52 protein-coding genes (2 of these 52 only partly in view) are annotated in these 56888 nt (G+C 67.8%); 23 read left to right on the top strand and 29 right to left on the bottom strand.

Features of this window, described 5'->3' with window-relative positions; translation table 11 throughout:
* Both ABNF93_RS19020 and ABNF93_RS19015 read left to right on the top strand, forming a co-directional pair.
* Positions 1 to 1142, top strand: partial view of a Gfo/Idh/MocA family protein gene (locus tag ABNF93_RS19020; protein WP_349329418.1) — the 3' portion only. 22 nt of this gene lie to the left of the window's left edge; only the last 1142 of its 1164 coding nucleotides appear in the window; the start codon falls outside the window, past its left edge; the stop codon is at positions 1140 to 1142.
* On the top strand, positions 1139 to 2896 hold the full coding sequence (locus ABNF93_RS19015) for a DUF4350 domain-containing protein (RefSeq protein ID WP_349329417.1): 1758 nt from the start codon (positions 1139 to 1141) through the stop codon (positions 2894 to 2896). The genes ABNF93_RS19020 and ABNF93_RS19015 overlap by 4 nt, the downstream gene beginning before the upstream one ends.
* 6 nt (positions 2897 to 2902) lie before the next feature.
* On the opposite strand, the gene ABNF93_RS19010 is transcribed toward ABNF93_RS19015, so the two are convergent.
* The 7 genes from ABNF93_RS19010 to ABNF93_RS18980 form a co-directional block, all read right to left on the bottom strand.
* Positions 2903 to 3892, bottom strand: coding sequence for a dihydrodipicolinate synthase family protein (locus ABNF93_RS19010; RefSeq protein ID WP_349329416.1), 990 nt, complete (start codon positions 3890 to 3892; stop codon positions 2903 to 2905).
* Between the two features lie 107 nt (positions 3893 to 3999).
* On the bottom strand, positions 4000 to 4758 hold the full coding sequence (locus tag ABNF93_RS19005) for an amidohydrolase family protein (RefSeq protein WP_349329415.1): 759 nt from the start codon (positions 4756 to 4758) through the stop codon (positions 4000 to 4002).
* On the bottom strand, positions 4755 to 5645 hold the full coding sequence (locus ABNF93_RS19000; protein WP_349329414.1) for an amidohydrolase family protein: 891 nt from the start codon (positions 5643 to 5645) through the stop codon (positions 4755 to 4757). Before ABNF93_RS19000 ends, ABNF93_RS19005 begins: the two co-directional genes overlap by 4 nt.
* 105 nt (positions 5646 to 5750) lie before the next feature.
* Complete coding sequence (locus tag ABNF93_RS18995) at positions 5751 to 6917, bottom strand: mandelate racemase/muconate lactonizing enzyme family protein (protein WP_349329413.1); 1167 nt, start codon at positions 6915 to 6917, stop codon at positions 5751 to 5753.
* The gene (locus tag ABNF93_RS18990) at positions 6914 to 7696 is read right to left on the bottom strand and encodes an amidohydrolase family protein (RefSeq protein WP_349329412.1); all 783 of its coding nucleotides are present in this window, start codon (positions 7694 to 7696) and stop codon (positions 6914 to 6916) included. The genes ABNF93_RS18995 and ABNF93_RS18990 overlap by 4 nt, the downstream gene beginning before the upstream one ends.
* Before the next feature lie 2 nt (positions 7697 to 7698).
* Entirely contained in the window at positions 7699 to 8727 is a 1029-nt protein-coding gene (locus tag ABNF93_RS18985) for a Gfo/Idh/MocA family protein (protein ID WP_349329411.1), read from the bottom strand.
* A 94-nt stretch (positions 8728 to 8821) separates the two neighbouring features.
* Entirely contained in the window at positions 8822 to 9862 is a 1041-nt protein-coding gene (locus ABNF93_RS18980; RefSeq protein ID WP_349329410.1) for an acyltransferase domain-containing protein, read from the bottom strand.
* 137 nt (positions 9863 to 9999) lie between these two features.
* On the opposite strand from ABNF93_RS18980, the gene ABNF93_RS18975 reads away from it, so the two are divergent.
* Together ABNF93_RS18975 and ABNF93_RS18970 are read left to right on the top strand one after the other, a co-directional pair.
* A complete protein-coding gene (locus tag ABNF93_RS18975) occupies positions 10000 to 11121 on the top strand; it encodes a glycoside hydrolase family 172 protein (protein WP_349329409.1) in 1122 nt (373 codons plus the stop codon).
* On the top strand, positions 11114 to 12028 hold the full coding sequence (locus ABNF93_RS18970; protein WP_349329408.1) for a serine hydrolase: 915 nt from the start codon (positions 11114 to 11116) through the stop codon (positions 12026 to 12028). Before ABNF93_RS18975 ends, ABNF93_RS18970 begins: the two co-directional genes overlap by 8 nt.
* A gap of 16 nt (positions 12029 to 12044) precedes the next feature.
* Here ABNF93_RS18970 and ABNF93_RS18965 read toward each other — a convergent pair whose 3' ends face one another.
* Both ABNF93_RS18965 and ABNF93_RS18960 read right to left on the bottom strand, forming a co-directional pair.
* On the bottom strand, positions 12045 to 13043 hold the full coding sequence (locus tag ABNF93_RS18965) for an aldo/keto reductase (RefSeq protein ID WP_349329407.1): 999 nt from the start codon (positions 13041 to 13043) through the stop codon (positions 12045 to 12047).
* A 75-nt stretch (positions 13044 to 13118) separates the two neighbouring features.
* Positions 13119 to 13793 (bottom strand): polysaccharide deacetylase family protein, encoded by a 675-nt coding sequence (locus tag ABNF93_RS18960; RefSeq protein WP_349329501.1) that lies wholly within the window; start codon positions 13791 to 13793, stop codon positions 13119 to 13121.
* A 171-nt stretch (positions 13794 to 13964) separates the two neighbouring features.
* Between ABNF93_RS18960 and ABNF93_RS18955 the strand changes: the two genes are divergently transcribed.
* A complete protein-coding gene (locus ABNF93_RS18955; RefSeq protein WP_349329406.1) occupies positions 13965 to 14765 on the top strand; it encodes a sugar phosphate isomerase/epimerase family protein in 801 nt (266 codons plus the stop codon).
* 113 nt (positions 14766 to 14878) lie between these two features.
* On the opposite strand, the gene ABNF93_RS18950 is transcribed toward ABNF93_RS18955, so the two are convergent.
* On the bottom strand, positions 14879 to 15469 hold the full coding sequence (locus tag ABNF93_RS18950) for a TetR/AcrR family transcriptional regulator (RefSeq protein ID WP_349329405.1): 591 nt from the start codon (positions 15467 to 15469) through the stop codon (positions 14879 to 14881).
* A 94-nt stretch (positions 15470 to 15563) separates the two neighbouring features.
* Between ABNF93_RS18950 and ABNF93_RS18945 the strand changes: the two genes are divergently transcribed.
* Entirely contained in the window at positions 15564 to 17354 is a 1791-nt protein-coding gene (locus ABNF93_RS18945) for a DJ-1/PfpI family protein (RefSeq protein WP_349329404.1), read from the top strand.
* 70 nt (positions 17355 to 17424) lie between these two features.
* Here ABNF93_RS18945 and ABNF93_RS18940 read toward each other — a convergent pair whose 3' ends face one another.
* The gene (locus ABNF93_RS18940; RefSeq protein WP_349329403.1) at positions 17425 to 18348 is read right to left on the bottom strand and encodes an NmrA family NAD(P)-binding protein; all 924 of its coding nucleotides are present in this window, start codon (positions 18346 to 18348) and stop codon (positions 17425 to 17427) included.
* Positions 18349 to 18445: 97 nt separating this feature from the next.
* Here ABNF93_RS18940 and ABNF93_RS18935 point away from each other — a divergent pair, with 97 nt between their 5' ends.
* The 7 genes from ABNF93_RS18935 (at position 18446) to ABNF93_RS18905 (ending at position 24897) form a co-directional block, all read left to right on the top strand.
* Positions 18446 to 18901 (top strand): winged helix-turn-helix transcriptional regulator, encoded by a 456-nt coding sequence (locus ABNF93_RS18935; RefSeq protein WP_349329402.1) that lies wholly within the window; start codon positions 18446 to 18448, stop codon positions 18899 to 18901.
* Between the two features lie 215 nt (positions 18902 to 19116).
* Positions 19117 to 19914 (top strand): GntR family transcriptional regulator, encoded by a 798-nt coding sequence (locus ABNF93_RS18930; protein ID WP_349329401.1) that lies wholly within the window; start codon positions 19117 to 19119, stop codon positions 19912 to 19914.
* 134 nt (positions 19915 to 20048) lie between these two features.
* The gene (locus ABNF93_RS18925) at positions 20049 to 21437 is read left to right on the top strand and encodes an ABC transporter substrate-binding protein (RefSeq protein ID WP_349329400.1); all 1389 of its coding nucleotides are present in this window, start codon (positions 20049 to 20051) and stop codon (positions 21435 to 21437) included.
* Positions 21434 to 22573, top strand: a complete 1140-nt coding sequence (locus tag ABNF93_RS18920) for a Gfo/Idh/MocA family protein (RefSeq protein WP_349329399.1) — start codon at positions 21434 to 21436, stop codon at positions 22571 to 22573. Before ABNF93_RS18925 ends, ABNF93_RS18920 begins: the two co-directional genes overlap by 4 nt.
* Complete coding sequence (locus ABNF93_RS18915; protein ID WP_349329398.1) at positions 22566 to 23342, top strand: SDR family NAD(P)-dependent oxidoreductase; 777 nt, start codon at positions 22566 to 22568, stop codon at positions 23340 to 23342. The genes ABNF93_RS18920 and ABNF93_RS18915 overlap by 8 nt, the downstream gene beginning before the upstream one ends.
* Before the next feature lie 77 nt (positions 23343 to 23419).
* Complete coding sequence (locus ABNF93_RS18910; protein ID WP_349329397.1) at positions 23420 to 24199, top strand: phytanoyl-CoA dioxygenase family protein; 780 nt, start codon at positions 23420 to 23422, stop codon at positions 24197 to 24199.
* 74 nt (positions 24200 to 24273) lie between these two features.
* Positions 24274 to 24897, top strand: coding sequence for a nucleotidyltransferase domain-containing protein (locus tag ABNF93_RS18905; RefSeq protein WP_349329396.1), 624 nt, complete (start codon positions 24274 to 24276; stop codon positions 24895 to 24897).
* 148 nt (positions 24898 to 25045) lie between these two features.
* Here the strand turns inward: ABNF93_RS18905 and ABNF93_RS18900 are convergent, their stop codons facing one another.
* Positions 25046 to 25513, bottom strand: coding sequence for an SHOCT domain-containing protein (locus tag ABNF93_RS18900; protein ID WP_349329395.1), 468 nt, complete (start codon positions 25511 to 25513; stop codon positions 25046 to 25048).
* A 60-nt stretch (positions 25514 to 25573) separates the two neighbouring features.
* Positions 25574 to 26749, bottom strand: coding sequence for a hypothetical protein (locus ABNF93_RS18895; protein WP_349329394.1), 1176 nt, complete (start codon positions 26747 to 26749; stop codon positions 25574 to 25576).
* 478 nt (positions 26750 to 27227) lie between these two features.
* Between ABNF93_RS18895 and ABNF93_RS18890 the strand changes: the two genes are divergently transcribed.
* Positions 27228 to 27845 carry a DUF2461 family protein gene (locus ABNF93_RS18890; RefSeq protein ID WP_349329393.1) on the top strand — a complete coding sequence of 206 codons (618 nt, stop codon included), beginning with the start codon at positions 27228 to 27230 and terminating at the stop codon, positions 27843 to 27845.
* Between the two features lie 63 nt (positions 27846 to 27908).
* Here ABNF93_RS18890 and ABNF93_RS18885 read toward each other — a convergent pair whose 3' ends face one another.
* Both ABNF93_RS18885 and ABNF93_RS18880 read right to left on the bottom strand, forming a co-directional pair.
* Positions 27909 to 28835 carry an aminoglycoside phosphotransferase family protein gene (locus ABNF93_RS18885; protein ID WP_349329392.1) on the bottom strand — a complete coding sequence of 309 codons (927 nt, stop codon included), beginning with the start codon at positions 28833 to 28835 and terminating at the stop codon, positions 27909 to 27911.
* Between the two features lie 103 nt (positions 28836 to 28938).
* Entirely contained in the window at positions 28939 to 32133 is a 3195-nt protein-coding gene (locus ABNF93_RS18880; RefSeq protein ID WP_349329391.1) for a family 78 glycoside hydrolase catalytic domain, read from the bottom strand.
* Positions 32134 to 32404: 271 nt separating this feature from the next.
* On the opposite strand from ABNF93_RS18880, the gene ABNF93_RS18875 reads away from it, so the two are divergent.
* Positions 32405 to 34033 carry an MFS transporter gene (locus ABNF93_RS18875; RefSeq protein WP_349329390.1) on the top strand — a complete coding sequence of 543 codons (1629 nt, stop codon included), beginning with the start codon at positions 32405 to 32407 and terminating at the stop codon, positions 34031 to 34033.
* Here the strand turns inward: ABNF93_RS18875 and ABNF93_RS18870 are convergent.
* On the bottom strand, positions 34030 to 34272 hold the full coding sequence (locus tag ABNF93_RS18870; RefSeq protein ID WP_349329389.1) for a LapA family protein: 243 nt from the start codon (positions 34270 to 34272) through the stop codon (positions 34030 to 34032). The genes ABNF93_RS18875 and ABNF93_RS18870 overlap by 4 nt on opposite strands.
* 128 nt (positions 34273 to 34400) lie before the next feature.
* On the opposite strand from ABNF93_RS18870, the gene ABNF93_RS18865 reads away from it, so the two are divergent.
* Positions 34401 to 35840, top strand: a complete 1440-nt coding sequence (locus tag ABNF93_RS18865; protein WP_349329388.1) for an alpha/beta hydrolase family protein — start codon at positions 34401 to 34403, stop codon at positions 35838 to 35840.
* Between the two features lie 121 nt (positions 35841 to 35961).
* On the opposite strand, the gene ABNF93_RS18860 is transcribed toward ABNF93_RS18865, so the two are convergent.
* Both ABNF93_RS18860 and ABNF93_RS18855 read right to left on the bottom strand, forming a co-directional pair.
* Positions 35962 to 37743: an ABC transporter ATP-binding protein gene (locus tag ABNF93_RS18860; protein WP_349329387.1), complete on the bottom strand. Its 1782-nt coding sequence runs from the start codon at positions 37741 to 37743 to the stop codon at positions 35962 to 35964.
* Entirely contained in the window at positions 37740 to 39569 is a 1830-nt protein-coding gene (locus ABNF93_RS18855) for an ATP-binding cassette domain-containing protein (protein WP_349329386.1), read from the bottom strand. Before ABNF93_RS18855 ends, ABNF93_RS18860 begins: the two co-directional genes overlap by 4 nt.
* A gap of 160 nt (positions 39570 to 39729) precedes the next feature.
* Here ABNF93_RS18855 and ABNF93_RS18850 point away from each other — a divergent pair, with 160 nt between their 5' ends.
* Positions 39730 to 40203 (top strand): group II truncated hemoglobin, encoded by a 474-nt coding sequence (locus ABNF93_RS18850; RefSeq protein WP_349329385.1) that lies wholly within the window; start codon positions 39730 to 39732, stop codon positions 40201 to 40203.
* 12 nt (positions 40204 to 40215) lie between these two features.
* On the opposite strand, the gene ABNF93_RS18845 is transcribed toward ABNF93_RS18850, so the two are convergent.
* Positions 40216 to 42441, bottom strand: a complete 2226-nt coding sequence (locus ABNF93_RS18845) for a HelD family protein (RefSeq protein WP_349329384.1) — start codon at positions 42439 to 42441, stop codon at positions 40216 to 40218.
* Between the two features lie 335 nt (positions 42442 to 42776).
* Between ABNF93_RS18845 and ABNF93_RS18840 the strand changes: the two genes are divergently transcribed.
* On the top strand, positions 42777 to 43550 hold the full coding sequence (locus ABNF93_RS18840) for a glycerophosphodiester phosphodiesterase (protein WP_349329383.1): 774 nt from the start codon (positions 42777 to 42779) through the stop codon (positions 43548 to 43550).
* Positions 43551 to 43557: 7 nt separating this feature from the next.
* Here the strand turns inward: ABNF93_RS18840 and ABNF93_RS18835 are convergent, their stop codons facing one another.
* Genes ABNF93_RS18835 through ABNF93_RS18825 form a run of 3 tightly spaced genes read right to left on the bottom strand, consistent with a single transcriptional unit; the run spans position 43558 to position 46851 of the window.
* Positions 43558 to 44616: a Gfo/Idh/MocA family protein gene (locus tag ABNF93_RS18835; RefSeq protein ID WP_349329382.1), complete on the bottom strand. Its 1059-nt coding sequence runs from the start codon at positions 44614 to 44616 to the stop codon at positions 43558 to 43560.
* Between the two features lie 28 nt (positions 44617 to 44644).
* Positions 44645 to 45529, bottom strand: a complete 885-nt coding sequence (locus ABNF93_RS18830; protein ID WP_349329381.1) for a sugar phosphate isomerase/epimerase family protein — start codon at positions 45527 to 45529, stop codon at positions 44645 to 44647.
* Positions 45526 to 46851: an ROK family transcriptional regulator gene (locus ABNF93_RS18825; protein WP_349329380.1), complete on the bottom strand. Its 1326-nt coding sequence runs from the start codon at positions 46849 to 46851 to the stop codon at positions 45526 to 45528. The genes ABNF93_RS18830 and ABNF93_RS18825 overlap by 4 nt, the downstream gene beginning before the upstream one ends.
* 192 nt (positions 46852 to 47043) lie before the next feature.
* On the opposite strand from ABNF93_RS18825, the gene ABNF93_RS18820 reads away from it, so the two are divergent.
* The gene (locus ABNF93_RS18820) at positions 47044 to 47799 is read left to right on the top strand and encodes an SDR family oxidoreductase (RefSeq protein ID WP_349329379.1); all 756 of its coding nucleotides are present in this window, start codon (positions 47044 to 47046) and stop codon (positions 47797 to 47799) included.
* Between the two features lie 44 nt (positions 47800 to 47843).
* On the top strand, positions 47844 to 48281 hold the full coding sequence (locus ABNF93_RS18815; protein WP_349329378.1) for a cupin domain-containing protein: 438 nt from the start codon (positions 47844 to 47846) through the stop codon (positions 48279 to 48281).
* A 91-nt stretch (positions 48282 to 48372) separates the two neighbouring features.
* Here the strand turns inward: ABNF93_RS18815 and ABNF93_RS18810 are convergent, their stop codons facing one another.
* Positions 48373 to 48672 (bottom strand): MoaD/ThiS family protein, encoded by a 300-nt coding sequence (locus tag ABNF93_RS18810; RefSeq protein WP_349329377.1) that lies wholly within the window; start codon positions 48670 to 48672, stop codon positions 48373 to 48375.
* A complete protein-coding gene (locus tag ABNF93_RS18805; protein WP_349329376.1) occupies positions 48669 to 49784 on the bottom strand; it encodes a WD40/YVTN/BNR-like repeat-containing protein in 1116 nt (371 codons plus the stop codon). The genes ABNF93_RS18810 and ABNF93_RS18805 overlap by 4 nt, the downstream gene beginning before the upstream one ends.
* A 517-nt stretch (positions 49785 to 50301) precedes the next feature.
* Here ABNF93_RS18805 and ABNF93_RS18800 point away from each other — a divergent pair.
* Both ABNF93_RS18800 and ABNF93_RS18795 read left to right on the top strand, forming a co-directional pair.
* The gene (locus ABNF93_RS18800; protein ID WP_349329375.1) at positions 50302 to 50679 is read left to right on the top strand and encodes a nitroreductase family deazaflavin-dependent oxidoreductase; all 378 of its coding nucleotides are present in this window, start codon (positions 50302 to 50304) and stop codon (positions 50677 to 50679) included.
* Between the two features lie 187 nt (positions 50680 to 50866).
* Positions 50867 to 51622: a phytanoyl-CoA dioxygenase family protein gene (locus ABNF93_RS18795; protein ID WP_349329374.1), complete on the top strand. Its 756-nt coding sequence runs from the start codon at positions 50867 to 50869 to the stop codon at positions 51620 to 51622.
* A 20-nt stretch (positions 51623 to 51642) separates the two neighbouring features.
* Here ABNF93_RS18795 and ABNF93_RS18790 read toward each other — a convergent pair whose 3' ends face one another.
* The 4 genes from ABNF93_RS18790 to ABNF93_RS18775 form a co-directional block, all read right to left on the bottom strand.
* A complete protein-coding gene (locus ABNF93_RS18790) occupies positions 51643 to 52443 on the bottom strand; it encodes a thermonuclease family protein (protein WP_349329373.1) in 801 nt (266 codons plus the stop codon).
* A gap of 95 nt (positions 52444 to 52538) precedes the next feature.
* On the bottom strand, positions 52539 to 53741 hold the full coding sequence (locus ABNF93_RS18785; RefSeq protein WP_349329372.1) for a glycosyltransferase family 2 protein: 1203 nt from the start codon (positions 53739 to 53741) through the stop codon (positions 52539 to 52541).
* A complete protein-coding gene (locus ABNF93_RS18780) occupies positions 53729 to 54823 on the bottom strand; it encodes a polysaccharide biosynthesis protein (RefSeq protein ID WP_349329371.1) in 1095 nt (364 codons plus the stop codon). The genes ABNF93_RS18785 and ABNF93_RS18780 overlap by 13 nt, the downstream gene beginning before the upstream one ends.
* Positions 54824 to 55025: 202 nt before the next feature.
* On the bottom strand, positions 55026 to 55229 hold the full coding sequence (locus ABNF93_RS18775) for a hypothetical protein (protein WP_349329370.1): 204 nt from the start codon (positions 55227 to 55229) through the stop codon (positions 55026 to 55028).
* A gap of 87 nt (positions 55230 to 55316) precedes the next feature.
* Between ABNF93_RS18775 and ABNF93_RS18770 the strand changes: the two genes are divergently transcribed.
* On the top strand, positions 55317 to 56318 hold the full coding sequence (locus ABNF93_RS18770; protein ID WP_349329369.1) for a GlxA family transcriptional regulator: 1002 nt from the start codon (positions 55317 to 55319) through the stop codon (positions 56316 to 56318).
* A gap of 412 nt (positions 56319 to 56730) precedes the next feature.
* Here the strand turns inward: ABNF93_RS18770 and ABNF93_RS18765 are convergent, their stop codons facing one another.
* On the bottom strand, positions 56731 to 56888 hold the 3' portion of the coding sequence (locus ABNF93_RS18765; protein ID WP_349329368.1) for a DinB family protein. It continues 412 nt past the right edge of the window; 158 of the gene's 570 nt are visible here — the last part of the coding sequence; its start codon lies beyond the right edge, outside the window; the stop codon is at positions 56731 to 56733.

Raw genomic sequence — 56888 nt, 5'->3', positions numbered from 1 at the left:
TGGCGGGCCTCGGCCCTCGAGCGGTCGGCACCTGGATCCCGATGCTCCAGCGGATACCAGGGTTCCGGGTCACGGCGCTGTGCGACCCGATCGCCCCCTTGTTGGACCGGGCGCGGGCGCAACTGAGCTTTCCGTCGAGTGTGCGTACCTACCAGGCGTACGACGAGCTGCTCGGCGATCCACGGGTCGACGCCATCGCGCTGACCGTCCGGACCGCGCGTCAAGGCGACCTTGCCGCCATTGCGCTGGAGGCCGGAAAGCACGTCCATGCGGAGGTCCCGGCCGCCCACGCGATCGAGGACTGCTGGCGGATCGTGCTCGCTGTCGAACGCACCGGCCGGATCTACCAGCTGGCCGAACAGACACGGTACTGGGGCTTCGTCGAGGCCTGGCGGTCACTGGTCGCGAGCGGAAGGCTCGGCCGGATCACCTTGTGCGAGGGGCAGTACTTCCACCACTACGTCGCAGGGATGTTTCAGGATCCGCACACCGGAGACCTGCTTGGTCCCGACGCGCTCGCGGCCCATCCCGACGCCCGGCCGACGTGGGCGCAGCTGATGCCGCCGATCCACTACCTGCCGCACGAGCTGAGCCCGATGCTGCGGGTGCTCGACGACCGGGTGACGCAGGTGGTGGCCATGAGCACGGACGCGCCGAGCGCCGCACATCCTGCCCTCGCCCAACCGGACATGCAGGTCGCTCTCATGCGTACCCGGAAGGGCACCCTCCTGCGGATGGCTGCGAGCTTCGCTCAACCGCATCCGGACGGCAACTGGCACTGGTACCAGGTCCTCGGCACCGGCGGCCGGGTGGAATGGTCCCGTGGCGCCGGCGACCGGCCGAAGCTGTGGCTGGCCGACGAGCAGTTGGCCGACCTCGCCGACGCGGACTGGCGCTACGAACGCACCGACGCTCCATCCGAGGCTCGCGGCAGCGGCCATGGCGACGCCGACTACTACACCCATGTGGCGTTCCGGGACGCCGTGCTAGCCGGCCGGCAGCCAGAGTTCGACGTCTACCAGGCGATGGACACCGCCGCGCCCGCGGTACTCGCCGCGGAGTCGATCGCGCGCGGCAGCGAACTGCTGACCGTCCCGGACTTTCGGCCACACCCCGGGCGGCAGGAAGGAGAAGGCCCATGACCATCGGTGTGGTGCTGAGCGGGGACCAGACCGTCGGCCGGTTCGGCCGCTACCTTGCCGAGATCCTGCGGGCCGAGGGAATGGTCGACCACGAGATCCTCGACCTGTCCGACGAGAACCTCGGTGGCCTTGCAAGTTGCGACCTCGTCCTCGTCGCACGGATCCGCCCCACCAAGGCGCAGGTCGGCCGGCTGCTCGACTACGCCGCTGCCGGCGGCCGGCTGATCCTCGTCCGCCCCTCCCCGCTGCTGGCCCGCACCCTCGGCCTCGTCTCCACGCACACGATGGTGGCGCCCGCGTACGTACGGCCGGGTACGGCGAGTCCGCTCGGGAGCGGCGTGCCCCAGGAACCGATCGAGACGCACGTGCCGGCTGATGCGTACGCACCCGACGCACTGCCCGACGGTGCGGTGACCGTGGCGCGGCTCCAGGCCGACGTCCGCACGCCCACCGCTTTCCCGGCCGTCGTCGAACTGCCCTACGGCGCGGGCCGCGTGGTCGTGTTCACCTACGACCTGCCACACGCCGTCGCCCTGATCCGGCAGGGCGACCCGGGCCGGATCGGTGGCCACGGTCTCGGTGCCGGCGAGCCCTACCGGATCCAGGACCTGCTCACCGGTTTCGCCGACCCGCGGTGCTGGCACCTTCCGCAGGCCGACATCCACGCGATGCTGCTCGGCAATGCGGTCAACCACCTCGCCCGCCACCCGCAGCCGCGGTGGTGGTACTACCCGACACCTGAGCTACGGAGCGTTCTCGTCCTGGACTCCGACGACGACTGGTCGGCGCCGGAACACTTCGACGCCCTCATCGACGCCGTCGAGTCCCACGGTGGACAGGTCACGATCTACCTGATGTCAGGCACGACGCGTGGGACGGTCGCCACGAAGGAAAGGGTCGCGCGGTGGCGCGAGCGCGGCCACTCGTTCGGGATCCACCACGATCCCTCCGATCCGGCGTACGGCGGGGAGGACCAGGAGGAGATCCTCCCCGAGGTCGTACGCAAGGACGTCCGTGAGTTCGCGGAGGTCTACGGCGGGGTTCCGGCCACGAACCGCAACCACTGCGCGGTCTGGAAGGGCTACGCCGACCTACCGAAGCTCTACGCCGAGCTCGGGATCGACATGGATCTCAACTCCATGAACGTGGGCCCGTCATGGCTTGCCTATCTCACCGGATCCGCCCGACCCATGCGGTTCGTCGACGCCGACGGCACGGTGATCGACTGCTTCCAGCAGGCGACTCAGGCCTATGACGACCTGTCCGTCAAGGAGTTGTTGACAGCGGATCCACTCGGCCAGGCCGGCCTGACCCGACTGCTGATGGAGGACAAGCTCGACCGCTACTTCAGCCCGCTGTCGATGCTGTCCCATCCGGTGTCCTTCGCGACCTACTCCAGCACGTACATGCACCGCTGCTGGACGTCGGCGCGCGAACTGGGGATGCCGATCTGGAGTGCGTTCGCATGGGCGGAGTTCACCCGGGCCCGCGACGCCGCACGGATCCACGACACCAGGTGGGAGGGTGAGACCTTCTCGTGCCAGGTGACCGGCCGGTCGCCTGCCGGAGGGTTGACGGTGGTGCTTCCGGTCCCGCTCACCCGCGTGCACGAGGCACTGGTCGATGGCGAACCGGCGAGGATCGGCGGGCTGGAGATGTTCGGCTGGCCGTCGGTCCTGGTTTATGTCGAGCTGGACCCCGGCGACGACCGCACCCGCCACCTGTCGTTGACCCTGCACCCGGATGCGAGCTGACGAACGTCAGGACAGCGCAGCCGAGCTGAGGTCAGGAAGCAGGTCGGCGAACTCGCCGAGCATCCGGTCGATCATCGCGACTTCCTCGGCGTCGAGAAGGTGCGCCGGCGCCCGGCAGTGCGCGCTCTCGAACAGGCCACGGCGTACCGAGATCAGCTTCTCCGCGGCGATGATCAGCTCGGTGTCCAGCATCCAGTAGGAGATGTACGGAAGCAGCCGCCGATGCAGCTCGGTCGCACCCTTGGTGTCGTCCCGCTCGAACCGGCGCCAGATCTCCACGTAGACCTCGGTGAGCGAGCAACCCGGCTGGACTCCGATCGCACCACGGCGTACGGCGTCGGGAAGCTGCACACCGGCGTACCCCACCAACGCCGGTAGTGCAGGGTCCTGAGTGCCGAGTGCGGCGATGAACGCGCCGGGCGGCGTCGACTCGACCTTCACCAACGCAAGGTTGGGGAGGTCACGGGCGACGGTCGCGATCGTCGCCGCGTCGAGGCTGGTGCCGGTCTGGTGCGGTGCATACTGCAGGACGACCGGTGTCGGCGCCACCGCCTCCAGGACGTCGCGGACGTGCCGGCGCACGGCGGCGGGCGAAGGGCCGAGGAAGTATGGCGGCAGCAGATTGATCAGGTCGGCGCCTGCGTCGACGAGCCGGCGCGCATGAGCGACCGCCAGCCTGGTGGCATGGTCCTGGACGGCGATGACCGCCGCGACGTCTGACCGGTCCCGCGTCTGCGCGAGCACGATCTCCGCGAGTCGCCAGCGCTCGTCGTCGGTGAGCTTGTGGAACTCCGAGGCGAACCCAGGAAACATCACGCTGGTGACTCCGGTGCGCAGGACGTAGGTGACCACTCGCGCGAAGCCTGCATAGTCCACGTTGCCCTGCTCGTCGAACGGGACCTCCAGGACGGGCGAGACCCCACGCACCAGGAACCTCGAAGCGGGCACCTGCCCCGGTGCTGTCGCTGCCTGCCGCGGGTCGTCAGTCGCGGTCATCCGCACCCCCGCTCCCAGCCGGACTCTCGAGGACTTTCAGTATCTCAGTCATATTTCTCGTATTCCGAACGATGCTATTCAACCACAGCGGAACGGCCGGGGAAAGGTCATGACCAGCGTGGCGGCAGGTGGCGGCCCAGGAGGCGTGCGACCACCCCGCCGAGGACGCCGGCACGTTGCTGCTCGGTGATGCCTTTCCAGTCCTGGACGCGGGCGAGTTCCGCGCGCGGCACGGTGTAGGGGGCATCGGTCGAGAACACGCACCTGTCCGTCCCGATCTCCTCGTCGCGGGCGAACTCGCTGAGCACGGTGTCCCATGGCGCGTACGACGTGTCGGCGTACAGGTTCGGGGCATACCGCAACGCCGGCGCGGCATCGATCCAGAAGTCGGTCGCCCCGCTTCTCCCCATGAGGAACGACAACTCCGGATGGCGGCGGGCAAGGGTCGCGACCGGGAGCGGCAGGGCGGACGGCGGGGTGCCGGTCCGGAGGTAGACGAACCAGTCCTGCTCCGACGCGAACGCAAGCAGGGGGTCGAGCAGCCCGTCGAGGACGTCGAACCCCTGCAGGACCGGGTCGACGGCCAAGGCGACAGCGCCCGCGTCCCGCGCCCGGGCGAGGTCGTCGACCGCTCGCGGGCCCGCCCACGGGTTGGCGACCGCGTACGCCGCAAGGCGTCCGCCCGAGGCGAGCGCGGCGCGACAAACCGTCTCGTTGCCTTCCCGGTTCGCAAAGGCGGTGCAGCGCTCGTCAGGAGCGACGAGCGCCCGGTCGATACCGAGCTCGGTCATGGTGGCGAGAAGGTCGTCGACGCTGAGTGCAACCTCGCGTCCCACGCCGAGCCGGACATGCGCGTCGATGATCATGGCGTTGCCGCCTGTCCCGGTTTCCCCAGTCCGAGTGCGGACAGGGCGTCGGCGTGGATGATCTGCTCGATCGCCTCCGCCGGCACGCGCGGGAGTTTCGTACCCTCCACGATGTCGTTGACGCTGCGGAGTCCCGCCATCGCCTCGCCCGAGGTGGAGATCGGATAGTCCGAGCCGAACAACAGCTTGTGCGGCACACCCCATTCGGTCGCGAAGGTCAGCGCCTCCCACAACAGCCACGGCCGCAGGTAGACCGACGACACGTCGGCATAGGCGTGCGGGTGCTTGCGGATCACCGCCACCGTCTCCCGCACGAACGGATGCCCCATGTGCGCCATCACCACCCGCAGCTCCGGAAAGCGCAGTGCGATGTCGTCCATCACCAGCGGATGCGTGTACCGCAACGGAGCTTCACGAATCGGCGACGTGCCCTGATGGAACAGGATCGGCAGCCCGGCACGCTCACAGTAGCCGTAGAAGCGTTGCGCCTCGTCGCACAGCGGGTCGAAGTTCTGGTAGTTGGGACCGAGCTTGACACCCACCAGGTTGAGCGCACGACAGCGTTCGACCTCCTCGAACACCTCCGGCGTGCGGGGATCGACCGACATGAAGCCGATCCGCTTGTGCGGGGCGGCGGCGACGAACTCGGCCGTGGCGTCGTTCGTACGTTCCGGTGGATACGGCAGGCCCGTGGCGCGCAAGGGATCATCGACCGCGATGTTGAACACGATGGAGATGTCGGCCGCCGCCTGCTGCCGGTCGAAGTCGGCCCAGGAGTTCGTCGTCACCACCGGCCGGTCCGAGCGCCATCCTTCGAAGACGAGCCGCTCGTCCTCCGGCACCTCGCCAGGGTGGGTCGGCGTGTGGTTGTGGACGTCGACGATCACCGGGCCACCACATCCCTTCTGCTGTTGGCTCTGTCGGGTTCCGTTGGCTCTGTCGGGTTCCGTTGGCTCTGTCGGGTTCCGTTGGCTCTGTCGGGTTCTGGCCGCTCAGTGCAGCCGCGCCAGGACGTCGTCGCGCAGCCGTACGCCGAGACCGGGTCCGGGCGGAAGCCGCACGGTCCGGCCGTCGCTCGGCAGCGGTTCGGCCAGGATGTCCTCGGCGTAGTAGTGCGCGCCGATGATGTCGGACGGGAGATCCGTGGTGAGGCCAGGCATCGCGGCGGCGGCATGAGCCTGCGCGGCAGCGCCGAGACCGAGTTCGCCGTTGGACCCGAGCAGGCTCTGGAGCCCGAACGCATGGGCGACCCTGGCGAGCTCAACCGCGCGACCCGGCCCACCCGCCTTGCCCACATAGACACTCACCACATCGGCGGCATCGGCACCGATCAGCAGGCGGAGATCTGGCAGGTCGAAGACCGACTCGTCGGCGACAATCGGGAAACCGAGGTCGCGAAGTGCCGCCATTCCCTCGAGGTCGGATCTCTCGACCGGCTGCTCGACGAAGGCGATGTCGTAGGGTCGAAGCGCCTCAAGGGCGCCCCGCGCCTCACCGCGACGCCAACCTCCGTTGGCATCCACACCCAGGAATCCCTGCTCACCCACCAGCCTCCGAGCGAGCGCCACCCGCGCGAGATCACCGGCAACCCCCAGACCCACCTTGACCTTGAACGCCGCAAAGCCCGCCTTGACGGCCGCGGCATGCACCTGTTCCAGCCGTTCGCCGTCGCCGGAGAGCGAGAGCTTGATCGGAACCTCCGTCCGCAGTGGCCCGCCGAGCGCGACCGCGAGCGGTACGTCGAGGCTTCTGGCGTACGCATCCCAGAGTGCGGTAGCGACGCCCGCCTTCGTGAACGGGTTGGCCGCCAGCCGGTCGTCCATCAGGTCCTCCAGCGCCGCGACCGGCGCCAAGGGACGGTTGACAAGGGCCGGAGCGAGCACGGTCTCGATGAAGTGGCGGGCGGAGACCCCGTCCTCACCGCTCCACAGCGGCGTGGCACTCACCTCGCCGAACCCCTCGACGCCCTCACTCGTCACCACGCGGACGACACAGAAGTCGGAGTGGTCGTGGCTTCCCCTGGCTCCGTGGACGATGAGGTCCGGGTGCGCCGGAAGGCTCACCAGGGCGGTGTGGACCGCGGCGACCGTGGCAGCGATCGGTTTCGGGCTCGCCTTGCCGGCCAGGACCTCTGCCGCGGTCGCCGTCGTATCGCTCATGTCGCCACCTTCCGCGGGCCGATCCACTTCTCCAGCAGTGCATGTGGTGCATCGACGAGCATCGCCCGCCGCTGGTCCGGCGTCGCTCCCCAGCCGTCGATCTCCCGGACCCGCGCGACCGCGTAGTCCTGGCTGGGCTTGTCGGACAGTCCCGCGTCCGTACCGAACAAGACCTTTCCCGGCGGCGCCTGCGCGAGAATCGTGCGGGCGGCGTACGGCGGGGTTCCGCACACACACAGGTAGAGGTTCGGCGTCTCCACCGTCGCGGCGAGCGCCTCCCGCCAGCAGTCGTGCAAGCCGCCGTGGCCGAGGACCACCGGAAGTCGCGGATGCCGCCGCGCCAGCGCGGCGATCTGCAGCGGCGTGGAGTACGGCGGCGTGCCGTCGTGGCAGAGCAGCACGCCGCCGGCCGCAGTGACGACCTCGCAGATCGGATCAAGGCTGCGCTCGTGCATCGAGAACCCCTGCAGCCACGGATGGAGCTTCAGGCCGGCCATGCCTAGCGTCGTGAAGCAGCGTTCGACCTCGGCGGCCGCCGTGCGCTGGCGAGGACTGGCCGTCCCGAAGGCAAGCATGCGGTCGGGATACTCGGCGACGAATCCCGCCACGTCGTCGTTCGCCTCGGGTGTGGGGTCGAAGAGGCCGTCATGACTCAGCACCACGGCGGCATCGATCCCGGCGGAGTCCATGAACTGCACGAACTCACCGGCACCGAACGCCGCACCGGCAAGCCAGGTCGCGCTCTTCCACGCCGGTGTGTGCGTATGAAAGTCGATCACGGCTACTCCCTCCGCCTGGATGGACGTGTAGTCGCCCGCCGGGCGACCTCCTCTGCCAGGCTGAGACTGGCAAACCCCTCCGCGAAGCCTGGCACGGCCTTGTCCACGCGTCCCCTCACCAGGTCGACGAATGCCTCCACCTGCCGGTCGAAACACCGGGTGGTCCGATCGACGGGATCGTCGACGACCTCGACACCGGTTGCCATCGTCAGCCGCAGCCGGAAGGTGAACCCGTCGAGCACGGCGTAGGCACGCTGGCCCAACAGGCTCAGCTCACAGCGCGGCAGCCCGTCGGTCAGCCAGCCGAACTCCACCAGGGCGGTCGTCCCTCTGGGGTACGCGAGCCGGGCGCCGGTCAGGTTGGGCGCGGCGAACGTTGCGTCCGTGCGTACGGCCCAGGCATCGGCCACCCGCTCCGGCGGTCCGCCCAGCACGTACGCCAGCCAGTCGAACACGTGCGCACCCTCGTGGACGACCGGCGAGCCATGGGCGAGCGCCTCACGGATCCGGTGACTGTGGGCGGGGTCGGTCGGGTCCAGGCGTTCGTCGTAGATGTGTGCGCGGATCAGCAGTGGACCATCGAGCGGGCCATGGCGAATCCAGGTCCGCAGCCTGGCAAGAGCCGGATCATGTCGATAGGTGAGGCCCACCTGGAGCCGCGCGAGGTCCGCAGGCGGAAGCTCGACGAGAGCGTGGGTCGCCGCGACGGAGGTGGCCAGGGGTTTCTCCGCCAGCACGTACTGCCCGGTCCGGAGGATCGTGACGGCGAGTCCGGTGGTGACCCAGGGTGGCGTGGCGAGTACCACGGCGTCGGCGGCGGTAGCGCTGCCGAGGTCGTCGATGTCCGCGTATGCCGGAACGTCGCTGCCGGCCGCCTCGACGGCAAGCGCTCGACGCTCGGGACGCGGATCGACGACACCGACCAGGGCGACCCTCTCCGAGCGCAACAGAGCTGGAAGATGCGCGCCGAGTCCGATGTCACCGAGCCCGACGAGCGCAACGCGGACCGGGGTGGTCGAGCCGTCGTCCATGCGTCCACCGACTCTCCCCAACGATCTGAGATATCGGAAATGACTCCGAGATACAGTGAAAGGCTAACAGGTCGTTCCCGGCCAGAGCCACGTTTCACAGCTCGAACCAACCAGTGCGGAACTTCCAGTGGCGGCCCGCGCGGATGTGGTCGACGATGGCCCGCTGCAGGGTGGTCCCTCGGGGAAGGTCGTCGAGTTCGGCCAATGGGCGCCGGAACACGAACTCGACCACTGTCGCGTTGTCGCTCGCCTCCCCCGCCGGCAGCAGCGTGAACCGCCGCTGGAACTGCACGATGTTGGTCGCGGGCGACAGGTACTCCTCGAGTTGGGGGTCGAGGATCCACGAAACACAGGTGGCGTACCGGTAGTCCTCGCCCGGGAAGTGCCTCGGGAAGAACGCTCGCGCCCTCGCGAAGGAGGCCTCACAGGCCTCCGGCGTCAGTCGACCCTGCGGAATGTGCACGCCGAGGGACCAGTCGCCGCGTTGTGGCAGGAGGCGCCCGCCGGCCGAACCCGCGGCGTCGAACCAGATCGGGAGCCGCTCGAAATAGAGCCGTCCCAGTGCGTACAGCAGGCCGCGGAAGTGCACCGTCATCCACTCCTGCGTGTGCAGCCCTCCCGTGCCGAACAGCGCCCGGTGGTTGGCAACCTGGGCCCCCAGTGCCGACATGGTCTCCCACGAGGTCTCCTCGGAGATGCCGCGCTCGCGGTGGTAGCGACCGACGGCCGGCACGGTGGCGAGGAGGACCCAGATGTAGAGGTAGCGCCCAGCCGGCCCGACCTCCTCGGGTAGCGATGGCCAAGGCCCCAGGTCGCCTGTGCGACCCATGCGCTGGAGCAGCCGATGGTGGCAGCGTTCGAGCAGCCACCACAGCGCCGGCTGCCTCCGCCTGTCGGGTCGGGCGGCGACCGCTTCTTCGATGTCCCGCGAAGCCAGCCCCAGCCGGTCGAACAGCGCGGCGGCCGCAGCCGGCGGGGGCAGCTGCACCGGATCGGCCGGCGCCCCGACCTCGGCAAGCGTCGTCAAGGCGTTCCGGTGGAAGTCCTCGAGACCCAGCTTCGAGAGAGCCCACTCGACCTCGCCCGCCAGGTCCCGCTGGCTTGCCAGCTCCCGCCCCTCCTGCGACGTGCCCATGGCGTTCAGCCTCCCTCTTGTTGTCGCCGTCGGCCCATGGTGAGATCGGGGCGGCGGCTCGGGCGCGCTTTCGGAGCGCGGCCACGCGGGAGCCGTGGAAGCGACCCCTTCGGCAAAGGTAGACCGAGGAGTTGGCAGTGGAGGACTTCAACTGGTTCAGCTTTGTCCGCGTCGACAACTCCCGCCGATCCCGGCGGGCATCGAGTTGGGACTGCACCGGCGGGAATCTCGACCGGATCAGCCTGGCCCGCGGGCAGACGGCCACCCTGCTGGAGACCGAGGGTGCCGGCTGTGTGACGCACATCTGGATCACCAGTGAGAGCCTCGAGCCACTGTGGCTGCGCAAGCTCGTCCTGAAGATGTACTGGGACGGCGCGAGCACGCCGTGCGTCGTGACACCGCTGGGCGACTTCTTCGGCGTGGGCCACGCCACGTCGACGACCTACGCGTCCCTTCCGATGGTCATGGCGCCGCGCGATGGCAGCGGTCTGAACTGCTACCTTCCGATGCCCTTCTCCACCGGCGCGCGGATCGAGGTGACCAGTGAGAACGACGTCACCGAGACGCGGCTCTACTACAACATCGACTACGAGGAATGGGACTCTCCCCGCGAGGATCTGGGTCGCCTGCATGCGTGGTGGAATCGCCAGAACCCCACCGACGGCATCGTCGAGCCGCCGGAGATGCCCGACCACACGTTCCAGCACGCTGACACCAATCTCAGCGACGAAGGGAACTACCTGATCCTCGACGCGGAGGGATCGGGGCAGTACGTCGGATGCAACCTGAACATCCATCCCCTGCGCAACAGCAAGATCGACGGCTGGAACTGGTACGGCGAAGGTGACGAGATGATCTTCGTCGACGACGATGCCGAAGGAACCCGCTGGCCACCCACTCTGCACGGCACCGGGACCGAAGACTATTTCAACACCGCCTGGGGACCGGACGAGAAGTTCGACTCGCCGTTCTTCGGGTTGACCCTCTCACAGGGTCACAACTTCACCGGATACATCTCGTGGTACCGATGGCATCTGCTGGATCCCGTACGGTTCAGCCGGAGGATTCGCGTCTCGATCGAACACGGGCATGCCAATCGGCGCAGCGACGACTTCTCCAGCACCGCCTACTGGTATCAGCTCGAACCGCACACTCCGCGGTCGATCCTGCCGGTCCATGAGCGCCTGCCACGCGCGGACTTTCCGCCGCTCCCGCCACCGTCGCCGGGCCGGCCGGACTCGGAGGCCGGAGATGCGTGAGCTCTCCCAGCGGGTCACCGTTGCGATCGAGGCGTCGAAGGCGGATGTCGGCGTGGTGATCCGGCACGTCGAGTCGGCGCAGGAGGTCGCGCACCGCGCAGACGTTCCCGTACCCCTGGCCAGCGTGGTCAAGGTGCCCGTACTCGTGGAAGCGTTCCATCAGATCCGCACCGGAACGCTCGCCCTGGATGAGCAGCTGGAGCTGGACGCTGACGTCAAAGCGCTCGGCAGCGGAGTGCTGACTCTGCTCGACGATGGCCTGTCGCTGACCGTACGCGACCTGCTCACGCTCATGACGGTGATCAGTGACAACACGGCGACCGACCTGCTGATGCGAAGGCTCGGCATCGACGCCATCGCCGGGCGGATGCGGCGTCTCGGGTTGGCTGGCATTCATGTGGTGCACACGATCGGCGAGATCTTCGCCGACATGCTGCCCAGCGCTGATCCTGATCAGGACCGCGCCGCGCTGGCGGCGTGGGAGGCCGCCAACGGAGTACGCAGGGACGGGTTCGCCTACAGCCTCGGGCCCGACAACAACGTCGGCACCCCGCGCGACATGGCCCGCCTCCTGGAGATGATCGTGACGGGAGTTGCTCTGGACCGCCAGGGCTGCGACGCGATGCTCGACATCCTCCATGCCCAGCAACTACGCGACCGGCTGCCACGGTTCCTGCCACCAGGCGTACGCATGGCACACAAGACAGGCACGTTCAGCGGCATCCGCAACGACTGTGGGGTGATCTCCGGAGAAGAAGGCCGTGGGCATGTCGTGATCGCGATGCTCACCAGCTGGGACCACTCCGCGGTCCGCAACGATCCCAGGGCCGATCGCCGCCGAGCCCAGCAGATCGACGACTGCTTCGGTGAGATCGGACTGGCCGCTTACGAGACCTTCTTCGCCTGAAGACGTACGGGCTCCGTCACCTCGCCGACTCGCCTTGCGGAACAGGCACATCCGCCCGGATCAGGCCCGCGGCACGCAGGTCGCTCCACAGCACCTCAGGGATCGCCGCACTCGCCCTGGCCACGTTCGTCTGGACCTGTTCCGGGCTCAACGCGCCAGCCAGCACGGCCGCCACGCACGGGTGCGCGGCCGGGAACTGAAGTGCGCCGGCCGCCAGCTCGACACGGTGCCGGCTGAACAGGTCCGCGATCCGTCCCACCCGCTCGAGCTGGTCGGGGCTCGCCTCGGCGTAGTCGTACTGTGCACCACGGATCGGTCCGGTGACGAGGATCCCGGACTGGAAGGGAGCACCGACAACGATGTCGATCCCGCGCTCCTCGCACAACACCAGTTCTTCGGCGGCGGCGCTCTGGTCGGCGAGGGTGTATCGCATCGCGACCAGGAAGAAGTCGACGTCGAACAGCGCGGCAAAGCGCGGGATCATCCCGATCTCGTTGATGCCGACGCCCACGGCGCCGACACCGCTGCTGCGAAGTTCCTCGAGAGCGCGCCACCCGCTGGTCACGAGCTGATCCAGGTACGCCTGCACACGGGGCTCGGGCGCGTGGAACCAGTGATCGAGATCGTGCACGACGAGGGCATCGACCCGGGCCAGGCCCAGCCGCTGCAGGCTGTCCTCATAGGACCGCATGACGCCGTCGTAGGTGTAGTCGAACACGACCTCGAAGGGAAGCCCGCCGACCCACGGTGCCGTATCAAACCGTTGCGGGTCACGAGCTGGCCGCAGCACGCGCCCGACCTTGGTGGAAACGGAGAACTCGTCACGGGGACAACGCGAGAGGAAACGGCCGAACCGGTGCTCGCTCAACCCGCGTCCGTACCACGCTGCCGTGTCGAAGTACCGCACACCGGCGTCCCACGCCGCCTGCAAGGTCGCCCATGCCTGCGCCTCATCGACCCGCTCCCGCATGTCGCCCAAGGGGGCGCCACCCAGTCCGAGGCGGGTGACCGTCACCCCATGACAACCCAGAGGACGCACACTCGCGGGTTCCATGGCGACAGATGCTATGCCATCTGCGGCACACGGCCCTCAAGGATTGCTTGCGGTCTGGGCCGCCCGGTGGAGTTCCGGTTGCGGACCCTCCGGACTCCACGGCACCGGATCAACGAGCTCCAGCTGGTCGAGCCCGACGAGCTCGTAGCCCCGCTGGCGTAGCGTTCGCAGGACGGTGGGGAGAGCTTCGATCATCGGCACCGGTCGGCCGAGGCGATGCGCGGCGTCATCCTGCTCCGAGCTGTCATGCAGGACGATGATCGAACCGCCCTGGAGATCCGGATCGGACAGGATCGCCTCGGCGATGGCGTCCGCGTCCGTCTTGGCCCAGTCCGACGGCTTGACGTCCGCGTCGATCAGGACGAGCTCACCCGAGATGACGAGCGGCGACTGCGCGCACGAGGCGTAGTCGAACGCCGGGGCTCGGGCGAACCTGCTGACGCCTCCGGTGACATGAGAGATCGCCGCCTCGGCGTCGTCGTAGTCGCCGACACCCACCACGTGGGTGTGACTGTGGTTGCCGATCACGTGACCGCGGTCCATGATCCGGCGCACGGTGTCGGGCCATCGTTCGACCCACTTCCCGATGAGGAAGAACGTCGCCTGGCATCCTTCCGCAGCGAGGATGTCGAGGACCTGCTCGGTCCGCGGTGGATTCGGTCCGTCGTCGAAGGTCACGGCGACACGAGACGAATCACGCGACCCGTGCATGAAGTAGTGCAGCGTCATCCCCTTCGGCCCGCCTTCCCGCCTCTGCCGTGCTCCACGAGGTCTGGACTCAAGGTTGTCCCTCGGCACGCATCTCGGCAAGGATCGCAGGCAAGGACTACGACGCGTCGACCTCGCATCCGCGCCCCCGCCCCGGAGGAGCACGCATTTCTCATGAGTGCCGTCTCGAGTTGGTCACTTCACCGCACCCTCGGTTCGTACGTCTCCGGCGACGCAGCCGGCCGCCCGCCAGGCAGCCTGGCCGAGCCCGGCGCCGGGTTGGCGCTGTTGGACCTGCCCGCCGAACTTCGGCGCCGCGGCTACGACACCCTCCAGATCTGCCACTTCCACCTCCCCAGCCGCGAGCAGGGCTACCTGACTGACCTGCGCGCAGCCCTCGACGCCGACGAGATCACCCTCGACGCCGTACTCATCGACGACGGCGATCTCACCCACCCCACGGACGCCGACGCCCACCAGGCCTGGATCGACGGCTGGCTCGACGTCGCCACCGCCCTGGGTGCCCACCGGGCCCGCGTGATCGCCGGCAAGCAGCAGCCGAGCCCGGAGCGACTGCACACCAGTGGTCGCCGGCTCGCCGCACTGGCGGCCGATCACCCCGAAATTCGCGTCGTCACCGAGAACTGGTTCGACCTGACTGCCGGGCCCACCGAAGTGCACACCATCCTCGATGCCGCCGACGGACGGGTCGGCCTGCTCATCGACCTCGGCAACTGGACCGGGCCCGACAAGTACGACAACCTCGCCGCCGTGGCCCGCCGCGCCGAGACCTGCCACGCCAAATGCCACTTCACCGCCAACGGCCCCCGCCAGGACGACTTCAGCAGCTCGCTCCGAGTCCTCCGGCAGGCCGGCTACACAGGGCCTCTCGCACTCGTCTACGACGGCGACGACCCCGACGAGTGGGCGTGCCTCGAACAGGAACATGCGATCGCCGCACGCATCTTCGCCTGACCCAGGAGTGTCCTGACGTCGCCGACTCATCCGCGGTCGGATCCCCGCCCTCGACAGACTCCGCTCCCGGATAGACGGGTTGGCCGGCCCGATGGCCCAACTCGGCCAAGCCCTTAGTCGGGACCGGGCACGCGGTGTGCGAGGACGTCGAGGAGTCGGTCGACCAGGCGCTCCACGTGCTTGGCCGGCACGGGTTGGGTGAAGAGGGCCCGGAAGTACAACGGTGCCACCAGGAGTTCGAGCAGCTCCTCGACTGTCGGCACCTGCTCGCCACGGTCGGCGGCACGGTCCAGCATGACCTGGAGCTGGTGCTCGCGCGCCTGAAACGCCGGCGACGTCTGGCGTACCTCCCCGGGGCGGATCTCCATCACCGTCGCGCGCAGGATCAGCGGGACCGCCCCGTCTTCCAGACTCTCGGCCACCTGTGCGGTGTAGCGCAGGAGATCCTCGCGCAGCGATCCGGTGTCGGGGACCCCCCCGGCAGTGGTGAACCGCTCGATCATCACATCGTTCAGGAGGGCCGACATGGTCCCCCACCTGCGATAGATGGTCGCCTGGTGGACGCCGGATCGCTCCGCGACGAGGGGAACGCTCATCTCCTCCCACGGGTGCTCTTCCATCAGGTCGATGACCGCCTCGTGCACGGCGGACCGCACCCGGGCGGACCGCCCTCCGGGCCGTTGCATGGCTCGTCCGTTACGCACACGAGAAGCATAACGCGAAACATCTTGCGTTAGGAAGCCGAGCGGCGTACTGTCACTGACGCGAGAATCCTCGCGTTTGCGGCTGGAGGGAATCATGAAGCGTTGGACGTCCCGGATTCTGACCGGGCTGTGGATCGTGCTCGCGGCGCTGGCGGTGATGGTGCTGGTGGGGGTGATGCCGGCGCGGGACGCGATCGCGGTCGCCTACCCGGACCCGATCGTCATGACCGAGGATGTCCGGGCATCCGTCGCCGCGGCAGGGCGTCCCGACCATGATCCGAAGCTGCCGACGGCCGTGATCGTGGCCAGCTCGAGGGGCGCGAACGCGGCCGACGCCCTTGCACCGTACGAAGTCCTCTCGGTGTCCGGCGAGTTCAACGTCTACACTGCGGCCCCCGTGCGTCGACCGGTGCCGCTCTCCGGCGGGCTGGACCTCGTCCCCGACTTCAGCTTCACCGAGCTGGAACGCCAGTTCCCCGAAGGCGTCGATGTCGTGATCGCACCCGAGGTGCCGGACGGGAGAGAAGTGACCTCGGATCCGGTGCGCGACTGGCTGTCCGCGCAGGCATCCGCCGGCGCCACGGTGATGGGTGTGTGCGTCGGCGCCGAGTTGCTCGCACGCGCCGGTCTCCTGGACGGCCAGGAGGCCACGTCGAACTGGCTCGCCCTGAGCATGGGCGGCATGGAGAAGCGCTATCCGCAGGTGCGGTGGGCCAAGGACGTCCGGTACGTCGACAACGGCCGAGTCATCACGACCGCGGCGGTCCTGTCCGGAGTGGACGGCGCCCTGCGCATCCTCGAGCGCCAGGCCGGGCAAGCCGTCGCCCGCAGGGCCGCGGCCGCGGTGGGATGGTCGCATTACCAGCCGGGTCGGCCGGCGCCGGTGCCCGGGTCGCGGGTCGAGCTCCCCGACGCGGTGGCGCTGTTCAATCTCGGCTACCGCGAGCCCGCCCGGATGGGTGTCATGCTGACCGACGGGGTCGGCGAGATCGAACTCGCCTCGGCCCTGCGTCCCTACACCACGCTCGCCTTCGTCGCCGAGCCGCGGACCGTCACGATGGACGGTACGCCGATCCGGTCGCGGCACGGGCTCACCTTCGTCCCGAGAGCCACTCTTGCCGACGTCGGTGAGGATCTTGATCGCCTCGTCGTGCCGGGTCTCGCGGCTTCGCAGGTGGCCGACCCCGCCCTCGCGAAGGCGGCCGCCGCCGTCGGGCTCGAGGCGGAGTACCTCCACGCGGAACGGGAGTTCCCGTTCGACGCCGCTCTGCATGACGTGGCCGCGACGACGGACGTGGCCACCGCCACCTGGGTGGCCAAGACACTCGAGTACCCGGTACGCACGGAGCTCAACGGTGCGGCCTGGCCATGGTTACTCACCGGCCAGGCACTGGCCGCAGCGCTCGTCGGAGCCGCGGTCGCCGCCGGCATCGGCTGGCTCCTCCACCGTCGACCGCCGGTGCGGCACTTCGTCCGGCACGCGATCGAGATGTTCCTGGCAATGGCTGCCGGGATGATGCTTCTCGACCCGGTGTGGAGCATGTTCTGGCCCAGCCTGAGCGACCGCCCCGACGCGCACGTCCTTGTCATGGCCCTCGACATGACCATCGGGATGGGACTGTGGATGTGGATCCGTGCGCACCACTGGCGGATGATCGCCGAGATGGGCGTGGCCATGGTCGCGCCGTTCGTCGTACTCCTTGTTCCGTACTACCTGGGACTGCTGTCGGGCAAGGGACTCATGGACATCGGCCACGCGGCGATGATGCTGGCGATGGTCGCCGTGATGCTGCTTCGGGTCCACCACTACGCGCAGCCGCAGGGGTGGAGGTGGCGTCAGCGTCAGGCTGAGAGCACCGAGACCGAGCCGATATCAGTCGCATAGTCCGGCCGTACGTACGGACGGACGAACGCCACTGTATGGGTGCGGCACGATCCTCGGTCGGCACACAGGGTCAAGGTGTGCCGACCGAGGCGAAGTGGCTCGCGTTGCTGCGCAGGAACTCCTCGAGCGTCTGTGCGCGCTGCCCACCGATGCGCGCGATCGCGTCGTTGCGCTCATACGCTGGGTCGGCCCAGTTCGCTGCCCCCGCAGCCCGGAACACCTCCCACAGGCTCGTCAGGTGCGCGGCTGCGTGCGCGTTCAGGCCGTTGTCGAGCATCGACTGCTTCCATGCCTGGCTCGGCACGTCGACATAGTGCAGTGGCCGACCCGTGGCGACCTCGAACGCCGCCATGACGTCGGAGACGCTGGCGAATCCGGCGACGAGCCGATGAAAGCCCGCCGGCCGGACTTCCGGCGCGGCCAGGATCCCGACTGCGACACTGGCCACGTCGCGCCCACCGACCAACGGAAGCACGGCGTCCTGTCCACCCAGAGGCATGACCAACTGGTGGCCGTTCGGCCCGGTCGTGATGAGTGCGCGGATGTTCTCGTAGAACACAGTGGCGCGCAGATGGACGGCGCCGACACCAGCATGGTCGAAGACCTGCTCGGACACCCAGTGCTGGCGAAGCCGAGGCGTACCGGCGTGCGGTTCCGGGGCGAGCTGGGAAACCTCGACGACCTGCCGGACACCCTCGCGGGCCGCCGCGCTTGCGAACACGGCGCTCGCTTCGAGCAGCCCGTCGCGTACCGGGTAGGTGAAGAACGCCCGCTCGACACCGCGCAGAGCAGGGCCGACGTCGGCGATCTCGCGCAGGTCGCCGACGTACACCTCCGCACCCTGCGTCCGCAGCGCTGCCGCGCGGTCGTCGTCGGTACGAACGAATGCGCGCACCGGAATTCCCTTCTCCAGCAGGCCTCGCGCCACGAGATTGCCCGTCGATCCCTGAACTCCGCCGGCCGCGCCGGCGACAAGGACTGGTGCATTCGCCATGATCGTGCTCCGCTCATCTCGCTAGTTTCATCATGAAACTCACACATTAGACCCCGTGGGTTGTTTCACGCAACCATCAAGTGGTACGGTCGTTCTCGTGCTTGGACGTACCTACGAGGACCAGATCTGCTCGATCTCCCGGAGCCTCGAGGTCGTCGGCGAGCGCTGGACCCTGCTGATCCTGCGTGACCTGTTCTTCGGACTGCGGCGCTTCGGCGACCTGCAGGACAGCCTGGGCATCGCACGGAACGTCCTGACCGAACGGCTCAACCGGCTCGTCGAGGACGGGCTCGTCGAGCGGGTTCCCTACCAGGAGCGCCCGGTACGCAACGAGTACCACCTCACCGCGAAGGGGCTCGACCTGCTGCCGGTCCTTCTCGCGCTCATGCGATGGGGCGACCGGCACCGTGCCGGGACCGCCGGTCCCCCGCGCCTGGTCCACCACGCCGGCTGCGGAGGCGAGGTCGAGATGCCGCTCGCCTGCTCGCGCTGCGGGCAGACCTTGCAAGGACCCGACGAGGTCGAGATCCTCCCCGGCCCTGCCGCGCGCTGACCGCCCGACGGCGACTCGACCGCCCGACGGCGACTCGACCGCCCGACGGCGACTCGACCGCCCGACGATAGACGCGGCGACGAGAACCCGCGGCCGAGCTCACTGGCGAGGATTGGCCAACCCTCCGCGGACCTCCGTGGCGAACCACCATTGTCAACTGGACTGGAGTGGTCTACCTTGCCAGACAACTCACTCGATCCCAGGCGAGGTGAGCGATGGTCGGAAGCGTCCGCACGGGGAACGATGAGCCGCCGGCGCTGCAGGTGTACCGGATTGTCGCGGGGGCGATCGCTCGTGGGGCGTTCGGTGCTGGCAGCCGACTGCCACCGGAGCGTGAGCTGAGCTCGCGCGTCGGGGTCAGCCGGGCCACGCTGCGAGTCGCGCTTCGCGCCCTGGCCGACGACGGCCTCGTCGAAGCCAGACAAGGCCGTGGGTGGCACGTCACGGCCATGGTGGAGGAGGGCGAGGAGATGCCCTTGAGTTTCACCGAGATGGCCGCCGCCCGCGACCTGCGTGCCTCAGCAGAGGTCCTCGAGCAGGACACCCGGACGGCGACGATCGACGAGGCCGAGCAACTCGGGGTCGCACCCGGTTCCGAGGTCTTCTGCCTTGACCGGTTGCGAAAGCTCGACGACGTACCCATCGCTCTCGCGAGCGCCCGGCTACCGGTCAACCTGGCGGCCGCGGTCACCTCGCTCGACTACACGAATGCATCGCTCTACGCCGCACTTCGCCAGCGGTGCGATGTCCACCCGGTTCGTGCTTCGTACGTACTCCAGGCGAAGGGTGTCACGGGGCGAGAAGCCGAACTGCTCGGCCTGGACGAAGGCGAATCCGTCCTGGTGGGCGACTACCGGTGTTTCGACCAACTCGACCGAACATTCGAGATCGGCCGGATCACCTACCGAGGCGACCGGTATCGATTCCGGGCGAACCTACGAGATCGCCGGGCTTCACTTCCGCGCGCCGTTCGTACGCGCGAAACGCTTTCCGGAACGAAACGTGTGGGGTGATGACACGGCCGTCTCGTCGACGTGTGTTCTCTCGAGATGGCGCCTTCTTATCTGCCGGTTCACCGCCGAAGCTTCGGCGTGAATGCTGGAGCGCCGAGTGACCGGCACTGATCATTGACGTAGAGGAGCGACAGATGGCTACCATCGGTAGACCCACACACGGGGTTCGGAGGCGCGACTTCCTCCGCGCGGTCGGTGTCGGAGGGGGTGCGCTCGCCCTGTTCGGCTGCGACGACGACTCGGGACCGCGGGCTGACGGCGACGCCGAGGTGTTGTTCTGGCTCCCAGGCGGAAGTGACATCTTCTTCACGACACACAAGGAAATTGCCAGCGCGTTTTCGAAGAGCAACCAAGGTGTCAAGGTGCGGATTCACCGGCACACCGGGCAGCAGGCTTTCATGGAGGTCCTGCTCGCCCGTATCGCTGCGGGTAACCCGCCTCAGGCCATGGTCCTGTGGGAAACGCCGATGTCGCTGGCGGTCCGCGGCTCTCTCACTGGCCTGGACGAGTTCATGGCAGCGTCTGAGAACTCTCAGGAGAACAACTGGCCCGAGGCGCTCCTGGCGAGCTGCCAGTTCGAGGGCCAGACGTACGGACTTCCCTTCCAAGCCGACTCCTACGCCCTGTGGTACAACCAGGACTGGTTCGAGGAGAAAGGAATTCCTGCCGACCGCGACAGTTTCCCGAAGACGTGGGATGAGCTGCGCAGCCTGTCCAAGGAGTTCACCCGCTGGAAAGGGGACAAACTCGAGGCAGCGGGATTCATCCCGGGCTTCCTGGTCGGCGACCCCGCCGAAGAGCTTCCGATGTGGGCGGCATCGAACGGCGGCCAGATCTTCGACGCCGAGAACCAACGGTACGTGATCGACTCCGAGTCGAACGTCGAGATGCTGGAGTTCTTCTTGTCCTGGCTGGACGAGGAGTACCAGGGGAACATCCGGAAGGTCGCGGAGTCCGGTGCGTGGGGTGCGTATCCAGGAGAGCAGGGGCAGCCGCCGGCCTTCCAGAACCAGCGACTGGCGATGATGCTGACCGGCGCATGGGTGATGGGCGACCTCTACGAGGTCGAGCCGAAGTTCGAACACTGGAACATCGCCTCCATCCCCGTCGGACCCAGCGGGAGCGAGCCAACCTCGGGATACTGGCCGAACTGGCTCGCCATCCCCGCCGGCGTCGACAACGCCGAGGGGGCCTTCGCCTACCTGGATCACCTGAGTGTGGACGGTGCGCTGGCTCTGTACGCGACCGCGACCGGGGTGCCGACCAACGCCAACGTCGCCGGCGGCATCGCCCCATCGCGGGTGGTGGAGAAGCGCGGCGAGGACTTCGCGAAGGAGGCGACCGACTTCTTCCGTCGACAGCTGGACATCGCGACCCCCATGTGGAACTCCCCCGTGCAGAGCTTTGCCACAGATCAGCTGCGGCGCGCCTTGGAGCAGGTCGCCAACAAGGCCGCTCGCCCTCGGGCGGCACTGGCTGAGGCACAACGCGTCTGCCAGGCGGAGCTGGAGAGCGTGCTGTGACCGACCACCCGGGCCGGTTGAGGATGGCGCTGCTGGGGTGCGGCGACGTCGCCCAGCGCGACTACCTCCCCGAGCTCACCCGGCTGCGGGACCGGGTGAACCTCGTCGCCGTGTGTGGGCGAACCGAGGAGCGCACGCGTTCGGTGGCGGCGCAGTACGACGTTCCTTCGTGGTACACCGACTACGAGCGGATGCTTGCAGAGATCGACTGCGACGTTGTCGTCAATCTGACGCCGATACAGCTGCACTACCGGACGACAATGGCCGCGCTGAAGCACGGCATGCACGTCTATACCGAGAAGCCCATCGCGACGTCGTCGGCCGAGGCGCTGACTCTCCTCAATCACGCGCAGCAAGCCGGTCTGGTCCTCGTCTCCGCACCTTCGGTCCTGCTGTTTCCGCAGGTACGCATCGCCCACCAACTGCTGGCAGAGGGCGCCATCGGCCCGGTCTACTCCGTTCGCGGATCCGGGTTCGGCGGCGTACCGCCTTGGCACGGGTTTCCTTCCGATCCGAGTCAGTACTTCATCCGCGGGGGCGGCCCGGCCATGGACATGGGCGTCTACCCGCTGCACGCCATCACCGGACTGCTGGGTCCGGTACGGCGGGTTGTCGCGATGACCGCCCGAGCACAAGACAGGTTCGTCGTTCCGGACGGACCCGCGCGAGGCACGGAGGTGCCGATCGAGGTTGACGACAACTGGCACCTTCTCCTCGACCTCGGCACGTCACGGCTCGCCTCGGTGTCCACGAATAACGTCGTGCAGGGGAGCCACGCGCCCCAACTGGAACTGTGCGGCCTGCAGGGAACCATCGAGCTGAACCTGCTCGATGTGGCCGCACCGGTCGAGGTCCTGAGGCCGCATGGTGAATGGGAAACGATCAGGCCGCCCGGGACAGGTCGGGCGGCGGGCCCTGACCACCTCCTCGGTGTCGAGCACCTGATCGACTGCATCACCACCGGCCGGGAACCACTGCCCAGCGCGGAGCACGCCCTGCACGTGGTAGAGGTCATCGAGGCCGCCGCCCGGTCGTCGACGACCGGGCACGCGGTGGATGTCAGGAGCAGCTTTGTCGCCCGATGGGACGGCGAAAAGTCAACGGACGCGTCGATGTGGAGTGACGATCGTGGATGACCACAGCAAACGACTCGCCGGCAGGACCGTTCTGGTCACCGGTGGTGCCCAGGGAAACGGTCTGGGCATAGCCCTCGCGATGGCCCGGGAGGGAGCCCACCTCGTACTCGTGGATCTCTCGGTCGAGCGGATGGAGCGCGCGCGAGGCGAGATCGAGGCCCTCGGCAACCCGTGCCACCTCATCGAGGCCGATGTGTCCGATGAGGTAGCGGTGCAGAACATGATCGCGACGGCGGTGGAGCAGTCCGGAGGGCTGGACGTGCTGGTCAACAACGCCGGCGTCTTTCCGTTCAAGTCCGTGGCCGACTTCACCCGCGCGGAGTTCGAGCACGTGCTCGCCGTCAACCTCGTCGGACCCTGGCTCTGCGCCAAGTACGCCTTTCCAGAGCTGAAGAAACGAGGCGGTGCCGCTATCGTCAACATCACCTCCTGCTCCGGGCACTACGGTGGCGCTTCGGTGGGCGGGAGCGCCTATGACGCCAGCAAGGGCGGCCTGCAGCAACTGACGTACTCGCTCGCCTCGGAGTTCGGACCACACAGCATCCGCGTCAACGCGATCGCCCCGGGGGTGATCGTGACCGAAGGTACCGGCGGGCAGCAGGCGTTCGAGCAGGGCAACTTCGACCAGGAGGCGGCGCAGACGCCGCTAGGACGAGTCGGCTTTCCCGACGACATCGGGCGCGTCGCCGTGTTCCTGGCATCTGAGGACTCGGCGTTCGTCAACGGCACGACCGTCATCGTGGACGGCGGCGCGATGGCCGTCTGGTGATGTGGTGACCTTCGACAGGTAGGTCGTCGAAGAGATTCCGTCTGCGGGGTCGGTAGCGTACGAAGGGAAAAGCGAACATGGATGACAACCAGCGCCGCCACTTCTGGAAAGAGAACGGATATCTCGTTCTCGAAGAGGTGTTCTCGCCTGCTGAGGTGGAGTCTTTGCGCGGCAGTGCCGACCGACTCTCCGCCCGGGCCGAAGGACTGACCCAGAGCACAGACCGGTTCATCCTCCACACGTTCGGCGACGGCGGTGGAGCACCCATCGTCCAGCAGATCGCCGAACCGCACGAGCTGGGCGGCGAATGGATGGCACTGGCACGGGATCCCCGGATCCTCGACACGGTGGAGATGTTGATCGGCCCCAACATCCAGCTCTACTACTCCATGATGATGATGAAACCGGCGCGGCAAGGGAGCCGGGCGCCGTGGCACCAGGACTTCGCATTCTTCGTACACGACCGCGCCAGCCTGGTCGCATGCCAGGTCTATCTCGACGACTCGACCTTGGAGAACGGCTGTGTTCGGGTCGTCCCCGGGAGCCACCGGGATGGCCTCCTCAACCACTTCCATGGCGACGAGTTCACGGAGATGGTTCAGGGTGACACCGCCGAGTTCGACGCGCGGGAGGTCGCTCTGCCGGTCAAGGCTGGTGGAGTGGCGTTCTGGCACTGCATGACGCTGCACAGCTCCCACCCCAACACGTCCGCGTTTCCACGGCGTGCGATTGTCTTCGAGTACAAGGACGCGAACGCGCGTCTGCTGAAGGGATCCTTCTCCGCAAGCGAGGTGCGGGCCGCGGGCATGATGCTCCGGGGAAAGGACCCGCGAGCAGACCTGCTCTCGGCCCTGTAGCAGCGAGGGACCCGGCGATGCGCGTGCCACAATCATGTGACCGCATCGACATGTCGCAGACGAGAGGCCCACCCATGTCCGCCTTGTACGGCGCCATGCTGGACGATCTGATCGATGAAGCGAAGCAAGAGGAAGACGTCGTCGGGGTGCTCCTGACGGGCTCGCTCGCCCGAGGCGACGCCTTGCCTGGAACGGACATCGACCTGCGGCTCATCCTTGCAGACGGCCTGCACAGACCAGCTCAGCAAGAGCTGCGGGACGGCATTCTCGTCGAGCGCGGATACTCCGACGTGGAAACTGCCCGAGCTACCCTCGAAGCGAACCCGATGCACGTCTACGCCTACCTGGACGGACGAATCCTCTACGACCCGCTAGGTGTCCTCCCAAGCCTGAGACAGCAAGCGCAACATCGGTTCGACACCTACCAGGTCACCGAGCAGGAGAGGTCCGACCTCGCCGCCCGCCTTCGCTATCCCCAGGACAAGATCCGGGTCGCCATGAGCGGTGGCGATCTGTTGAAGGCCGCGTTCGCCACCGGGACCAGCTCCTGGGGAATCATGGAGGGCCTGTGGGCGGCCAACAACCGGCCACTCCCCCGAACAGCTCGGTACAACCCCACCTCCAAGACCTGGCAGGACCTGCCGACGTGGAGGCGCTGTATCGGCAGCTCTTTCTCTCCGAGACACCGCAGCGTGTAAGAGTCGCTCTCGAACTCTTCGACTGGATACTGAGCGAGCTGACGTAGCCGCCTCGCGGTTGGTGCTTACGTCCTACGGGCCGCCCGGCAAGCGACCTGAACACCTGCCGGTCGCCAAGGCTGGCCCGTCGTCCGGATCGGGGTTCTCCTCAGGTGAGCAGCTTCGCCTTTGCTTTCTGGTACTCCGCGTCGGAGATGTCTCCGTGGTCGCGGAGCTGGGCGAGCTTGCTGAGCTCGTCGGCCTGAGTGGGCACTCGCGCGGCGCTCCGCACGTAGTCCTGGAAACCCTGTTCTTGTTCCTTGACCTTTGCCATCTCCCGCTCACTCATGGAGCGGCCACGCGCGATGAGATAGACGAACACACCGAGGAACGGCAGGACGATCACGAACAACAGCCATCCTGCTTTGCCCCAGCCGCCAAGGTCATGACTGCGGAAAATGTCGACGATGATTTTGACCAGAAGGAAGATCCACAAGATCCACAAGAAAAAGAACGCCATCGTGAGAAACGCGCTGAGCAATGGAAAATCCATGTCATCCCCCAACAGACTGGACCAGGCGTCTTCAGCCTGCCACGCAGTAAGAATAGGCCAGTCGAAGCGACTACTGCCGGGCAATTTTCAGGGCTCCCTTGGAGGACCGACCCAATTGATGTGCAACCCGCTGAAACCGCAACGCTAATGCTTTGCGTCACGATCAGCTGGTCCACGCCGGGCGAGGAACGCGATGAGGGCGAGTGCGACGACAACACTGCCGGCGAGCGAGATGACGACCAGGACGCCGGGTTGGTGCCACGCCACAAGGATCAGTCCGGCGACCGCGATGACGATCACCCGCAGCCACCGCGCATTGTCGTACACCCAGGGGCCGGCGGTCCCGACGTGCAAGCCGTGCGACTCCGTCCACACCTGTAGTCGTTGGATCATGGCGGCCACGAACGAGCGGGTGCGTGACGCGATGGTCGATGGACCCGTCATGAACGCTCCGCACGCCACCACCAGTCCGAGCACACCGAGCGTCCACAGCTGGTCCTGGAGATAGCGGACCAGCGTGTCGTAGATCGCGGCGCCAGCGGCGGAGGACTCAACGGAACGGAGGAGGATCGCGCGTCCGATCGCCAGCACGACACCGAGCAGGACCATGCCACCGGCAACCCCGAGCCCTGCGGCAACGAGCATCCGGCGGCGCCGGCGCGCCACAACGACACCGGCCGCGAGGCAGCCAACGGAGAGCACGGGCAGGGCGCTGCTGAGCCGGTTGAGCAAGGTGTATGCGGACTGCGCCTTGGTCAGAGCCTCGGTCCGGAAGAGTTCGATACTGGGATTGATCGGGGGAAGGCTCTCGGCGAGGGTGAAGCCCGCATCGGTGAGATCCTGTTTCGCGACCTCGATGAACGGGCCGAGCTGCAGGCTGACCACGTCGCCTTCGACGGTGGCTGCACTCTCCTGTCCCGACAGCACGTTGACCATCTCCTGGTGGGCGACCCGGTTGGCCTGCACCCATGCGTGGGCGAACTGGTCGCTGCGTACGAGATTGCCGACCCGGGTCTCGACGAAGCTGTGGATCCCGTCCGACATCGCACCTGATACACCACGAAGCCGGTCCGCGAGGACTGGCGGCAGGTCGGTTCTTGCGATGATCGCGTTGATCGCCTGCCGTAGCACGCGGTCGACGTCCAGGCGGGTGATGATCGCGTCGGTCGTGCGACCGGCGACCGCTGCCTGTACGGCTGGATCTGTAGCAAGGGGTGCCACGGTCTCGACATAGCGCTCCGTGTCGGACAGCTCCGTATGGACCCAGACCGCCGCAGTGGCAAGGGGTGCGAAGAGGGAACCAAGAAGAACAAGTAACACAGCGATCGGCGTACGCCAGCGCCCTCTCCCACCTGGCCGTTGTGGGGCTGCTGGAACCTCGCCACTTCGCTGAGCACGTAACGCGGCGGCCTCCGCCCGCGCCTCGGCGGCATCTGCCTGCGCAGCTGCCGCGGCGGAACGCAGCCGCTCCAGCTCGGCCCGCTGGTCCTCATCCGACGGGCCGTCACCACCACGCGAACCCGAATTCGACGCCACTGTCCACCGGCTTCCGCCAGGTGATCCGGAGTAGGGAACGGGCCATATCCGGCAGGCATGCTCAGCTGAATGGAAACCCGTGTCCGGACCATGTGCCACTACGGATTTATTGCCGCCAATGCGTACAACCGACCACCTGCCCGATACCACCCACCCTTTCGCGCGGCACCTTGGCTGGCCAGAGCCAAAGGTCAGCTCCACTCCGCTCCACGCCGCCTCGAGGGCTTTCGCGCGTTCGCTGTTCCCCACAGAATGGTGTGCCATGGGACGTTTCGACGGTTGGCCGGAGCAGGCTTTCGACGTCCTGTTGCGCCTTGACGGTGAGCCGACGATGGAAGAGCGCCGGCGGCTGCGAGATGATCGCGAGCGTCTCGTACGACAGCCGATGGTCGCGCTGCTGCAGGACATCGCCGACATGGACCCGGCATACGAGGACTTCTTCGTGTGGGGCTTCGACAAGATGATCTGGCCCTGGCAGCGACAACGGGCACTGTTCCTGATGGGCGACGGCAACCAGTGCATCGTGACGTTCGATCTGGACGGCCTGGTCGTCCAGGGCCACCGGTGGAATCGCCGCCTCGGCGGCTACCGCACCGCCGTGGCAGGTCCTGCCGGCGAGCAACTCGTCGACATACTGGCAACCCTGCAAGGCAAGGGATATGAGCTCTCGGGCGATGTCATGGAACGCACTCCCCACGGATTTCCCCCCGGCCACGACCGCGCTCACCTGTTGCGGCACCGCACATTGACCGCCACTAAATACCTCGGCTGCGAGGACTGGCTCCACACGCCAACGGCTCGTGCCCACGTCTTCGACGCACTCGAGGAGTTACGGCCCTTCATGCGATGGCTCGCCGACCACGTGCACAGCGATCGCTGATGCTCGCCCGGTCGCCCACCGTGGTCACCGCGGCGCGACGTCGCTGCACCCGTCGGGCACCGATTAGAGCAGGTGCAGGATGTCGTGGACCTTGGTCAGAGAGTCGTCGTACTCCTCGGGGTCGTTGTTGTCGAGAGACCAGGTGATGCCGCCGACGTTGCGAGCGATCCGGAACAGGCGGATGCGGTGCGGCAAGGCGGGGTCGTGCCCGGCCTGCTGCTGGTAGGAGTCCAGCAGCCGTGCCCCGAGGTTCTCGTCGATGTCCCACACGGGCGCGAGGTCGACCGCCGGATCGGCCAGTGCGGCGGCCTCCCAGTCCAACATCCCAGCGAGCTGGTTGCCGCGGCTCACGATGTTGTCGTGCCAGAAATCACCATGCACTACGCCCGCCCGTTCGTCGGGCATGTGGTCGAGGTGGCGTACGTACGCTTCCCGCCACGCAACGAGCCGCCGGTGCGTAGCCGCTGGCAGCTCTCCGGCGAGGTGGTCAACCGCCCTGCTCGTCGTCGCGATCGCGCGATGCTTCCAGCTGGCCAGAGGGGCCACCGTCGCAGTCACCGATTCCTCGCGCGTCCGGTGGAGTCGTACGAGGAAGTCCGCGAGCTGGACGACCAGCTCCCTCGAATGGTCGCCGTCGCGCGGCAGCGCGGCGCCCTCGATCCGGCGGTAGGCCATCGCGCCGAACCGCGACCGCGGGCCCGGCTCCAGCCGCCAGACAGGCAGCGGCACGGCCACCGACACCACGGACGCCACGACCGGGAGCAGCCGAGTCTCCCGGCGATGGCCGACCTCCGCCTCAGGGGTACGCGCAACGCGGACGACGAAGCCCGACCCGGTAGTCAACACATGGCTGGAGAAACCCGTGTACACCAGCCGTACCGGAGCCACGGCGATGTCCGGCCGCTCCCGCTCCAGCACAGACAACGCCGCACCCACAAGTTCGTCGACACTCACGTCCACCGCTCGTGCCGCCACGCCTTTGTCCACCACGCCGCCAGGCTGTCGCGGGCGCCGTGAGCTGTGCAATCCGTTTGCACCCTGCGTGCGCCGTCACCTGCCCGGAAGCAGGACGCCGCCACCGCCAGGCACCGCGTCACTGATCGTTGGCGGATCTCACAACCTGCGAGCGTCCCGGTCCGACCTCGACCGCCGTGTCGTCGCCGCCCGGCCCTGGCAGCCGGACGGTCGCGACGACGTTCGCGGGGACGTCGACGCGGACCCGGAACTCCTCGCCGCTCCGCTCCCAGTCCACCGACACCATGCCGCGTGCGGTGGGCACCGCACCGCGGGCGTAGGTCAGCGCGCACATCGGCGGTCGGACCTCGACCCTCTCCGCACCGGGCGAGGTGACCCGAATGCCCAACAGGAACTCGAGAACATCAACCGCGGCTTGCGCACCCCACCCGTGCGACTGGCTGTGGTTCGTGCCCTCGTCGAGCGTCCATGCCTCCCAGGTGAAGGTGCCACCGTCGGCGAGGATCTTCGCCCAGCCGAGGTCCTCGGCGTTGGTCAGCAGGCGGAGCACCGCATCGGTCCGGTCCACCCTGCCGAGTGCCCGCAGGAGGTGGTGGACGGTCAGCGGTCCCTGCCGCATGCCCAGGCTTTCGAGGTGGTCGGCGGCCGGCTCCCACACCTCGGGCCGCGCGACATCGAACGCGATCGCGAACGACGTCGCGTGCTGCCCCGCGTGCGGGCTCTGCGTGCCGTCGGGGAGGAGCCCGTCGGTGTAGCGCCCGTCCGGACGGAGCAGGGAACGATTGATCGCCTCGACAAGCCGGTCGGCCTGCTCGTCGTAAAGCGCCACCTCGGCCTCGGGACGGCCCAGGACGCGTCCGAGGTACGCGACATCGCGGAGCACGCCGACGCCCTGCGCGTTGACGGTCGTCCGGGCTGCTGTGGCCATGTCGTAGCCGAACCGGCCGACCGCGGGCCAGTCGACGATGCCGTGGAGATAGGGGCCACCGCCGCCGGCGAGCTCGGTCACGAGTCCCGCGCACGGCCCGTCGGGGGCGATGTGGCGCAGGACGTACCCCGCGGTGTCGCACAGCGCGGGATACGCCTCCTGGACGAGCGGGACGTCGCCGGACTCCAGGTGGTAGCGGCGTACCCACGACGGCATCATCAGCGAGAAGTCGGGGATGTCGCGCTTGCCGTCGCCGTTGGGGTAGACGGCGTTGTAGCGGCCGCGTTCGTCGTCGGCATGCCAGTACCGCTCCGCCGAGGCCAGGAACTCGCGGATGGCCTGCCGGGTGGACGTGCGCTCACCCAAGGCCGCCATCGTCGCGTAGGAGATGTTGACCGCGTCGGCGAGGAACTGCCCCTTCTCCCGGGTGGGCGTGTCGACGAACTGCTCCTGGATGCCGTAGAGCGCCGACGTTCGGAGCAGGTCGAACACCGCGTCGAGCGTGGAATCGGAGGACTCGAAGCGGGCGGCGGACAGGAACGACGGCGGCTCGGCGTGGACGACGACCGCGCTCACGTCGTCCACGCTCAGCTCCTCACCGGCGTCGGGGATCTCGAGGTAGCGGAAACCCAGATGCGTGAACGCGGAGTACGTCTGCGGGCCATCGGTCTGCGTGCAGGGTAAGGACATGTCGGTGCCCTGCGTGAGCAGGTTGGACGTCGCCACCCGGCCGACGTCGGTGAGGTTGTAGCCGGCGCGGATCCGGACGAGACGACCAGCCACGCCCGCGGCGAACCGCACCACCGGCCGCGCGGGGATGACCCGGCCGAAGTCGGCGACCGGGGTCCCGTCCTTCGCGGTGAGCAGGGCGACAGGCCGCACCGGCACCTCGGCCAACTGCGCCTCCTGGGGTCGCAGCCGCGTGAACGGAGGGACCGGGTGACGGCCGACGACGTCGGCGTGGTGCCAGTCGTCGTCGGCGTAGCCCGGCTGGTCCCAGCCCTCCGGGATCCTCCGCAGGTCGAGGTGCTCGATGGGGTCACCCTCGTCGTTCCGGTAGCCGACCTGGAGGTAGGGACCCTCGCACACCGTCCACGAACTGTCGCTGACGATCTCCTGGCGCGCACCGTCGGCGTAGTCGAGCACCAGGCGGACGAGCAGACCGGGCTCGGCGGCAGGGCGACCCTGCCCGTTGCCGTACCAGTGCAGGAGGACGCCGACGACCGCCCGGCGCGAGCCGGCGAGCGGCTCGGTGACGTCGACGACCTGGTAGTAACCCTCACCGGGATAGGCGAAGGAGGCTCGACCGCCCACCCGCACGCCGTTGACCCGCAGGTCGGCGTGGTGGTGGGAGGCGATGTGGGCACGGGCGCGGATCAGCTCGCCATCCCGCAGGTCGAACTCGCGGCGGGCCAGCGTCCATTCGTCGATCTGGCGAACCCTGCAGGTGTTGTCCCACGCCGTGAGCTGGCTGGTCTCTGGCGGGCCGAGGAGCGGCTCGCCGTCAGCCGCCCGCAGGGTGAGGTCGGAGAACTCGGCCTGCTCTCCGTCGCGCTGGAAGAGGCCGAACCGTCCGGTCGCGTACGTGCCGTCATGGCGACGGTCGACCACCACTCCGTCGACCGAGGTCTCGAACGATCCGCCCCTGGCGACCACGACCACCCGGTGGTCCTGGTCACGTCCGACGTCGACGGGAACGATCTCCGCCGGGCCGAGCACACCGTCGCGGAGTACGTGGAACGCAAGTCCCTGGCGTGGAACCAACCGCCACACGTAGCCGCCCGTGCCGTCCACGCTCCGCAGCACCCAGCCGGCCGACCGGATCTGCACGCGTACCCGGAACTCGACGACGCAGTCGGCAGGAATCGACGGAGGCTCCCGGAGCAGGGTCGCGGCGCCGCCCGCCGCCCGGATCGCGCCGTCGACCTGCGAGAGCGGGCCAGAGCCGCCGGGCGCGCGCCTGATCCAGTCCGCGTGCCAGTCCTCGTCTCGCAGTCCGTACTCGAACGACTCGGCCGGTGCCCACTCCGACGGTGCGTCGTCGCCGTCGCCTGCCCAGACGCGCACTGTCCAGGTGTATGCGGCGGCTGGTTCGAGTGGCGCCCCGGCGTAGGGCACGTGGCCCTGCCGCGCTGAGTGGACCTTGCCGGAATCCCAGACGATGTCGCCCGATCCGTCGGTGACAACGATCTGGTACGCGGCCTGCCCTTCGTCCGGTGCGTCGTCTCGACGGTCGCCAGAGCCCACCTCGCAGCGGCGGTGATCCTGGCCCACCTCGCGCTCGCGGTCGACGGTGAGAAGCCAGCCGAACCGCGGAACCTGCTGGGTGGCCAGCGGTCTCGTCCGATCGTCCACTGTCAGCGCTGCCGGGTATATCGCAGTCATCTCGTCCCTGTGGTCGACGGCGTCGTTCGTCCTGCGTCGCGGCGCGCGGCCGAGCATGCTCGCCGGCCATGGTCGCGAGCTCAGCTACAGCAGTCTCGCACGAGTGGGAGAGCGCTTACCCGGATCCGTCCGCGCACGGCCGCCGATCGAACGCAGACCGGACAGAGGTACGACGACGGCCGCCTGGCTGGATGCTGGTGGGTGTCGGTGCGCCCGTTCTCGGGAATGCTCGTCCAGTCGACGTGACGGGACTCAGATGGCAGGGGACGCTGTGACTGGCCGAGCCGAACGCACCGCCGAAGCGTCACAGCTGGTATTGCTGACCTTGGCGTCGGCACAGTTCCTCATGACGCTCGACAGTTCGGTGATGAACGTGTCGATCGCGTCGGTGGCAAGAGATGTGGGGACGACGGTCACCGGTGTCCAGGTGGCCATCACCATGTACACACTGGTGATGGCGTCGCTGATGATCACTGGCGGCAAGATTGGCCAGATCATCGGTCGTAGGCGTGCCTTCGCCATCGGATGCGTCATCTACGGCTTGGGATCGTTCACGACGGCGCTCGCACCAAACCTGGTGGTCCTCCTGATCGGCTGGTCGTTGCTCGAGGGCGTCGGCGCCGCGCTCATCATGCCGGCCGTCGTAGCGCTTGTCGCGTCGAACTTCGGCCGGAGTGACCGGCCCCGTGCCTACGGCCTCGTTGCAGCGGCGGGTGCGATCGCGGTGGCCGTGGGGCCGCTCATCGGCGGGCTGCTCACGTCGTACGCATCGTGGCGTTGGGTGTTCGCAGGAGAAGTGATCGTTGTCCTTGGCATCCTCGTCCTGGTCAGGCGGATGTCGGATACTCCGCCTGAGTCCGGGATTCGGCTCGACTATGTGGGCACCGTATTGTCGGCGCTCGGCCTTGGCCTCATCGTGTATGGGATCCTCCGCTCTGGCACCTGGGGCTTCATCAGACCGCAGCCCAGCGCTCCGGCATGGTTGGGTCTGTCCCCGGTGATCTGGCTGATCCTCGCCGGGGGTGTTGTCCTGCTCGGGTTTCTTGCGTGGGAGCTGCGCTGCCGCGACCGCGGTAACCCGGTACTCCTCGACCCGGCGATACTGGCCCACACGCAGCTTCGCGGCGGGCTTACAGCATTCTTCTTCCAGTACCTGCTGCAGGCCGGGCTGTTCTTCTCGGTACCGCTTTTCCTGTCGATCGCGCTCGGGTTGACGGCCGTCGAGACAGGTGCACGGCTCCTTCCTCTCTCGATCACGCTTCTGGCCGCCGCGGTCGGTGTGCCGAAGCTCCTTCCGGATGCCTCCCCACGTCGCGTGGTGCGGCTCGGCTTCCTGGCACTGTTCCTGGGGATCGTGGCGCTGGTCGCAGCCCTCGACTTCGGCGCGGGTCCCGAGATCGTCACATGGCCGCTTCTCCTCGCAGGCTTGGGCGTGGGTGCCTTGGCATCGCAGCTCGGAAGTGTCACGGTGTCAGCGGTTCCGGACGACCAGAGCGCAGAGGTTGGCGGCTTGCAGAACACCGTCACCAACCTGGGTGCCTCCATCGGGACTGCACTCGCCGGCGCCGTCCTGATCTCGGCGCTCACCACCTCCTTCTTCTCCGGAATCCAGGCCAATCCGGCGGTCCCCGAAGACGTGTCGTCGAAGGCGCAGGTGGAGCTGGCCGGTGGCATCCCATTTATCCCCGATGCCGAACTGGAGCCCGCTCTTGAAGCCGCGGGGGTGCCTGCACCGACGGCCGAGGCGATCGTAGAAGAGAACGCGCGGGCCAGACTCGACGGCTTGCGGGCAGCGCTGTCTGTCTTGGCACTGATCGCGCTCGCGGCGCTGGCCATCTCCGGTGGCCTCCCCACGCGGCAACCCGCACGCGAGGAGTCTGGCCGTGGCGACCTTTGCTAGCGACGTCGATGCAGCGTGAACATGCTTGCCAGGAGCCCGAGGACCCACGCAATCAGGAGCGCAGCCCACAAAGGCATCGTGACCTCCGGAACGAGCAGCCGGACCGTTGTCGGTGCGGTGTTCTGAAAGATGAATACCAGGCTGATCACCGCAAGAACGGCGAACCCGGCGATACGGCGGACTTCAGGACGGGCGAGGAACGAGCGCGGTTCCTGCTCCTGGTGGGTGCGAGCCATCATCCCCCCAATGACATCGATCACGCCTCCGCATCCAGCGTGCGCCTTCGACCGACGACCCCGCAAGTTGAGCGCAGAGCTCAACGGTTCACAGCCGATGAGTTTTCGCGGCCGGGATGGTCATCAACGGCATGAGGAGAACACGGAAGACACGCATGCTGCGGAGGGCGATGTTCGTCGCGCTGCTGGCCGGCCTGGTCGCGGCCGGTCCGGTGACCGGGGCGACCGCGTCGATCCCGGAACGCATGAATGGTTCGGGCGAAAGGCGTTCCTACGCCGGCTCGATCGACGGCGCAGAGTACCGCGTGGAGGTTCCGGAGAACTGGAACGGCACGCTGGTGCTTTTCAGCCATGGCTACTACGTCGAGGGGGTCTTCGATCCCGACCAGGTAGCCCTGTCGGTCCGGCCGGAAACCGAGTCGTGGTTGCTCGACCACGGGTATGCGCTGGCCGGGTCGGACTACAAGAACCCGTTCGGGTACGCCGTCGCGGACGCACAGCGGGACCAGATCGCCCTGCTGGACTGGTTCGAGGAGAACGTCGGTCGGCCCACCCGGACCGTGACGTCGGGCATGTCGCAGGGCGGCGTGATCTCGACCGTCCTTGCCGAACGGAACCCACATCGGTTCGACGGTGTGGCCACGAACTGCGCGGAGTACGACACACCAGGGAGCTGGAACACGGCGCTGGACGTCGGTTTCGTGGTCAAGACGTTGCTCGCACCGGGCGAGGACATCGACCTGGTCAGGGCGGATGACCCGCAGGGCAGTACGGAGCGGCTGCTCGCGGCGGCGCAGCGGGCGCGGCAGTCGGCGGAGGGCCGGGCGCGGCTCGCCCTCGCCGGTGCGGTGGGGAACCTCCCCACCTGGTTCTCCGCGCACGACCCGGAGCCGACGGAGCTGGCCAGGCGGCTCGAGCAGCAGGCGGCCTGGGTGGAAGGGCAACTCGGTGGGCTGGGTCCGATCGGCCGGGTGGACCTGGAGGCGCGGACCGGCGGGAACCCGTCGTGGAACGTCGGCGTCGACTACCGCCGACTGCTCGCGAAGTCGGCCTACCGAGAGACGGTCGAGGCCGCCTACCGGGAGGCCGGGCTGGATGGCTCTGATCTGGAGCAGGACCTGCGCCAGCTCGACCGGGCACCGAAGATCGCCCCGGACGCGGATGCGGTGGCGTTCATGTTCCGGCACGGACTCTCTCGCGGACACACACCCGTACCGGTGATCACCATGCACAACACCGGTGACGGCGGTGCGATTGTCGACCAGGAACGCTGGTACGCCGAACAGGTCCAGCGGTACGGCGATCCGGGCAAGCTCCGCCAGCTGTACGTGGACCGCGGCATGCACTGCGCGTTCAGCGCCGGCGACGAGATCGTCCAGCTCCGCACCTTGCTCGACCGGGTAAGGACCGGCCGCTGGCCGGACACCAGCCCGCCGGCGCTGAACGCGGCCGTCGCCGAGCTCGGACCCGACTACCAACTCGTGCTCGACATCATCACCGGCCAGGACCGAGCGGCGCCGCCCGCGTTCACCCGCTTCACCCCACCACGATTCCTACGCCCGTCGCGGTAGCCCCATCCGGACCGCAGCAGAGGACCGACAAGGCAAGACGGCTCGTTGACGACGTCGCCAGGGGATCACCGGGGAGGACCGCAACCTCCCCCCGGTGCCCTCACGGGGTCGTCACGGGCCGTCATGCGTAACCGCGCGCCTGGAGCCGGTAGAGCTCCGCGTAGTGACCGTCGGCCTCGAGCAGCTCGGCATGGCTGCCGATCTCGACAACCCTGCCGTGATCGAGGACCACGATGAGGTCTGCCGCCGAGACCGTCGAGAACCGGTGTGTGACCAGCACCGTGACCGTCCCAGATGCACGGCCGGCTTTCGCAGCCGCGGCGTACCGTTCGAACAGAGCGTGCTCGGTGGTGGCGTCGAGCGCGGCGGTGGGTTCGTCCAGTACGAGCAGCAGTGGATGATCGCGCATCATCCCCCGGGCGAGCGCGAGTCGCTGCCACTGACCGCCGGAGAGTCCGACTCCACCGGGCCAGGCCGAGCCGAGCTGGGTGTCCAGACCGCCCGGCAGCTGGGCGATGACGGCGTCGGCGGCGCCGTCCTCCACGGCCGTACGCAGCCGGCGTCGGTTGCTCAGGTGGTCGAGGTCGCCGATCCCGACCGCCTCGGCCGCGAGGAACTCCGGCCTCAGGTAGTCCTGGAACGCCCCCGAGAGTCGGCGACGCCAGGCCGTGACGTCGAGCCGGTTCAGGTCGAGGCCGTCGACGAGAATGCGCCCCGTGGTGGGTTGGTACATGCCCGCGAGAAGCTTGACCAACGTGGTCTTCCCGGCGCCGTTCTCACCGACCAGGGCGACGATGGAGCCGGCGGGAAGCTGCAGGGACACCTGGTCGAGGGCGGGCCGATCACGCGGTGCGTAGCGGTAGGTGACGCCGTCCAGCTCGATTCCTCGCGAGAGTGTGGGCCCGGGCTCGAGGGTGCCGGTGTGGACGCGTTCCACCTCCTTCGCGTAGTCGAGCAGCCAGAGCAGCCGCATCGTGGTCCGGATCATGTCGACGGCCGTGCGGGCGGCCTCCTGAAGGTCGCGGCTGCCTGACTGGAGCCGGTTGACCAGCAGCATGGCGAGGACGAACGAGTCGAGTCGGACCGTTCCGGCGAGCACGTCACCGACCATCCACAGCAGCACGGCTCCGGCCACGCCGAAGAAGACCGCGTTGCACAACGTCTCGACCAGCGTCATCCGGCGGGCGAGGACGACGAACGGCTGGCGCCACGCCACCACCGCGAGCCGGAGCCGTTCACGCAGGAACCCGCCGAGGCCGAAGACCCGTACCTCCGCGCCCGCCACCGCGTCCCGCCCGAGACCGAGCAGATGGAACGTCAACCGCCCCGGCTGCGCGGACTCCGCCTCGGCCGTTGCCTGCCAGGCGACGAACCACCGGGTCGCGAGCAGCACCGGTAGCCCTGCCGCGGCCACCAGCAGCATTCGCCAGTCCGCCGTAGCGGCAAGTGCCAGCGTCCCGCCGACCCGGACCACGTCGTTGAACGTGTTGAGCAGGGTGTTGAGCGCGACACCGAGGCTGCCGCTGCGTTCCCGCAGCATCTGTGCCTGGTCGAGATAGCGCGGCGACTCGAGATGGTCGAGCGTCGGTATCCGGGCCGTGATCTCGGCGACGCGGGCTCCGAACACGTGACTGACCCGTTCCAGCTGCCGGATCCGCGCGTTGACGCCGATCATGCAGAGTGCCTTGTCAGCCGCGACCGAGCCGAGGAACGCACCCGCGGCCCACGTCATCTGCCGCAGGTCACGATCGACCGCTCCGCTCACCAGCCAGGCGAGGAACAACGGCTGGAGCACGTCCATCAGAACGCCCGTCGACTCCGTCAGACAGAGCACGGACCGCCACGGGTCGACCCGGACCGAGGTGGACACGACGAGCCACAGAGCACGCGCGACCCTGATCACCGGGACACCTCCTGCCCCGCGAACCTCGAAGCCTGCAACGTGAAAAGCTCCGCGTACAACCCGTTCGCGCGCAACAGTTCGGCGTGGTCGCCATCCTCGACGATGCGAGCGCCGGCCCCGGTGTCCGCGAGCACGACGATCCGTTCCGCACGCCGGACACTGGACAGTCGGTGGCTCACCAGCATCGTGGTGGCACCGCGCGCCACTGCCAGGAAGCGGTCGAACAATGCGGCCTCGGCCCGGATGTCGAGCGCCGCGGTCGGCTCATCCAGGACCAGCGCCCCGGCGCCCGTACCGAGTGCCGCGAGCGCCCGGGCCAGGGCGATCCGCTGCCACTGCCCACCGGACAGGTCCGTCCCGCCGTCGTACTCCGCCGACAGCACTGTCTCGATGCCGTCCTCGAGTCGCCCCACGATCTCGTCGCCACCGGCGTCACGCAGCGCGCGCTCCAGCACCTGCTGATCCAGGTCGACGCCGACGTTGTCCCGCAACGGCAGGTGGTAGCGAACGAAGTCCTGGAAGATCACCGCGAGCCGTCTGCGGGCTGCCTCGTCCGTGCCGGGGTCGCCCCCATCGACGCGGATCAAGCCGCCGTCCGGGCGGTAGAGCCCGCAGAGGAGCTTGATCAGTGTCGACTTGCCGGCGCCGTTGACACCGACCAGCGCGAGCGACTGGCCGGCCGGAACCTCCAGGTTCAGCCCGTTCAGCGTCGGCCGCTCCGCCGACGGATAGGTAAACGCGACGTCGACGAGCCTGATGGCCGCCGGAACCGGCTCCTCCGGCCGCTCTCTCGGCGCGGTGGTGACCGGCCGACGGGCCGGCCGGGGTAGGTGCGGCAGACCCTGCTCGCTCCGGATCCGATCGAGCACGCTGATCCGCGACATGGTGTGGGCCAGCGCGGTCTGTGGATCGGTGTGCGGGCCGAACGCCGCCATCGCCGACACGGCCTGCAGCAGCGTGACCAACAGACCGGCACCGACAACGCCGCGTTCGACGTCGACTATCAGAGCGACCAGGATCGTCGCGCCCGCGGCCATGGGTGCGACGAGGACCAGCAGCGTGCCCTTGACCGAACTGTTCCGGCTGGCCCAGACGAGGTGTTGGGCGTTGTTCCACGCTGTGACGTGACGGGTGAGCAGAAGGCCGGTCAGGCCGAACAGCCTGACTTCCTTCGCCCCTGCCGACCCCATCAGCAGATCTCGTAGGTACGACGCACGCCTGCGGTCGTTGCCGGTGAGTTCGAGCAGGCCGTCGAAGATCGTGCTGCTCCATCGGCTGAACGCGCGCGAGTAGAGCAGCCACGTGCCCGCCAACAGACACGGTGCCCACCACGACCAGGTCGCCAGGACGACGAACGCTCCGATCCCACCGAGCCGGATGGCGAGCAGGGTCCAGGCGGCGTCTATGCCCGCCTGGAACAGCCAGTCCCGCGGAGCCTCGCCGACCGTCTCGAGCTCACCGGTCGTGCGCGGGCCTTCGAGATGCGCGATGCCGTACGGATGGAGGCCCACTTCCATGGTGGCCTCGCACAGCATCACCGTGAAGCGGGTCGAGAGCAGCCGGCTCGTGAACGCCAGGATCGACGACGCGATCGGGACCAGGAGTAGTGACACAGTGGTGGCGACCGTCCACGCGATGGCGCTCGACTCGCGCCCTGACAACGCGGATATCAACCGGCCGGTGGTGACGAGCGACGCCGCACTCGCTCCGGCAGAGACCAACGTGAGGAGTACGCACAGCAGGCAGAGCCCCAGGCCGCAGGCCCACAGGTACCTCGCGTGCAACGCGTAACGACGAATGAGCGGGAAGGCCGCGACTCGTGGCATGCCATACCTCTCTCAGTGAGGGTGTATGGCCGCCAAGAACGAGGGGCGGCGATCGCGTCCGGGTGACGCGATCGGATACGGCCGGCACGCTAGCACAGCCACCAAGATCAGCAACCGACTTTTCACGCTTCTGTCCACTCGGCGTGCCATAGTGTGGGCCATGCGGACGGTGTACGAGGCCGCGGGCGGTGCCGACGGTCTGCTCCGCCTGGCCAGCGCATGGCATGCCAGGGTGATGGCCGACGACGTGGTCAGCCATGCGTTCAGCCACGGGTTCCACCCCGACCACAGCCAGCGGCTCGCCGCCTACTGGGCTGAGGCACTCGGCGGCCCGACGAGCTACTCCGACTCCTACGGCGACGAGACCTCGGTGGTGCGGACCCACAGCGGCAACGGTCCCCACGAGGAGATGGACCGCCGCGCGATCGCCTGCTTCGATCAGGCACTCTCCGATGTCGGTCTCACCGGGGACGACCGGCTCCGACAGGTGTTGCACGACTACTTCGCGTGGGCGACGACCACCACGATGTCCCGCTTCCACCGTTCCGCCGATGACGTCCCGGACGGGCTGCGCATCCCGCAATGGTCGTGGAACGGCCTCGTCAGTGGGACCGGTCCCGACGAGGCCACATAGAGCGCCACCCGCCTACCCGACGAGTTCGGCCGGCAACGGCCGGGCGTGCAGCACGACGAGGGCGGACACCGCGCGGGTGAGCACGACGTACAGCCGGTTCAGCCCGCGTGGTTCGGCGTCGACGATGCGGGCGGGTTCGACCGCGACGACGCCGTCGAACTCCAGGCCCTTCGCCAGTGAGGCCGGCACGCACACCAGCCGGAAGTGTTCCAACGCGTTCTCGGTGCGGCCGAGCATGCCGGGGGCCAACCCGACGCTGTCCAAGCGAGATCGGGCGGAACCGACAGCGAGCTGGTCGAAGACCTGCTCGATCTCCGCATCGGCGGCGATGATGCCGATCGAGCCCGCGCGCCCACCCTGTTCGTCGATCCGCAAGCAGGCTTGGACAATGTCCTCGACGCTCACCTCGTGCCCGTCGACCGCGGTGACCTCCAGTGCGCCCGTCGCACGCCGGAGGCTTACCGGCTCGGCCAGGTCTGGCTGCAGTGCGGGCAGCAGGTTGGCGGCGTAGGAGATGATCGCGGCCGGGACCCGAAAGCCGCGGGTCAACTCCACCAGCTCGGCGGACTCGCCCGCCCCCAGGTGGTCCAGCACGCTCCGCCAGGAGGTCGAGGCGTACGGCGTCGTGGCTTGGGCGAGGTCGCCCAGCACGGTCGCCGTACGACAGCGCCGGCCCAGTGCGCGGAGCTGCATCGAGGAGAGGTCCTGCGCCTCGTCGACCACCAGGTGGCCGCGGCGGGGACCACTCTCGAGCAGCTCCCCGAGCTCGTCCAGGAGTACGAGGTCTGCTTCGGACCAGCGCGCGGACTTCACCGTCCGGTAGGGCTTCGGCCAGAGCAGGGCTTTCTGTTCCTCGGCCGTGAGCTCGTCGCCGGCCATGTCGGCGAGGAACCCGGCGTCGGACAGGAGCCGGTGCAGCACCTGTTCCGGCGTACGCTGCGGCCACACCTGACTGAGGATCCGTTTGACGGGAGCCGACCTGGCCACCGCGTTCTGGGTCCGATCGTCGGGCGTCCCACCGCGCTGCTCCATGCGCACCAGCACCACGTGAGCAAGGCGCTGCGCGAGGGTGGTGCGGCCGGCGGCGTACCGGGTGGCGGTCTCGAGGACGCCCGCGACGATCTCGCGCACCTCGTAGTCAGGTACCCGGAAGCGACTCGCTCCCTTGCTGTAGACCAGCGCCTCCACCTCATCGCCAACCCGGGCACCGGACCACAGCGCGCGCCGCAGGACTGCTGCCATCCGGGCGTCGCCTTTCACCGTGACCGTCGCGGCCGACTCCTCCTCAGCCGCCATCGCGTGGTCGGGGAAGTAGCGCCGGATCAGATCCGAGAACGTGAGCTGTTGGACGAAGACCTCTCCGAGCGCCGGCAGGACATGCCTGATGTAGGCCAGGAACGAGCGGTTCGGACCGACAATGGCGACTCCGCCGTCCCGGGCCAGCCGGGTTCGTTCGGCGTACAGCAGATAGGCGACCCGGTGCAGACCGACCGCGGTCTTGCCGGTGCCGGGTGCCCCCTGCACGCAGATCGTGGTGTCCAGCGGCGCCCGGACCAGGACGTCCTGGTCGGCCTGGATCGTCGCCACGATGTCGCGCATCGGACCGGACCGTGGCCGCTCGATCTCCGCCGTCACCAGGTGCGAGAAGCCTTCCGTGGCAGCAATCGAGGCGCCGCTCACCCGCTCGTCTTCGTACGCCGTCAACTCGACGTATCCGCTCGGCCCGGGTTCGTGGGAGAAGCCGTGGCGGCGGCGCACCAGGACGCGTTGGGGATCGGCTGGCCCGGCCCGGTAGAAAGGTACGGCGACCGGCGCCCGCCAGTCGATCACCAGCGGCGTACCGTCTGGCTCGCGGATGTGCCGCCGGCCGATGTAGATCCGGTCGACATCGCGACCGGCCGCAGACCCGGATCCGGCCCCACGCTCCACGCGGTCGAACACCGCGCCCGGCTCACAGTCCAGCCGCCCGAAGAACAGCGGGATCCGCGGCTGGTCCAGCAGGACTTCAGCGCGGTGTTCTCGCGTCCATTGATAGAACTTGTTGTCCCAGTAGCTGTCCGTGCCGGAATTCACGATCATCGGCGTCTCGGTCTCACCGACCTCGGCGTGCATGCGTTCCAGTGCGGCGCGAGCGGCTGCGAGGTGCCCACGCTCCGCGGTGAGTTCTGGATCGTCCCCGGCATCGATCGCGGACTCGCCGGGCGAATGGGCGGCGGGACTGGGGTGGGTAGAGGGCATGACGGAGGCCTCCACGGTGGTTGTCAGGCAGCTCGTCAGCAGTTGGCGCGGGCCCTCGCTCCAGGGCCGCCTTCGAAGACGGCGGCGCAACCGGCTCGGTTCGGTCCCTACTCTCCGACACTACTGTCGTACGACGAGCCACGAGACACTACCAGTGCCCGCAGTGGAGCGAAACCACATTTCTTCCTGCGTACGCCGAGACGCCGGTGCCGGGGCTGCGCACGCGTGCCTGCGCGCGCGTCGCGCAGGCGGGACCTGGCGCGGAGACAAGCAAGCCGGCGTCGGAGCGGCCGATAGGCTCTCGGCCTGCCGCCCCCGGTCCTCGAGGAGTCACCATGACAGCCACGGCATCCAGTGCGTCCCTTGCCCGCACCGAAGGCGTCGTCGCAGCGCACCGCGGTGCGAGCCGGTTGGCGCCGGAGAACACCGTGAATGCCTTCCAGACCGCCCTGTCAAAGGGAGCGGCCGCGCTCGAGCTGGACGTGCACCTGACCAGCGACGATCAGCTGGTCGTCATTCACGACTCGCACCTCGATCGGACGACGAGTGGCACCGGCGCGGTCCGGTCGCTGAGCACTGACGAGGTCCAGGCACTGGACGCCGGCTCGTGGTACGGCGCCGATTTCGCCGGCGAACGGGTGCCGACCCTCGACGAGGTGCTCGAGCTGACCCAGGGCCGGGCCCGGCTGAACATCGAGCTGAAGGCGAGCGGGGCCGATCGCGTCGCCGAGCGCGTGATCGAGACGGTGTGCCGCCACGCAGCGGCGGATCGGGTCGTGGTGATGAGCTTCAGCCTGGACTCGGTGCTGGCGGCCAGGCGGCATCGGACCTCGGCGCGCTGGCACGACGAGGCTGCGCCGATCGTGGTGCTGCCCATCGTCACCCAACCCCTGGCAGATCCGCTCGCCTTCGTGCGGGCGACCGGCATGGATGGTCTGAACTACCCGCCGCGGCTGTGGGACGCCGAACTCATTCAGCGCTTCCGCGACAGTGATCTGACCGTCCACGGCGGCCTCATCAACGACCCGCAGACGATGCGGGAGTTCTTCGACTGCGGTGGTCACATGGCAGACACCGACGAGCCCGATCTGTTCAGCTCCTCGCGCTGACCGTGCCCTAGACCTGGACTTCCTTGCCCTGGGCGGCGGAGGTGTAGACGCCGTCCAGGATCTTCATCATTTCCGCACCCTGCCAGACCGGTGCGATGCTCTCCGCCTCACCCAGGCAGGCTGCCACGAAGTTCTCGATCTCGTGGGAGAAGCCGTCGTCGAGGTCGAAGGAGTCGAACCCGATCTGCGGCGTCACCTTCAGGATCGTCTCGTGCTTCTCGGACGCGATCTGCAGCTTCGGCTCGAGGTCCGCTCCGCCCTTGTCGCCATAGACCGAGACCGCGAGCGAGTCGTCGGGCGCGTGCAGCGAGAACGACGTGTCCATGATCAACGATGCGCCGTTGTCGAACCTGATCAGGGCATTGGCCATGTCCTCGACGTTGTTCTTCGTCGGGTCGTAGTCGGCCACCTGCCAGCGCGGCAGGGTGGTGATGTTGGAGCGGTTGCCCAGCTTCTCGTAGGTGTTGGCGCTGACGGAGGTCACCCGTGGCGTCCCCATCAGGTACCAGCACAGGTCGATCACGTGCACGCCGATGTCGATCAATGGCCCACCGCCGGAGATCGCCTTGTCGGCGAACCAGCCACCCGGATTGCCCGCTCGTCGTGTGCAGCTGGCCTTGGCGTAGTAGATATCACCCAGGTCGCCGGCGTCGATGAACGACTTCAGCACCCGGCAGTTCGCGGAGTGCCGGCGTACGAAGCCGACCTGGAGGATCCGGTCGTGGGCGTTCACCACGTCCTCCAGCTTCTGCGCCTCGGCGTAGGTGCGGGTCATCGGCTTCTCCACCAGGACGTGCTTGCCGGCCTCGACCGCGGCGGCGGCCAGCTCAGCATGGGTGTTGTTCCAGGTGCAGATGCTCACCGCGTCGACGTCAGGGTCGGCGAACAGGTCCGCCGGGTCGCTGTAGGAACGATCGGCTCCCCAATGTTTGGCCACCGCGGTGGCTCGGTCGGCGTTGATGTCGCAGACCGCGAGCAACTCGGCGCGCGGGTTGCCCTGGTAGGCCTTGAGATGACAACCGGCGATGCCACCGGTGCCCACAACGCCGATCTTGACCTGCTGCATGAGTCTCCTCGAGTGATGTGTTCTGGTATCAGGCTTCGTCGTAGATGCGCTTGGCGTTGGCGATGCCGCGGCTGCAGCCGATCAGGCAGTCCTCGTGACCCTCGAACTCGATCGAGGCGTAACCGTCGTAGCCGGACTCCTTGATCGATCTCGCGACGCTCCAGGTATCGAGGTCACCATTGCCGACGATCGCGCCGCGGAGGTACTTGCCGCCCCTGCTGCGGAACCAGCCCTCGCCTGGGTTGCGGTCAACGGGCCGGACGTAGAAGTCCTTGAAGTGGACGATCATGGCGTACGGCAGGTTGGCCGGGACTGCGACGGTCGGATCCTCGTCGACGCAGAGGAAGTTCCCGATGTCCAACGTGGTCTTGAAGTTCGGCTCGTCGACGGCATGCACGATCCGGCGCACCCGGTCGCTGCTCTGGACGAAGAAGCCGTGGTTCTCCAGGCTGGTCGTGACGCCCTTGGTCGCCGCGTACTGCGCGATTTCCTTGCTGGCCTTGACGATATTCGGCAGTGCGGCCTCGAACACCGGCGTGTCGTCGCCCTCGATCCCGCCATGGCGGACCACGTCGTGCCGCATCATCGCGATTCCCAGCCGTTCGACCAGATCGACGTGGGCCTTGACCCGCTCCACCTCGGCCGCGTTCTCGGCGTCGTCACCGAGGAAACTCGCGCCGATCGCCATGTTGGACAGCGTGACCCCACGGTGGGCCGCGTGTTCGACTACTTTGTCGACGAAGGCGGGATCTGAGTCAGTATTGGGCACCGGGCTGTCCGGGCCCGAATAGATCGAGGCGAGTTCGAGGTGCTCGCCTTCGCTGTCAGCCACCCAGTCGATCACATCGAACAGGGTCATGTCCCCGGTGCTGAGCCGCTGATGGAAGCTGTAGGAGCTGAATCCGAACTTCATCTGGACGTCCCCTTCTTTGAACGGTGAGAAACAGTCGTCGATCGGATGGGTACGGGCGGTACGTCGAGTGTGGGGGCGCCGGATGTGGGGGCGCCGGAAACGAGTACGTCGGAGATGGGTGCGTCGGAGATGGGTGCGTCGAAGGTGCCGGGCCAGCGATGCCAGCGCGTCGGCACGCGGGGAACGCCGAGAATCTGGGGCGAGTGAGTCTCGAAGGTGGAGCCGAGGGCGCCGCAGAGGGTGCCGTTCGACTTCAGCAGCGAGGTGGTGATCACCGGCTTGCCGTCGGTCATCAACATGTGGTGAACGGCCTCGGTCAACGGGACGATCAGGTCGTCGCCGGCCCGGGACAGCCCGCCGCCGATGACGATCAACGCCGGGTCGACGGTCAACGCGATGATGGCGATCTTCGGTGCGATCTCGGCACAGAAGTCGGTGATCTCCGCCGTGGCCCGCCGATCACCCTCCCGGGCCCGGGCAAACACCTGCTGCCCGGTACGTGCGGTGCGCCAGCGCAGCCGGCCGCGAAGCGAGGACTCGGTCCAACGCATGCCGCGGAGGCTGCCCAGCTCGCCGGCCAACCGGTGCCGGCCCTGCAGGATCGCGCCGTTCATGACCAACGCCGCCGAAATCCGGTGGCCGATCTGGAGGAAGACCAGGTCGTTGTCCGTAGCGGCGCCGGATGCAGGTCTGGCGGCGCCGCCCGGCTCGGCCCGGAGCCGCTGCTCTGCCAGGGCGGCCAGCTTGATGTCGTTCTCGACCAGCACCGGGCAGCCCCAGGACGCCGAGAGTCGGTCGGCCGGGTCGACACCGACCCAGTCGGGCACCGCCAGGCTCTGGGTGATCCGGCCGTCGTGATCAAGGATGCCTGGTACGCCGAGCCCAGCGGCGCGCAGGTCGGCCGAGTCTGCACCCGAGGCGCGGATCGCCTGACGGACGGTGCCGCGAACGACCCGGAGCCGACCGGAGCCGTCGACTCCGGCGGGCACGATCGCCTCCGCCCGGCCGACGATCTCGCCGGCCAGATCGGCGATCCGGACCCGGACACTGCCGCTACCGATGTCGATCCCGGCGACCCGCCCGGCTCCGGCGGTGAAGGTGTACGCCCGCGCAGGACGGCCGGCTCCCGGACTGCGCCGCGGACGAGCCTGCCGAACCGGACCCGTCTCGAGCAGGTCACCGATCACCGCTTCGACGGTCGGCCGCGCGAGCCCGGTCGCGACCGCGAGATCGGCAATGGTGAGCGGGCCGTCGTGGTCCCGCAGCACTGCCAGGCAGGCCGCCGCGTTGGCCTGTCGCACGGCCGCGCCGGCCGGATCCACTGTGGTCAGGAGAACTCCATACCAATTATGAAACCCTGTTATCTAATTTAGATAGTAGGACATCTCATCCGGGTCGGGTCAACCCGTCTACGCAGATTCCGGGCGATCCGGCCGGCACAGAGCCCCCGGTAACGTGGGCAGTGTCATTCCGTTGCTTGCACCGTGCCCCCCTTTCGAAAGGGGAGGCGTGTGATGAAGATCGTCGTTATCGGCGGCACTGGACTCATCGGGTCGAAGCTTGTCACCAAGCTTGGCGCGTCCGGCCACGAGGTGGTTGCGGCAGCGCCGAGCACCGGCGTCGACACCCTGACCGGCGAAGGGTTGGCGGAAGCTCTGGCCGGCGGGGCCGTGGTGATCGACGTGGCGAACTCCCCGTCCTTCGAAGCCACCGCGGTTCTGGAGTTCTTCGAGACCTCCACCCGCAACCTGCTCGCGGCGGAGGCAGCGACCGACGTAGGCCACCATGTCGCGCTGTCCGTGGTGGGGACCGGGCAGCTACCCGACAGCGGCTACTTCCGGGCGAAGCTCGCTCAGGAGACGCTGATCGCGGACTCGTCGATCCCGTACTCGATTGTGCGCGCGACGCAGTTCTTCGAGTTCGTTCGCCGCATGGCCGACACCGCCACGGAGGACGGGACCGTCCGAATGCCGCCCGTACTCTTCCAGCCCATCGCAGGCGACGATGTAGCCCAGGCGGTGGCCATGGTCGCGCTGGGAACGCCGTTGAACGGCAGGGTCGAGATTGCCGGGCCCGAGCAGAGCCGGATGGACGATTTCTTCCGGGACGCCCTGGCCGGTTGGGGTGATCCGCGTCAGGTGGTCACGGACCCGGACGCGCGCTACTTCGGTGCCAAGGCGGGCGAACACACCCTGGTGCCGGGCGACGACGCTGTGCTCGGAAAGACCAAGTATGCCGACTGGCCGGGCCGGACCGCGGCCGGCAGATAGCGCGCCCACTCCACCCACAACCATCCGATCAAGGAGATACTCCCATGCCACGCACCGATCCTGCTACGGCCGAGTCGAAGCCCAGATCAACCGCATGGCAGACGGCATTCACCACCGTGCAGGAGGCCCAGCCGCCCTTCATCCCGACGGGAGCACATGCGATGACGGTGGTCGTAGAGTTCCCGCCCGGCGACCCTGGTACGCCGCCGCACCGGCACTCTGGCCCCGCGTTCGGCTACGTGCTGGAAGGCGAGATGCTCCTGGAGGTCGAAGGGCATCCGGAGCGCGTCGTACCCGCCGGTGAGGCGTTCTGGGAGCCGGGAGGCGACGTCATCCACTACCAGGACGGCAACAACCGCGACGACATCCCGCTCCGTTTCACCGTCACGATGCTGTGCGAACCCGGCAAGCCGATGCTCACCCTGGTCGACGATGAAGAGCTCGCCCAGCGAAAGGACCGGCGCGCCCCTCGCCCGTCCTGATGGACACTTCGTGGTCGGCGAAGACCGCGACCCTACGGGATGTCGCCTGAGGGCATCGCCGAGTCGGCCCGCCGACATGCCGAACTGCCGGCTACCCGCCCGCCATGGCGCCGATGACCAGGAATGGCTCGGCTCCCTGGATCACTGCGTCGGGCAGAGGGGTATCGGGATGCTCGTGCGAGAGGTCCTGCTTGCAGGCGAAGAAGCGTACGAACGCACGGCGTTTGCCGGTCGCCGGGTCCCGGATCGTCCCACGCAACGTCGGATAGCGTGCCTCGAGCGCGTCGAGAACCATGCGCTGGGTGGTGGCCTGACCGTCGAGCGGCAGCTCGACCTCGTGTCCCACCTTCGCGAGAGTGCGAAGGTGGGCAGGGAGTACGACGCGGATCATGGCAGTGTCTGGACCTCGACCGACAAGACGGCCGGCAGGTCCCGGACAATGGGCATCCAGCTGTCTCCGGCGTCGGCCGAGCCGTAGACCTGTCCGCCTGTGGTCCCGAAGTACACACCGCAGGAGTCGAGCGTGTCGATGGCCATCGCGTCCCGAAGAACGTTGACATAGCAGTTGCTCTGGGGCAGGCCCTGCGTCAGTGGTTCCCAGTCGTTCCCGCCGGAACGGCTGCGGTAGACACGAAGCTTCCCCTCGGGCGGGTAGTGCTCGGAGTCGCTCTTGATCGGGACGACGTAGATCGTGTCGGGTTCGTGTGCGTGCACGCCGATCGGGAACCCGAAGTCGGTCGGCAGGTTGCCGCTGATTTCGTGCCACGTGGCACCGGCGTCGTCGCTGCGCATGACATCCCAGTGCTTCTGCATGAAGAGCACGTCGGGGCGGGAGGGATGCATCGCGAGTCGGTGGACGCAGTGACCGACCTCGGCTTCGGGGTCGGGGATTCCTTCGGACTTCAGGCCGCGGTTGATCGGCAGCCATGTCTTGCCGGCGTCATCGGTGCGGAACGCACCGGCCGCGGAGATCGCGACGAAGATGCGTTCGGGATCGCTCGGATGGAGAAGGATCGTGTGCAGGCACATCCCGCCGGCTCCCGGCTGCCAGGAGGGCCCCGAGCCGTGTTCGCGTAGACCGGGGAGCTCGTGCCAGGTCTGGCCGCCGTCGGTCGTACGGAACAGAGCGGCGTCCTCGACACCGGCGTAGACGGAGTCGGGATCTGACAGCGAGGGTTCGAAGTGCCAGACGCGCGCGAACTCCCACGGGTGAGGAGTGCCGTCGTACCACTGGTGGGTGCCGGGCACGCCGTCGTAGGTGAAGTCGTTTCCGACCGGCGTCCACGTGGCGCCTCCGTCGTCGGAACGCTGGATCACCTGACCGAACCACCCGCCGCTCTGTGCGGCGTACAACCGGTCGGGGTCTGCGGGTGAGCCCTTGACGTGATAGACCTCCCAACCGCCGAAGTGCGGCCCGGCGACCTGCCAGTCCTGCCGCTTGCCGTCCGAGGTCAGGACAAATGCACCCTTACGTGTGCCAACCAGGAGCCGTACGCCGGCCATTCGTCTCCCCTTTCTCGCCCGCCAGACATCGACGCGGGCCGCGAGTGTCCGCCAGTCTGACGTATATGACCTGGCTCGGCGCCAATTCTCATCGCTCTGCGACGAAAAGCCTCGCCCGGGCGCCGTCGCCCCGTCCACCTCGCCACCTGGCCTGACCTGAACCCGTGGCCATGGCTATCGATTCACAGCAAATTTCCATCGCACGTCGGGAGGCAGAGGGGCGGCTGCGTCGGGATCACGCCCGCCGACCTGGCGGTGCTCGAGAACGGCCGTGCCAGGGCGGCGCTCCCTTCGAGAGCCTCTCGAGCTGATGCGCGGCGAGGCAGGCGACCAGACCGATCAGGAATCGAGAAGCGCCGGCCACCGAGCCGCACCTAGCGTGACTGTGTCGCCAGACGGATGGACTTACTGGAGGTAGTAAATGACACAGAAACAGCAGGCAGGCACTCGTGCACGGCGCAGGCCTGGTACGCCCGGAACGTTTTCACGGTGGATGCAGCGGAAAATGAACGCTCGCATGAGCCGCAAGATCCGACGTGGCCGCGGCACGTTCATGGGCATGGACGTACTGATCCTGCACACGGTTGGTCGCCGACACGGGCAGCCGCGGGAAACGCCCCTGGCGTGGTTCGCTGACGGCGATGACGCCCGACTGATCGTCGCATCGGGCGGTGGGAGCCAGCACCCGGACTGGTACGTCAACTTGATGGCGAACTCCGACCGAGCGTCGATCGAGCTGCCCGGTCGCGATGCCGTCCCGGTGATACCGCACCGGCTCGAGGACGCCGACCGTGAGCAGGCATGGCAGCGTATCGCCGCCGCCCAGCCCCGCATCGCGAAGTACCAAGCAAAGTCCGACCGGGAGTACCCGGTGATCCGACTCACCCCGCGGTGACTGGACACCAGGTGGACACATCGTGGTCGGGCGAAGACGCCGACCATTGCCAGGATCGGCCAGTCTGGCCACGGGCATGGGCCGCGCACCCGGTGTGCCTGCCCCGATCGCTTGACCCCGTGCGTGAGCGTCGCGGAGAGTGGACGGCGTTGCCGTCGGACCTCGCCGAAGGAGCTGGGTTTTGCCGATGAGTGTCTCGGAGATGGACCGTTATCTGTTCGACTGCCAGGGCTACCTCGTGCTGCCCCAGGTCCTGGACCCGGCCACTGTGGCCGAGCTGCGACGGCTACTGGAGCAGACCGGATGGTGGGACACCTCGGCGCCAGGACAGACCTCGCACCAGGGCGACATCCTCTCGCTCGGACGCGACTTCTGGGACCTGATCGACCACCCACGCATCGAGCCGTACCTGTCCGAATGGCTCGGCCCACACTTTCGCCTGGACCACGTGTATCCGATCTTCAAGTCGACCGGTGGCGAAGCGCAGCGGTTACATCACGGCGGAGAGCCGTTCACCCCACACGGCTACTACCACGTGCAGAACGGCAGGATCTCCTGCGGCCTCACCGTCGTGACATTCGCGCTCACCGACTGCGGACCCGGCGACGGCGGCTTCGCCTGTGTGCCGGGCAGTCACAAGTCCGCGTTCCCCTCGCCGAGCCAGATCGTCGACTGGACAGACAGCTCGCACACGGTGACCGTGCCCATGCGGGCCGGCGACGCCCTCATCTTCACCGAGGCCATGTGTCACGGCTCCGCCCCGTGGACCGGGTCACATCCGAGGATCTCCCTGCTGTACAAGTTCTCCCCCGGCAACTCGACGTGGGGCGCCTTCGAGGACGGCTGGCCAGACGACATGGTGAAGAACTGCACACCACGCCAGCGCGAGATCCTGGAACCGCCGTATGTCCGCAGTTCGAACGGCAACCGGCGCGGATTCTGACCGCCAAGAGCCTCGCCTGGTCAGGTCTCGCAGACGATGCCGTCGCTGTCGGCGTCGCGGTACCAGTCGTACTCGGGGTCGTGACCTCGCACGTAGGGCCCGAGGCCCGCGTCGTTCGCTTCGGCACAGGTGTCGTAGCGCTTGTCGACCGACTGTACGGGCACTGGCTTCGGAGCAGGCGGTTCCGGAGCAGGCGGCTTGGGGCTGGCCTGGCACGCCTTCCACAGTCCTGTCATCGACTTTCGTGCGGCTCGTTCGGCGGCCTGAAGTCTTGACTGGTAGCGGTATGGCTTGTCGTAGGTGTGTTCGCGACCGTATCCGTCGAAGATCATGATTTCGTTGATCAGTCGCCCGTCGCGCAGCCACAGGTATGCAAGTGTGCGTCCGTACCTGTCCAGCCGCCCTTGGGTGGCATCTGTCTCGAGCCGGACCTGTTCGCCCTCGAGAAGATCACGCGCGTGGGAGGTGGCCTCCGGTCCGAAGCATTGGACCGGCTTGTCGGGATGCCTTGCCTCGGGCGTGTCGAGGCCGATCAGCCGGACGGTCTCGATCGCCCCACCTGCGCTGACCTTGATCGTGTCTCCGTCAACGATGTCGACGACCTGCGACCAGCCGGACCGCTCCTCCCCCCGCCCGGCTCCGGCTGCCGCACGTGATGTCGAGCCCTGCGTCGGGATGATAGTCGGTTCGGCACTGGCGGTCGGCTTCTGCAATGCGGCGGACGACGCGGTGTGCGGCTCGACCGGTGGACTCGACCCGGTGGGGTCAAGCCCGCAGCCGGCAAGCGCGAGAGCGCAAAGCATGAGGACGATCCGTCGCATGTGACAACTCCTGATGAGATCAGAGCGAGACCCGCGCTTTACGGCGGGGAGTACGAAAGGTGCCTCCGCCGGTACGGGGTTGGGCCGGCGTCGCCCTAGATGTAGTGCCGTACCCGCGCATGCGCGGGTTCAGGCCGTGGAGACGGAATCTCGGACTGACGCCGCACCCGGTCTGGATGGATGACTCCGGCGTTCCGGTCCTTCCATGCCATCCAGCAGTACCAAGCGATGCCGAGCGGCGTCAGGATCATGCTGGTGGCCAGCATGTAGACCGGCATCACCATCAGGCTCCAACTGCGGTTCCGCCAGTGAAGGCGCAGGACGAGCGCGACATACAAGGCCAGCGTCGCGACCAGGCCGGTGCAGTAGAGCACTTTCTCGCCAGGGCCCGCGAACGCGAGCCACCGCATCGGGAACAGGGCGATGGTGACCAGCCCGCCATAGATCCAGAGGAAGGGGTGGCGTACGACGTAGCGGAAGTTGACCACGAACAGCCTGAACTCCCCACCGGCCCACGCCAACCTTTGCCGGACCCAGGCCTTGAACGAGGCCGGCACGACGGTCGGCACCTCGAAGGGGATGTGGCCGACACGGTAGCCGCGCAGTCGTGCGATCAAGCCGATCTCGACGTCGTTGCCCTGGAAGAACAGGGAGTGGCGGTTCATGACATCGGTGAGTACGGCTGTGCGCGCAACGTGGCAGGCACCGGAGACCAACCAGGTGGCCAGGAACCGGAACTGCATCGCCAACCGGTACTCGTATCCCTGCAGCCGCGCGAGCAAGGTGTCGGTGTTCTGCGGCACCAGCCGAACGGAGGCGAGGTCGTATCCCTTCCGTTCCAGCTCACCGACGAGTGCGTCCAGCGGCGCTGTCGTGGTGGTGTCGGCGTCGACCGGAACGACGTAGGACGCCTGAACGAGCGGGAGCGCGTCCCGGATCAGCCGGTCCCTGATGGTGCCAGAAGTCGAACGCTTGTGGACGTTGTCCGTGCGGCCGAAGGTCGCGACGAACAGCCGGAAGTTGTTCTGGAAGCAGATGCGGTAGAGCTCGTCGTAGAACTGCTGTGTCTCACCGGCGGTCGTGCAGAGCAGCACCTTTCCGCCGTACTGGGACAGGTAGTCGATGTTCTCGAGATAGGTGACGCTGCCGTAGATCGGGACCAGGACCTCGAAGTCCGAGCTCCGCACGTCGCCGAATTCGTACTCCTTGTTGCGAGATCTGAGTCCAGCGATCGCGTCGACCGCGACCGCCAGCAGCGGCAGAAGGACCACCGCCGCCAGGATGATCAGCCAGCCCATCGGGTCAACTCCTGAGGTGCGAGCACGTTCGACACCGGGGTCACCAGATCGGCCAGGAGGATCCTGAGCCGCCCCGGCGAGACGCCGGCGAGCGCGTCCGTGCAGAGGTCATGGATTGCCTGCGGGGACACCGATCCGGCCTGGTCGGCGTTGACCTGCCAGATCCGCGGATGAGCGGTGTCCGTACGAACTTCGGACGGGTCGAACAGGTCCTCGTGGAGCTTCTCGCCCGGCCGAAGCCCGGTGAACTCGATGGAGAGGTCATGGGCGCCGACCAGCGCCACGTACCGCTCGATGAGATCGAGAACCTTGATGCTCGGCCCCATGTCCAGTACGTAGGTCTCGCCCCTACTGGCGAGGACCGACGCCTCCATCACCAGGCCGGCTGCCTCGGGAATCGTCATGAAGTACCGCGACACGTCGGGGTGGGTCACCTTCACCGTCCGGCCCGAGGCGATCTGCCACGCCAGCGTGGGAAAGAACGAGCCTCGACTTCCGAGCACGTTGCCGAACCGAACCGACGCGACCCGCGTTCCCAGGCCAGCCACGGACGAGGTGACGAGCTCGGCGAGCCGCTTCGTCATCCCGAGCACCGAGCTCGGATCAGCCGCCTTGTCAGTGGAGATGTTGATGAACCGCTGTACGCCGTTCTCGATGCAGGCGCGGGCGATCGTCCGAGTTCCGAGCACGTTGGTCTGGACCGCGGCGGCCGGCGACCTCTCTAGCAGGGGCAGGTGCTTGTGCGCGGCCGCGTGGTACACGATCGACGGCTTCGCCTCGGCGAAGATCCGGTCGACGCTGTGCCGGTCACGGATGTCACACAGGACGAACCTCTCGTCATCGAGCAACCCGACGCCGTACAGGTCGAGCTGGAGGCTGTGCAACGCGTACTCGTCCTGATCGAGGAAGTAGACGCATCCGGCCCCGAGCTGCAGGGCCTGCCGAGCGATCTCGCTCCCAATGGAGCCACCGGCACCGGTCACCAGAACGGTCTGATCCTGGAGCAGCTCCCTCGCCTCCGGGCCGTAGACCGGCTGGATGTCACGATCCAGCAACCTGGCAGCCTGGGCAGACGTGATCATTGACCGTCCTCTCTGGAGCACGTGGGTGGTGCGAACGTGAGCCAGGAGGCGCGAATGATCCGACGTCCTCGTCGCGGGCGATCGTCCTGGTTAGTGCGTGCGCGGCACAAATATTGCGTACTCGCAACGGCAAGGCAACGTGAACAGTCGTGTGACATGCACCACTGGACACTCCGCGGGCGGGTTGCGCATTGCGTGTGCGCTACAAAGGCGGGCCGGCGGAGCTGCGGGCGTTGCCTCGGTCCTGTTGACGGGCGCGGAGGTCGGCGGCCACGCGAGCGGCGTCTCGGTCGACGATGTCGGTGCTGCCGGCAAGGCGAGAGCGCGGACCCGTCTGGGCCGCGCCGCGGCGGGCAAGCCAGACGACGATCAATCCGATGGCGGCGATGGCGAGGAGTACATCCATGGCATGAAGCTTGCGCCCAGCTAAATCCCGCCACCAGTGGCAGCTCTGACGTTGTGCCGCAATATCCTGCCAGCTAGTCTCGCGGGCATGCTCAACACCGTTGCCGTCGTGCTGATCGAGGAATTCGCACCGTTCGAGTTCGGTGTCGTGTGCGAGGTCTTCGGAATCGACCGGACCGACGAGGGCGTGCCGCCGATGGAGTTTCGGGTATGTGGAGAGCGGCCGGGTGAGCCGTTGCGGAGCAGCATCGGTGTCCAGGTCATCCCCGAGGCGGGGCTGGACGCCCTCAGCGGTGCCGATGTCGTTGCCGTTCCGGCGGCCAAGGTCCGCGACGAGTACCCCTCGGCAGTCCTCGACGCCCTACGCTCCGCCGCTGATGCCGGATCCATCCTGCTGTCGGTCTGCAGCGGTGCGTTCGTACTCGGCGCCAGCGGGCTGCTCGATGGCCGGCGGTGTGCGACCCACTGGTACTACGCCGACGCGTTCGCCGCCCGCTTCCCCAACGCCCGACTCGACCCGGACGTCCTGTTCGTCGAGGACGGCAACATCATCACCAGCGCAGGGACCGCAGCAGGGATCGACGCCTGCCTGCACCTGGTCCGCCGCGAACTCGGGTCAGGTCCCGCCACCACCATCGCCCGCCGGATGGTGGTGCCACCCCAACGCGACGGAGGACAACGCCAGTACATCGAGCTACCCATCCCACAGTGTGCAGCGGACAGCCTCGGGCCACTTCTCACCTTCATGCGCGAGAACATCGCCGCCGAGCACACCGTCGCCACGCTGGCCCGCCGGGCCAAGATGTCCGAACGCACCTTCGCCCGCAGGTTCCTCGCCGAGACCGGGACAACACCGAACCGCTGGCTGTCCACCCAGCGAGTGCTCCACGCCCGGCATCTCCTCGAAGAGTCCGAACTCACCATCGAGGAGGTCGCCACGCAGTGCGGATTCGGCTCGGCGGCCCTGCTGCGCCATCACTTTCACCGCACCATCGGGGTCGCACCCAACGACTATCGCCGTACGTTCGGCCGAGCCCGCACCGCCCCGCCCGAGGCTATGGACCGCGCAGAATCCGACTACATCCCCTGAAGCCGCGCCTCAGCGTTGCGCTACTGCGAACAGCGCGGCCTGCTGCCCGGTGCCCGCCGCGAAGGGGGACGCCGCGTATTACCGGTGCAACAACGGGAAGGAGTTCGACTTCAAGAGGACGCTCGTCCAGATCCCGAGTAGTCAAGGGGACCCAGGTGGGGACCGACCGCTGGTACGGCGCGGGCACTGAGTCTTACCTGCACGGCAGTGTCGGAATGTGCGACTCGACCGCGAACAACAAGTTCAGGGTGGCGTTCAGGCTCGAAAACAACGACGTGGTGAAGTACTTCAACTTCTCCTTCTCCCCATGTGGAGCGGGGGCGCATTCATGTCGGACGCCGGCGGTTACGCTCTGTAGTTGCCGCACAACTGTCACTTCCTGCGCTCGATCTGTTCGCCCGGGTCAGCTCGATCAGTCCGACCGTGCTGCTTCCCACCTCCATGAAGTTTGGCGAGGGAAGCCGACGAGCTCTCCGCGGCCGGTGCACCAAAGAAGCACCTGGGCAGGGTCTCCGGATGGCGCGGCGGGGAAGAGGCGGTTGAGTACGGCTGCGCTCAGCGGTGCCGGTG

The sequence above is a fragment of the Actinopolymorpha sp. B9G3 genome (genome assembly GCF_040120725.1).
GTDB lineage: Bacteria > Actinomycetota > Actinomycetes > Propionibacteriales > Actinopolymorphaceae > Thermasporomyces.
Note: the sequence above shows the minus strand (reverse complement) of the source record. Positions and strands in the feature narration are given on the sequence as shown.

Excerpts from the sequence above, each read along its gene's own strand:
- ABNF93_RS19015 (WP_349329417.1), top strand. The coding sequence starts at position 1,139 with ATGACCATCGGTGTGGTGCTGAGCGGGGACCAGACCGTCGGCCGGTTC.
- ABNF93_RS19010 (WP_349329416.1), bottom strand. The coding sequence starts at position 3,892 with ATGACCGCGACTGACGACCCGCGGCAGGCAGCGACAGCACCGGGGCAG.
- ABNF93_RS19005 (WP_349329415.1), bottom strand. The coding sequence starts at position 4,758 with ATGATCATCGACGCGCATGTCCGGCTCGGCGTGGGACGCGAGGTTGCA.
- ABNF93_RS18995 (WP_349329413.1), bottom strand. The coding sequence starts at position 6,917 with ATGAGCGATACGACGGCGACCGCGGCAGAGGTCCTGGCCGGCAAGGCG.
- ABNF93_RS18985 (WP_349329411.1), bottom strand. The coding sequence starts at position 8,727 with ATGGACGACGGCTCGACCACCCCGGTCCGCGTTGCGCTCGTCGGGCTC.
- ABNF93_RS18980 (WP_349329410.1), bottom strand. The coding sequence starts at position 9,862 with ATGGGCACGTCGCAGGAGGGGCGGGAGCTGGCAAGCCAGCGGGACCTG.
- ABNF93_RS18970 (WP_349329408.1), top strand. The coding sequence starts at position 11,114 with ATGCGTGAGCTCTCCCAGCGGGTCACCGTTGCGATCGAGGCGTCGAAG.
- ABNF93_RS18960 (WP_349329501.1), bottom strand. The coding sequence starts at position 13,793 with ATGCACGGGTCGCGTGATTCGTCTCGTGTCGCCGTGACCTTCGACGAC.
- ABNF93_RS18955 (WP_349329406.1), top strand. The coding sequence starts at position 13,965 with ATGAGTGCCGTCTCGAGTTGGTCACTTCACCGCACCCTCGGTTCGTAC.
- ABNF93_RS18945 (WP_349329404.1), top strand. The coding sequence starts at position 15,564 with ATGAAGCGTTGGACGTCCCGGATTCTGACCGGGCTGTGGATCGTGCTC.
- ABNF93_RS18940 (WP_349329403.1), bottom strand. The coding sequence starts at position 18,348 with ATGGCGAATGCACCAGTCCTTGTCGCCGGCGCGGCCGGCGGAGTTCAG.
- ABNF93_RS18930 (WP_349329401.1), top strand. The coding sequence starts at position 19,117 with ATGGTCGGAAGCGTCCGCACGGGGAACGATGAGCCGCCGGCGCTGCAG.
- ABNF93_RS18925 (WP_349329400.1), top strand. The coding sequence starts at position 20,049 with ATGGCTACCATCGGTAGACCCACACACGGGGTTCGGAGGCGCGACTTC.
- ABNF93_RS18910 (WP_349329397.1), top strand. The coding sequence starts at position 23,420 with ATGGATGACAACCAGCGCCGCCACTTCTGGAAAGAGAACGGATATCTC.
- ABNF93_RS18905 (WP_349329396.1), top strand. The coding sequence starts at position 24,274 with ATGTCCGCCTTGTACGGCGCCATGCTGGACGATCTGATCGATGAAGCG.
- ABNF93_RS18890 (WP_349329393.1), top strand. The coding sequence starts at position 27,228 with ATGGGACGTTTCGACGGTTGGCCGGAGCAGGCTTTCGACGTCCTGTTG.
- ABNF93_RS18880 (WP_349329391.1), bottom strand. The coding sequence starts at position 32,133 with ATGACTGCGATATACCCGGCAGCGCTGACAGTGGACGATCGGACGAGA.
- ABNF93_RS18870 (WP_349329389.1), bottom strand. The coding sequence starts at position 34,272 with ATGATGGCTCGCACCCACCAGGAGCAGGAACCGCGCTCGTTCCTCGCC.
- ABNF93_RS18865 (WP_349329388.1), top strand. The coding sequence starts at position 34,401 with ATGAGGAGAACACGGAAGACACGCATGCTGCGGAGGGCGATGTTCGTC.
- ABNF93_RS18855 (WP_349329386.1), bottom strand. The coding sequence starts at position 39,569 with ATGCCACGAGTCGCGGCCTTCCCGCTCATTCGTCGTTACGCGTTGCAC.
- ABNF93_RS18850 (WP_349329385.1), top strand. The coding sequence starts at position 39,730 with ATGCGGACGGTGTACGAGGCCGCGGGCGGTGCCGACGGTCTGCTCCGC.
- ABNF93_RS18845 (WP_349329384.1), bottom strand. The coding sequence starts at position 42,441 with ATGCCCTCTACCCACCCCAGTCCCGCCGCCCATTCGCCCGGCGAGTCC.
- ABNF93_RS18840 (WP_349329383.1), top strand. The coding sequence starts at position 42,777 with ATGACAGCCACGGCATCCAGTGCGTCCCTTGCCCGCACCGAAGGCGTC.
- ABNF93_RS18835 (WP_349329382.1), bottom strand. The coding sequence starts at position 44,616 with ATGCAGCAGGTCAAGATCGGCGTTGTGGGCACCGGTGGCATCGCCGGT.
- ABNF93_RS18830 (WP_349329381.1), bottom strand. The coding sequence starts at position 45,529 with ATGAAGTTCGGATTCAGCTCCTACAGCTTCCATCAGCGGCTCAGCACC.
- ABNF93_RS18820 (WP_349329379.1), top strand. The coding sequence starts at position 47,044 with ATGAAGATCGTCGTTATCGGCGGCACTGGACTCATCGGGTCGAAGCTT.
- ABNF93_RS18815 (WP_349329378.1), top strand. The coding sequence starts at position 47,844 with ATGCCACGCACCGATCCTGCTACGGCCGAGTCGAAGCCCAGATCAACC.
- ABNF93_RS18810 (WP_349329377.1), bottom strand. The coding sequence starts at position 48,672 with ATGATCCGCGTCGTACTCCCTGCCCACCTTCGCACTCTCGCGAAGGTG.
- ABNF93_RS18805 (WP_349329376.1), bottom strand. The coding sequence starts at position 49,784 with ATGGCCGGCGTACGGCTCCTGGTTGGCACACGTAAGGGTGCATTTGTC.
- ABNF93_RS18800 (WP_349329375.1), top strand. The coding sequence starts at position 50,302 with ATGAGCCGCAAGATCCGACGTGGCCGCGGCACGTTCATGGGCATGGAC.
- ABNF93_RS18795 (WP_349329374.1), top strand. The coding sequence starts at position 50,867 with ATGAGTGTCTCGGAGATGGACCGTTATCTGTTCGACTGCCAGGGCTAC.
- ABNF93_RS18790 (WP_349329373.1), bottom strand. The coding sequence starts at position 52,443 with ATGCGACGGATCGTCCTCATGCTTTGCGCTCTCGCGCTTGCCGGCTGC.
- ABNF93_RS18785 (WP_349329372.1), bottom strand. The coding sequence starts at position 53,741 with ATGGGCTGGCTGATCATCCTGGCGGCGGTGGTCCTTCTGCCGCTGCTG.
- ABNF93_RS18780 (WP_349329371.1), bottom strand. The coding sequence starts at position 54,823 with ATGATCACGTCTGCCCAGGCTGCCAGGTTGCTGGATCGTGACATCCAG.
- ABNF93_RS18775 (WP_349329370.1), bottom strand. The coding sequence starts at position 55,229 with ATGGATGTACTCCTCGCCATCGCCGCCATCGGATTGATCGTCGTCTGG.
- ABNF93_RS18770 (WP_349329369.1), top strand. The coding sequence starts at position 55,317 with ATGCTCAACACCGTTGCCGTCGTGCTGATCGAGGAATTCGCACCGTTC.